Genomic DNA, 54797 nt, shown 5'->3' with positions numbered 1-54797 from the left:
ACTTTCTCTCACTGCGTGCCCACCATCATGCAGATGATGATGGCCACCGAATCCATCAAGACGGCCGATCTGAGCAACTGGCACGTATTGATCGGCGGCAGCGCCCTCACCAAAGGCCTGTGCGATGCTGGGGCCAAGCTCGGAATCAAACTGTACACTGCGTACGGCATGTCTGAGACCTGTCCGTTGCTCTGCGCCTCCCACCTCAAACCGGAGGACATGGAACTGCCTCTTGAACAGCAAACTGCGATCCGGGTAAAGACCGGCATTGCGACGCCCATGGTTGAGATGGAAATTGTGGACCCCGAAGGCAATCCGGTCCCCCACGATGGCGAGGCCAAAGGCGAAATCGTGGCCCGCGCGCCGTGGTTGACCCAGGGTTACTTCAAGGAGCCCGAGAAAGGCGAACAGCTCTGGGAAGGTGGCTGGCTTCACACCGGCGACGTTGCCTCGATGGAGCCGGACAACACCATCACCATCAAGGATCGCATCAAGGACGTGATCAAGACCGGCGGTGAGTGGCTGTCTTCACTGGACCTGGAAAACCTGATCAGCCAGCACCCGGCCGTCGCAGGCGCTGCCGTGGTGGGTGTGCCTGATGAAAAATGGGGCGAACGGCCGCACGCACTCGTCACCCTGAAGCCGGGAGAGCAAGCCAGTGCCGGGGATATCCAGAACCACCTGAAGCAGTTTGTGGAAAGCGGCGAAATCAACAAATGGGCAATCCCGGAGCACATTGATTTCGTCGAAGATATTCCGAAGACCAGTGTTGGCAAGATCAACAAGAAACTGATTCGGGATCAGCTGCAGTAGACTGTACCGGAGCAGGAAAAAGGGGTCAGATGAAGGGGTTCATCTGGCCCCTTTCAGTTTTATAGACCGGAAAACGTAAAATCCACCTCCGGCTTGCGGCCGTCAATAATGTCCGCAAGGGCCGCGGCGGAACCACAGGAATGGGTCCATCCCAGGGTACCGTGTCCGGTATTCAGGTAGAGGTTGGCGAAGTGGCTCTTTCCGATGTACGGAACGTTGGAGGGCGTCGCAGGCCGCAAACCGGTCCAGAATTCGGCCTGATCCCAATAACCTGCTTCGGGCATGACTTCCGCTGTGCGGCGCACGATAGCGCGGCAGCGGGTGTAGTTCAGTTTCCGGCTGTAGCCGTTAAGTTCGGCCGTGCCCGCCACACGCATGCGATCACCGAGGCGGGAATAAACCAGCTTGTACTCGTCGTCAGTGAGGCTGACATTGAACGCCGCCTCCTCGTTCTTCACGGGTACCGTAATCGAGTAGCCTTTGGCCGGGTAAATGTTGAGGAAAATACCCAACTGCCGGGCAAGTGCCGCACTGAAGCTGCCCATACTCAGCACATAGGCATCCGCACGGAGGGTCTCATAGCCCCCGTCATGGAGAGTCTGGACCCCGAGTACCCGCTCGCCGGCACGCTCAAAACTCAGGATCTCAGTACCGTACCGGAACTCTACGCCGGCCTCCGCGCAACGCTTTGCGAGATTCTGGGTGAATAACCGCGCATCACCAGATTCGTCTTCAGAGGTGTAGGTTGCTCCGGCAATCCGGTTGCGGATCGGCTTGAGTGCCGGTTCCAGCTCAACCGCACGGTCTGCATCGATAATCTGCCGATCACAACCCAGATCCTGCATGATCCGGGTAGGCTCGATAGCGCCATCAAACTCGGCGGGATTGGTGTAGAAATGCAGGATCCCCTTCTCTAGGTGGTCATACTCTACGCCGGCCTCCTTACGCAGAGTCTGCAATTGGCTTCGGCTGTAGGTGCCAAGGTTCACCATCTGGCGAATATTGTGAGCGGCCCTGGCCGAGGTGCATTGGCCCAGGAAAGAAAGCGCCCAGCGCCACTGGTCTGGATCGAGCCTTGGCCTGAACAACAAGGGTGCGTCCGGCCGGGTGAGCCATTTCAACACTTTCAAAGGGGCTGAGGGATTGGCCCAGGGCTCGGCATGGGATACGGAGATCTGGCCACCGTTGGCATAACTGGTTTCCAGGCCGGCCTGATTCTGGCGATCCACCACGGTTACCTGGTGTCCCTGCTTTTGCAGATACCAGGCCGAGGTGGTGCCTACAACGCCTGCGCCCAAAACCAGTATATGCATGCCTGCCTCCGGTCGAACGGAACCCGCCATCCCTCAGGATATTCCCGGGGAGTTCCGGCCAGATTCCGGTTGATGTGAAACTCGGGATTCGTTATTCGCGGGCTCTATTGTAACGTGAGCATGCGGGAATTGCGTGTTATACCATCAGCCACCAGCGCGCTTGACGGTCCAACCCTTCTGTTCAAGCAATGGAACCAGCAGGTCCCGCTGATCACCCTGGATTTCGACCACACCGTCTTTTACCGTACCACCGGTGCCGCACTTGGCTTTCAACACCTTGGCGTAGGCTTTGAGTTCTTTGTCATCCAATGGAATGCCGGTGACCAGGGTTACACCTTTGCCTTTGCGGCCTTTGGTTTCCCGGCTCACCCTGACGACACCGTCTCCGGCAGGCCGTGATGATGCGGTGCAGCTGCATTCACTCACCGGGTTGCGGCAATCGGGGCACATTCGCCCCTGCTCGGTCGAAAAAACTAGTCCGCCCTCAGATCGCTTCTTCATTCCGTCTCCCTGCTATTCCTGTCTTGCCAGGTCTTTCAATCAAGACCGGGGGGATACTTGGTGAACATTTCAGTCACGACCTCGTCGATCAATTCTCTCCGGGTCTCAGGTGACTGGTTTTCATTGAGATAGCGTCGGCTGGCTGCACGCCAGACAACTTCCTTGGACTTGCTGTCCGCCAGTTCTACCACCAGCTTGCCTTCTTCAATCTCACGCACCGGCGGTGGCGCGGACAGTGCCCAGCCGAAGTTACCGCTGCCAAAACCAAACCCGAGTCCCACGCCGGTCTGCTCAAGCCGCTCTTCCGGCACAATCTGCCAGCTGACCAGCAAATCCGCCTCCGCCTCGGGCACCTGTCGCAGCGCCTTGCGATTCAGCTCTCTCTCAACGGCACTGCGTACCCGAGTGCCGTCGAGTGATGTAAAGGATGACGAGTCGGTACCACTGGCAAACGCCCAGGATGAGTAATTTCCAAAAACCACAGACGAGTTGTAGTCGGTCACCACATTGCTGGCGCAACCGGTCATAGCCAAGGTAACAACCGCTAACATCAGAAAACGCATCATGATTTTTGTCCTCAATTGAGAAGATCGCTATTAAAACAGTATACCCCTAGCGAACATGCAACGATGCCCCCGGGATCCATCACCTTTCAAAACTGTAATCCAGCTTCTGGGCATCGCAGAAAGCCCCGAACTCAGCCTGGCGATCCTCCGGAACCAGCACTCGGGCACGGACGGACGCCCCATAATCAACAGACTCCACCGTTGCACCGTTAATCTCGCACCAGTGGCGTAGGGGCTGCTCGTCGGCAAAGGACAGGGAAACCAGCGCATCGGTCATGGGTTTCTGGACGACCCGGTCAACCGCTGATAGTACGCTCTCTGCCGCCCCGGCATAGGCTCGCACCAGCCCGCCGGCACCCAGCTTGATACCGCCAAAGTACCGGATAACCATTACCAGGACATCGCCCATATCCTTGTGCTGAATCACATTCAGAATCGGCTTGCCGGCCGTTCCGGAAGGTTCGCCATCGTCGTTCATGCCGGCCTCGGCGGCAGAACCGGGGCGGCCGATCTGGTAGGCCCAGCAGATATGACGGGCGTCCGGATGATCCTGGTGAGCCTGCTCCAGCCAATCCTTTACTTCATCCCTGGAGCTCACCGGCGTTACCCGGGCAATAAACCGGCTTTTCTTCACTTCCGTTTCACGCTCAAGGTATCCTGCGGGAACGGGGTAATCTTTTTTCATGGACAACGACCTATGGCCTCTGAAGACGAATACAACAACCCGGGCACTGCCAAACCAGCAAAAATCCGGAAAGCGGCCTGCGGGATCCGCTTTGACGAAGAAGAGCTGAAGGAGGGTATCGACTTTTCCGGAGCGGAGAAACTGAAACCCTCTTGTCCGGAGCCGGAATCAGCCGCCCCCGAAAAACACCGGAAGGCGAAGCGTCACCCGTAAGCCACCGCGCTCACCAGGCGTTGCCGCTATTTCACCATCGTGGGCGGCAACGATGTCTCTGGCAATCGCCAGACCCAATCCCCAGCCCTTGCCTCCGCGGGACTTATCCGCTCTGAAAAACGGCTCGAAAAGCTGGCCGACAAGCTCCTCCGCGACCCCCGGACCCTCATCATCAACCGTCAGACTGAGCCAGCCATCGGAAACCGTTACGCTCAGATGAACGGCCTTGCCCGGCGGCGTATGATCCAGGGCGTTTTGCAGGATATTGTCGATGGCCCTCTGTAAGAGGCCTTCGTCGCCGAGAACGGATGCCCGTGAACTTTCCTGTGAAACAACCAGTTTGCAGTCCACACCCTGGTGTTCGGCGTAGTCTGCCGCATCCTGCAGCACCTGATTGATCACGTGCACGGGCCTCAGAGGTTCCCGCTCAATATCACCGCCAGCGTCAGTCACCCGATACAGGGTCAGAATCTGCCCGGTCATGGTCTCCAGTCGCTCATTCTGGCGAAGTATACTGGCCATGAGCTCTTCATCGGCACCCGCCTCGTTTGCCAGTTCAATGGCAATACGCTGGCGGGTGAGCGGGGTTCGGAGGTCGTGCGAAATATCCCGGAGCAGGTGCTTCTGGCGTTCCAGCAGACTGCAGAGCTGCTCTGTCATGGCATTGAACGCCGTTGCGAGCTGCCCCACCTCATCCCTGCGTTGTGCGATCTCTGCGCTGACCCTGAGCGAATTATCCCCGCCCGCAATCGCCTGTGCCGTGGCTTCCATATGCCGCAGCGGTCGTGATACCAGGCGGGCGATCCACCAGCACGCCAGGGAAATCATCAGCAAAGCCAGCCCCAGCTCAATAGCCCGGAAGAATCTGGGGTTGAGCCAGCCAGCGCCCTGTACCCTGGGCCAGGCCACCAACCGGTAACCGCTGCCAACATCCAGAACCGCCGGTTTCTGCGGATACCAGCCGGACTTCATGCGATCGCGAATAAACGAGGGCAGCTGACCATCGTTTTCATCCTGTTGAATGAGCACCAGAAACAATTCAAGACGCTCTCCCTCGTCCCGCAGAAAACGCCACGCACCACCGCGATCACCGGACTCACGGATTGCGATCGCCTCGTCAGCCAGGTCCCGCAGACCTGCCTGGCGCTCGATCGCTTCTCGCTCCCGGTCCAGAAGCATTCTGGTTGCAAGGTTGCTGGCTGCCACAGTGACCGCCATGGCGAGCCAGATCGAGAGGAAAATCCGCCAGAACAGGGGGAAAATGGGCCGCTGCTTCATTCGGGCACCCGATAGCTGTAACCCAGCCCTCGAACGGTCTCAATACGGGCTGGGTCATCGTTGCCCAGTTTTTTTCGAAGGTTACTGATGTGCATATCAAGGGTACGGTCGTATGCCTCAAGCCGGCGGCCCAGAGCCCATTGCATCAGGTCGGTTTTGCGCACCACACTGCCAGCATGAGCCAACAGGACCTGCAGTACCTCGTATTCAGTGGCGGTCAGTTCCATGACAACATCATTCTGGTAAATACGGCGATGGCCGGGCTCGACCCTCAGGTCGCCATAGGTCCGAGCAGCATTGACTTCGGTTTTCTGGTCCCAGGCAATCCGCCGCAACAGCGCCTGCAAGCGCGCCACGAGCTCCCGGGGATTGCAGGGTTTGGGGATATAGTCATCGGCACCGACTTCAAACCCCACGATCCTGTCGGTTTCATCGCCCCGGGCAGTCAGCAGTACAACCGGCAGGTGAGTCTCCGCCCTTAATTCCCTCAGCACCTCAAGGCCGCTGATGTCCGGCAGCATGATGTCGAGCACCACGATATCGCAGTCCTGGCCAAGCGCCAGGGCCAGTCCGTCCCGACCGTTTGCCGCCTCGCGGACGGTGAAACCCTGATTGGCCAGGTAACGGGCAAGCAGTTCCCGCAATTCATCATCGTCTTCGACCAGTAACACCCTGTTCTGCATCTTGCCTCTCCACCTGTCGTGCCGGCGACCGTTGCTGCCTGAAGTCTAACACGCTCAAGGCAAGCCGCTGATTCGGCCTTACTCACTTTGCAGAACCTTTACACAGGCATGTCCGGGGCGATCAAAGGTGATCAAGGGTGATCAGAAGCCGTGTTCTGACGTATCGTATCGGGAACACAAAGGAGTTTTCCCTCACATGCCAGAATCCGGACCAGCGACTCTCACACTGGAAACCTGTACCAGCATTCATGACATTCCTGCACGAGAGTGGGAACGCCTGGCGGGATGTACCAACCCCTTTCTTCGCTACGAGTTTTTCCAGGCTTTGGAAGCGTCCGGTTGCACATCCACAGCAACGGGGTGGTCTCCGAGTCACCTGGTGTTCCGGTCGGATGGAAGGATCGTTGGCCTGGCGCCGGCTTTCCTGAAAAGCCACTCCATGGGTGAATACGTTTTTGACTGGGCCTGGGCCGATGCCTATCAGCGTCATGGCCTCGCCTATTACCCGAAGCTGTTGATCGCCATTCCGTTTACGCCCTCGGCCGGCCCCCGGTTGTTGCTGGATCCGGAGCTGCGACAACAACTGACACCAGAACAGGTTCATGACCTTTTGGACACGCTGACCGATAAACTGGGCGCCCATTCTTGGCACCTGCTGTTTCCGGACAGCGAGGACCAGAAACTGCTCCACCACGACCAGGAGTTACACCGCATCGGATGCCAGTTCCACTGGCACAACCACGGTTACCGGAATTTCGAGGATTTTCTGGCAGCACTGACCTCCCGCAAGCGAAAATCCATACGCAGGGAGCGTCGCCAGGTTGCTGAACAGGGCATTTCCTTTGTCCGCTTCCACGGCCGGGACATTCCGGAACATGTGCTTTCTGCCTTCTATGTGTTTTACCAGGCGACCTACCTGAAGCGGGGCCAGCGGCCCTACCTCAACAAGCGATTCTTTGAGCTGCTTCTGGAGCAGTTACCCGAGCATGTGCACTTGGTGATTGCAGTGCACGAAGACGAAATGATTGCGGGGGCCCTGTTTCTGGCCGGCAAAAGCACTCTCTATGGGCGTTACTGGGGATGTCTGGACGAGTACAACCACCTGCACTTCGAAACCTGTTATTACCAGGGCATTGAGCTGGCCATGGATCTGGGCCTGAGCCATATCGACGCCGGCGCCCAGGGTGAACACAAACTGGTTCGTGGCTTCGAGCCGGTGATTACCCATTCCTGGCATGGAATTCTGAATCCCGGTTTCCGCGAGGCCGTTGCAAACTTCACCCATGAAGAAGCGGACCACGTGCTCGCTTACTTTAACGAGGCCGAATCTGTCTTGCCGTTTAGACAGCAGACGCTGGATTAACCTCTATACTGAAAGACCCAGACAGGATTTGAGCGGGGGTCAGACATTATGGATACAGCCCCAATTTGGGACATGTTATCAGCAGGCAGTCTACCGCTTCTGCTTTCGGCGGGAGCCTTGGGCCTGGCTCTTATCGCACTGTTTTTAGGCACGGGGGCCCGCCGCCGTAGCCAGGACCAGCTGACAGCGTTGCGGGAACGTTCCGATACTCTGTGGCGGGAAGTAGACGACGTACGGGTTGCGCAATTCAATCGTCCCGGCGAGGCTGGCAACGGGGCGTCAGGCTCGCCAGTGGAGGAAGCCCGCTACCACACAGAAGTGGAAGCCTACAGCAAGATCTGGCCCCAGATATGGCATCTCCATGAACGCCTTGGCATGTTCCTGAGGGCAGTTGAAGCGGGCGAACCGCCCGGCGAACTCAGGCTGGAGGCCCGCAATGCGGCACTGGAAGCGCGCAATCTGTTGAACCGGAACCGCCCCTTCTGCACCGAATCCGTCGATGTACTGGTTACCAGGCTGATTGATGCCGAGATCAAAGCTCATCTGGCCGCCTGCCAATATCTGGACCTGCTCAAGGACGCCTCCAGTGCTTCATCCAATCACGATCGTCGGGTACTACAGGACAAATGCCACAGTCTGCATGAAGGCGAGGCCCGGGAACTGATGAATCAGCTGGTTTCGTCCATCCGGCACCGGACCATTCGAAGCAGTTGAGGATCCGCCACCCTCAGCTGTTAACGATACGAAACCCTACTTTCATCACAACCTGATAGTGGCCAACCTTGCCGTCGACAATGTGGCCGCGGGTTTCGGTCACTTCAAACCACTCCATGTTGCGGACGCTTTTTCCACACTCCTCAAGTGCATTCTCGATTGCGTCTTCAATGCTTTTCTTCGAAGAACCAACAATTTCCACTTTTTTATACACGTGATGGTCAGACATAAAAGCCTCCTCAAAATTGCAACTTGTACTCTTGAGCCTAGAAGACAAGCGCACTGCCAGCAAACTGCAGCCAGGCCCAGCCCTCATCTGTCAACTGACGACTGGCGTATGTGTCCACTACAATAAAAATCTTGATCCGGAACTTTCTGTATCCCGCAGGGTCCCGGTTAACCCAAGGCTTCGGACTGAGTTCATGAAACGATTTTTCAAATACACCGGCTGGTTCCTCGGTGCCATATTCCTGCTGCTTTCCGGCCCGATTCTGCTTGCCACCAGCGGCAGTCTGCAGGGGGCGGAGAGCTGGCAAACAGCGACCCGGGAAAGTGCCCGCATTGCACCCCGGCCTGACCAAGCCGAGGAAGCCATCGTGCAGATTTACGGAGCCCGGGCCTGGAGCTGGCGGGGTTACTTTGCCGTCCATACCTGGATAGCCACCAAGGAAAAAGGCGCCAGCCACTATCGGGTTCATGAGGTCACCGGATGGCGCAGCTACGTGGTCAACTCCCGCCCGGGTGAACCCGACAGGCACTGGTACGGCGCAAAACCGGAACTCTATGCCGACATCCGCGGAGAAGAGGCCGAAACGCTGATTCCCGACATCTACCAGGCGGTGGAGTCCTACCCCTACCCTACCGAGTACGAAGCCTGGCCGGGCCCGAACAGCAATACCTTCGTGGCCTGGGTAATACGGGACGTTCCGGGGCTGGATGTTGCTTTGCCCAACCACGCTATTGGCAAAGACTACCTCGGCGACCGAGTGATAGCAGAGGTTCCGGGTGGCGCTGGTTATCAGGTCTCGTTGGGCGGGTACTTTGGGGTGCTAGCGGGTATTCGGGAGGGCCTGGAGCTGAACCTTCTTGGCCTTTCCTTCGGTATCAATCCGCTGGCATTAGGGATCAAACTTCCGGGCATCGGGGAGTTGGCGCTCAGAAACACCAACCCAATGCCCGAAACTACTCCTTAGATACGGGAAACAGGCGGGCAGGGCCTCCCAAAAATGTGCGGAGCCAGGGATGGCGGAGCCAAGCGTACAGGGATGTATTCACAGCGTTTTTTGGGAGGCCCTGCCCGCCTGGTTCGTGCTCCGAAGCTGGAATTCAAAGGCTGGCGAATTCGAGATATCGGCTAGCAGCCTGCTTCTTCTCATCCTGACTATTGAGCATCTCCAAACGCATCTTGTCGATCAGCTTCAGGTAATCATCAAGCGGTGATTCGGGCTTGCCAGCGTCTTTGGATTCTTCGATGAATGCCTTCTGCTTCTCGCGGATCTCGTTCAGCTTCTCGAGCGCCGAGCGTATCGCTTCCACCCTGGCCTCCACCAAGCCATTACCGCCGCGGTCTGGCGAGCCACGCTCCGTGTTCAGGACTCTCTCAGCGGCCGGCGCTTCAACGGTATTCTGTTCTGCAAGGTCGATTTCTTCCAGGGTGCGGACCTCACCGTCGGTGGTCAGGTAAATGCCGGAACCCTTGATCTGGCCCAGGGGCACGCCCTGGCTGTTGGCGAGGGTGAAGCGGTCTTCGACATTGTCCACGTACAGGGCCTGAACCCCGACCTCCTCAAGGGATTTCAGAGCCTGCGAGCCGTCCGCAGTTTGCACCCATACGGACAGCGACGCGAAGATCTCATCATTGGCATCGATCCAGCGGTTGCCGTCGTCATCGAACCTGGCCAGCTCGCCGAAACCGGAACCGCTCCGGGGACCGAAGAGCTCAGTGCCATCGTCCACCTTGCCGTTGCCATTGCGATCCAACACCAGATAGCCGCTGCCGCTGCCCAGGGTGGCGAACTGGCCGGTTTCTCCGTCGCCGTTCAGATCGAATTCGAACAGGGTGTCGGCCAGTCGGGCGGTGGCATTGCCGAAGTTGATCACCAGAGGATCAGTGAGCGGTCGCTCCTGGATCTGGACCAGCTCCGAGTACTCGTAGGTTCGGGACTGGGACTGTCGCAGGGAGAGTGTGAAATCAATGGTTTCTCCGTTCTCCAGGCTTATGGCGCCGGTGGAAGCAAAGCTTCTGGATTCGCTCTCCGAGTAGAACATATAGCGTCCGGCTGAGACCGAGAGACTGCCCCGACCCTCGACGCCGGCATCACCGCCCAGAGCCGCACGGCTCACACTCAGCGCCTGCTGGCCCATCAGAAACAGCTCTGAGGTTTTCTCGGCGAGCTGGGCGCTGGTGAACACGCTCTGCTGACTGTCACCGGTCACCGTACTGCTGCCGCTGAAAGCGAGCTGCTCCTGGCTGTTGTAGCGGTAGGCAGCCTGGCGCAAAAGTGTCAGCTCTGAACCCACGGCATTCTCATTGGCCTGGGGCGCAGCCGGCGCTTGTCGGTTAATGCGCAGTTGGGTGCTGTCGAAAGCCGATACCTGGCGGGAACTGTCCTGGAAAAGCGAAATCTGGCTGGAGGAAATCATGGCTTTGGCTACCTGTAATCACTAAACAGGTATATCGGCCGCGAGCCCCCAGACTTGAGCAGTTTTTAATCACTTCAGATTCGAGAGGTCAGATCAGATAACGAACGATTCCGGCAGCAGCAATGCCGGCTGCAATGGCCGGCAGAGGCTTTCGCAATAACAGCATGGTAACGGCAGTCGTGAAAAGGGCCGCCAGCGCTCCGGCATCACCAGTCACCGCCATGGGCACGATGATGGCAATCAGCACTGAGCTGGCCATGGTATTGATGAAGCTCTCAATCCGCGAATTGATCTTCACGAACGACATGATGAACGCGCCGCCGAAGCGAGTCACCAGTGTGACGGCCGTCATGACCGCAATCAGGAACAGAATGCCGGCCGTGGTGGTTTCAACGGTCATGGTCACTTCCCTCCACGCCTGCATCTGGCTTGCGTTCAAGCCAGAAGAGGCCAATCGCGCCGCCCGCCAGGGCACCGACCACCACATGAGTGTTGGGTGGTAGCCATCGCCAGGCCGCCAATGAGGCCAACGCCGCAACGGCCCAGGCTACAAGTACCCTTGGGGACTTTTTCCCGCCCAGTGCCATGGCCAGCAGGAAGCATCCGAGGACCATGTCCAGCCCAAGGGCTTTGGGATTTTGTAGCAGCCCACCAAAGTAGACGCCCAGACCCGTGCCGATAATCCAGGCCAGCCACAGCGCCAGGCCACCACCGAGGATTACCTCCAGGTTACGCCGGCCACTCTGGTATTCCTGGGCAGAGACAGCCCAGTTGGCGTCTGTCAGCAGAAGCAACAGACCGTAACGCTTGCCCGGAGAGACATCCCTCAGCATCGGGTACAGCGAAGCGCCCATGAGCAGGTGGCGGGAGTTGATGGCGAAGACCACAGCAATCATGGGGAGGACAGATACTTCGGCGCCCCACATGTCGACGGCTGCAAACTGGGACGCCCCGGCAAAGACCGTGGCACTCATCAACACAGCCTGGAGCGGTTCAAGGCCTTTCTGGGTAGCCGCCAACCCGAAGGCAGCGCCAAACGCCACCACAAACAATGAGATGGGAAGTAGCCGGAAAAACTCCACCCGCACCCGGGCCGGCTGTAGCTGATAAGAATAGGAAGCGACAGACATCAGGGCAAACTAGGCCAGTTTCCCCGATCCGCGTATAGGTAGTTTCCGCAGAATCACAGAATCCGAGACTAATGGATCAGGTTTATGCCATTAAAGCGGGCTGACAACACTTTGATCGCTGTGCACCTCTCCCGAAAGTCTCGAGAATCCGAGAGTGCGTATTGCTCCCAATAGTTCGCTTTTGCATGTTGACGTAAACGTCAATTGCCGCTAGTTTGTTTTTCGTCCAGCCCCAAAAGGGCGCTTTCGGTGGGCAACCCCCAGCGGACATACCGGACACCTGAAATCATAACGCCGGCCACAAGCCGGCAGACAAGAACAAGATACCCGCTCATGCCGAGATCCGGCCCAGTGGGAGAGGATTTCACAATGCTATTCAGCCATCCCGAGTTCGATAACCACGAACATCTGTCCTTTTTCTGCGATCCCGAAACCGGTCTCAAGGCCATCGTAGCCATCCACAACACCTCCCGAGGTCCTGCTCTCGGCGGCTGCCGGATGTTTCCCTATGCCTCCGATGAAGAGGCGTTACGCGATGTATTGAGGCTTTCACGGGGCATGACCTACAAATCCGCCCTGGCCAACCTGGATCTGGGTGGCGGCAAGTCCGTGATTATTGGCGACCCGCGCAAACAGAAAACCGAAGCGCTGATGGAGGCCATGGGCCGTCATCTGGAAAGTCTAGGCGGGCAGTACATTGCGGCAGAGGACTCCGGCACCAGCGTACCGGACCTCAAAGTCATGGGCCGACACACCGACCATGTTGCCGGAATCGCCTCCCGCACTGGCTTCGACGGCAACCCCAGCAACGGTGACCCATCACCGGCAACCGCCTACGGCACCTTTATCGGCCTCAAGGCAGCGGTAAAACACCAGCTCGGCCGGGATAATCTCAGTGGGCTGAAGGTTGCTATTCAGGGCATCGGCAATGTCGGGTTCCGTCTGGCCCGACACCTCAAGGATGCCGGGGCTGATCTCTGGGTCTATGACATCCATGAAGAGAACATGCAGCGGGCGGTGGATCAACTGGGAGCCAGACCGGCTGCTGCCGAGGACATTCTGTCCCTGCCGGTAGATGTGGTTGCGCCCTGTGCCATGGGCGCGGTACTGAACGATCACAGCATTCCCCAGCTGCAGGCCCGCGTTGTCGCGGGCGCCGCCAATAACTTGCTGGAGCACCCCGAGCACGACGCCATGCTGCAGGACCGGGGCATTCTTTATGCTCCGGATTTTGCCATCAACGCCGGCGGCATCATTGATGTCTTCTACGAGCGAACCGGAGCCGCACCGGAAACGGTTCGTGCCCACGTCGAGACCATCGGCGACACCCTGACAGAAATCTTCAACCGTTCCGACCGCTTGGGGCGCCCCACCGGGGAGATCGCCAACGAACTGGCCGAAGAACGGTTCAAAAAGCACACCGCCGGAGCCAGCCTGGCACCCGAGCGGTTGGCTCGCACCGGCTGAGCTGACACCGGCGCACCCACCAGGAGGCTGCGGGCGACTGCAGCTTCCCTCTATAACCCTGACACAAAAACAAATACTCCAGGAGATAGTTATGTCTGTCACTTCCTCAGATTCCGCCACCTATTCGGGGGCGCTTGAAGGTTCAAACGCCAAACGCGGACTCTGGTCATCACGTCTTGCCTTCATCCTTGCCGCCACGGGTTCCGCCGTGGGCCTGGGCAATATCTGGAAGTTTCCCTATGTGACCGGTGAGAACGGGGGCGGCGCCTTCGTGCTGGTTTATCTGCTGTGCATCGCGGTCGTCGGCATTCCCATCATGATGGCGGAAGTCATGATCGGCCGTCGCGGTGGCCGAAGCCCCGTCAAAAGCCTGAGTCTGATTGCCGAACGGGACCGCCTCAAGCCGGCCTGGAAGCTGGTCGGTGCCATCGGCATTCTGGCGGGATTCCTGATTCTTTCGTTCTACTCGGTCATCGGCGGTTGGGCGATTTCCTACGTAGGCACTACGGCCAGCGGTCAGCTTGCCGGGCAGTCTGCCGACGCCGTAGGCGCTATCTTCTCCGGGTTGCTCAGCGATCCCACCACCCTGCTGGCCTGGCATACCCTTTTCATGGCATTGGTGATGGTTGTGGTTGTGCGGGGCGTTCGCTCGGGTCTTGAGCGGGCGGTCAGCATTCTTATGCCGGCCCTTTTCGTATTGCTGCTGATTGTGGTGGGCTATGCAATGACAACCGGGCACTTCGGGCAAGCCGCAGCGTTCCTGTTCCAGCCCGATTTCTCCAAGCTCACAACGTCCGGAATACTGGTAGCGCTGGGTCACGCGTTCTTCACCCTGAGCCTGGGTATGGCGGTCATGATGGCTTATGGATCTTACCTGCCGAAGAACATTTCCATTGCCAAGACTTCGATCACCGTATCTGTCATCGACACCGGCGTAGCGCTGCTCGCGGGCCTGGCCATTTTCCCGATTGTGTTCGCCAATGGTCTTGAACCCGGCGCCGGCCCGGGACTGATCTTCCAGACCCTGCCGCTGGCCTTCGGCCAGATGCCCATGGGCTCCCTGTTCGGCACCCTGTTTTTCGTATTGTTGATCTTCGCCGCCTGGACGTCGGGGATTTCGCTGCTGGAGCCGATTGTGGAGTGGCTGGAAGAGCAGAAAGGCATGAACCGCACCGTAAGCACACTGGGCGCGGGCATTGTGTGCTGGGCGCTGGGCATTGCCTCCATCCTCTCCCTGAACCTATGGGCGGATTTTGCACCCCTGGGTTTTGTGCCCATGCTGGAAGGCAAGACCATCTTTGACCTGCTGGACTTCTTCACCGCCAACATCATGCTGCCCCTGGGCGGACTGCTGGTTGCCCTGTTTGCAGGCTGGGTGATGTCGCGTCAGGCCATGGAGCGTGAACTGTCCCTGTCACCGGCCATGTTCAACCTGTGGCTGATCACCGTACGCTTCGTAACCCCGGTTGCCGTGGCTGTCGTATTCATCTACAACCTGATCTAACCCGCTGTTATAACTGATCGAGGGAGGCCCTCAGGGTCTCCCCGATCCTCGCGTTCAGTTTCAGATTCACCAGATCCTCAGCACGAGTCCGTCCCAGATTCAGTGTGGCAATGGGCTTGTTCCACTCGTTGGCGTACCGGCAGAAACGGAAGCCGGAATACACCATCAACGACGAACCAATCACCAGAAGGCCATCGCTGGCCTTAAGCGTATCAAGAGCGGAGTAAACCCGGTCTTTGGGGACAAAATCACCGAAGAACACCACATCCGGCTTCAGAATCCCGTCGCACTCTGGACAGTCCGCCAGCCGGAAATCCTCGAAATCCACATCCAGATCGGCATCACCATCCGGCGCTGTATCGGCGGTGTATTTCCGGAAGCCCGGATTCAGATCGGCACAGCGATCGTGCACCTCCTCGCGGGGGCAACGGTAGCCACAACTCATGCACACCACCTCATCGGCCCGACCGTGGAGATCCGTCACCGCCCTGGTGCCCGCCTTCTGGTGCAGACGGTCCACGTTCTGGGTAACCACCAGGCTGCTGTGGTTCAGCAGCTCAAGATCGGAGATGTAGTGATGGGAAGGGTTCGGTCTGGCATTACGCATAACCGGCCAGCCAATCAGGCTCCGGCCCCAGTAGCGCTGGCGGGTGTAGAAATCTTCCATGAAAGCCTTGTGCTGAACCGGTTGCTTGCGCTTCCAGGCGCCATCGCCGTCCCGGTAATCCGGGATGCCCGAATCCGTACTGACCCCCGCGCCTGTCAAAATCAGCAAGCGGGGATAGCGATGGATAAACTCCGCCAGCAACGCCCCGGCTTCCTCCGGCTCATGCAAAACCGGCGGCTGGTCCGGCTCGGGCAGACGCTGGCTGGAGCTGAAGGGTCGGCTGCGGTGCGTGGTTACAGGCATACAGACTCCGGTTTCTCAGCCCGGCTTACGGGCCACATATACGGTGTTGAACGATTCCCTGTTCTGAAATGGATTGAAGAAGGATACGACATGGCAGGCCACATCGGTGAACACCTCGTTGAGAACGGCCATGAACTCGTCATCCTCGCCCTCGTTCGACCACATGGCGAACACCCCTCGGGGCGTCAGTTGCCGGGCCATCAGGCGCAGATTGTTGGCGGTGTAGAAGCTGGCACTGGAATCGTGCAGCAGCGCCCGGGGTGAATGGTCGATGTCCAGGAGGATGGCATCGAATTGTTTGCCGGGGCTCTCCGGATCAAAACCACCAACCTCAGGATCTGCAACGGCAAGGTCGAAGAAACTGCCGTGTACGTAACGGTTCCGTGGATCGCCGTTCAGGTCCTTACCCAGAGGCACCAGCTCCTGCTGATGCCAGCCGATGACCGGCTCCAGGTATTCAACCACCAGCAACTCGGCAACCCGCTCATGCCTGAGCGCCGCCACAGCGGTGTAACCCAGGCCCAGACCACCGACAACCACACTGAGATCGTCGCCCTCAGTTTCGCCCAGTCCGATATCAGAGAGGGCTACTTCTGCATCCACAAACATGCTGGACATCAGGAATTCCTCGCCCAGCTTCACCTCGTAGATATCCCGGTCACCAATGGCCGGAATCCGGCGCCGACGCAGAGTGATCTCACCGATCACCGAAGGCTGGCTGTCAATCTGTTCGAAAAGCAGTCCCATCTGTTCAGACCTTGCGAGTGGATTCATCAAGACAGGAACGCAGAATACTCCGCATCTTCTCCGAGCCCAGCTCGTTCATCAGTTCAATGTTTCTCTGCGGGATCCCATCCACATCAGGATAACTGTCAATCGCCGCTTCCAGACTGGCTTCCCGCAATAGGTGCAGCATCGGAAATGGCGACCGATTGGTGTAGTTCTCCGCCGCATCGGGCTCGGTGCCCGCAAACTGGTAATCCGGATGGAAACTGGCAATCTGGTACACGCCTTCCATCTCCAGGTACGCCAACAAACCATCAGCCGCATCAAGGAATTCATTGTAGGGCTCGAAATCCTGCAATACACCCGGATGAATCAACAGGGTGGTTTCAATCTCCGGCTCGTCTTCCATCCTCTGAAGCTCCGAGTGCAGGGCCTGTAACAGCTCGTCTTCCGTTTCGGCTTCCGACACCACAAACCGAACCCGGTTCCTGACCAGCTCCCGTTTGGCGAACGGGCAAAGGTTATAGCCGACGACAACTTCTTCGACCCATTTACGCGTTGCTGCAATAATTTCGCTCTCGCCCATTTTCTTTTCCTTAGTTATTCGAAAGCCACTCACAGGCCTACCCGCCCGTCCGCATTCTCCCAAGGCCCGAATAACCTAGGTTAAACGTACCCCTGACTCCGAAGGTAGTCATCATAACTGCCACTGAAATCGGTGACGCCATCAGACTTCAGCTCAATAATCCGAGTCGCAAGCGAAGAAACAAACTCCCGGTCATGGCTGACAAAAATCAGTGTACCCGGATAGTTCTCAAGTGCCAGGTTCAGCGCCTCGATGGACTCCATATCCAGGTGGTTGGTAGGCTCATCCATCAGCATCACATTGGGCTTCTGCAGAATCAGCTTGCCGAACAGCATCCTGCCCTGCTCGCCGCCCGAGATCACCCGCACCGATTTCCCGATATCATCGCCGGAGAACAGCATGCGGCCCAGCGTGCCGCGCACCAGCTGTTCGCCGCCCTTGGTCCACTGGGCCATCCAGTCGGTCAGAGTTTCATCGTCTGCGAAGTCTGCCGTGTGGTCCTGCGCGAAGTAGCCCACTTCTGCGCTGTCGGTCCATTTCACGTCGCCACTGTCTGGCGTGTAAGCGCCCGCCAGGCATTGCAGGAGTGTGGTTTTTCCGATGCCATTGGGGCCGATGATGGCAACCCGCTCGCCGGCTTCTACCTGCATGTTCAGGTTCTTGAACAGGGGCTTGTCGTCAAAGCCCTTGGTCATGTTTTTGAGAGTCACAGCCTGGCGGTGCAGTTTTTTTCCTTGCTCAAAACGGATGAACGGGCTCACACGGCTTGAGGGCTTCACCTCTTCCAGCTGAATCTTATCGATCTGGCGGGCACGGGAGGTGGCCTGTTTGGCCTTGGAGGCGTTGGCCGAAAAGCGGCTGACAAACTGCTGAAGTTCGGCGATCTGAGCCTTTTTCTTGGCGTTGTCCGATAGCATGCGCTCGCGGGCCTGGGTGGCGGCGGTCATGTATTCGTCGTAGTTGCCGGGGAACAGGCGCAGCTCGCCATAGTCCAGGTCCGCCATGTGAGTGCAGACACTGTTCAGGAAGTGCCGGTCGTGGGAAATGATGATCATGGTGCTGTTGCGGGCCACCAGGATGTTTTCCAGCCAGCGAATGGTATTGATATCCAGATGGTTGGTAGGCTCGTCCAGCAGCAACACATCGGGATCGGAAAACAGGGCCTGGGCCAGCAGTACCCGCAATTTCCAGCCCGGTGCCAGGGCACTCATGGGGCCATTGTGCTGCTCCAGCGGGATATCGAGACCCAGCAACAGCTCACCGGCGCGGGCATCGGCGGTATAGCCGTCCATTTCGGCGAACTGCACTTCCAGGTCTGCCACGGCCATGCCGTCTTCTTCGCTCATTTCCGCGAGGGAATAGATCCGATCACGCTCTTTCTTGACGTTCCAGAGTTCCTCATGGCCCATGATCACGGTATCGATGACCGAGCAATCCTCATAGGCAAACTGGTCCTGACGCAGTTTACCCAGCCGGACATTGGGTTCCAGCATAACCTGGCCGGCGGACGGCTCGAGGTCGCCACCCAGGATTTTCATGAGTGTGGACTTGCCGCAGCCGTTGGCCCCGATCAGGCCGTAGCGGTTGCCGTTACCGAATTTGGCGGAGACGTTTTCAAACAGGGGTTTAGCCCCGAATTGCATGGTGATATTGGCAGTGGAGATCAAGAAACAAACCTGTCGATGTGGGGCCGGGCGAACGCCGGCGAAAAGAAAGCCGGCATTGTACAGGTTTGCCGGGTGGACTGTGAGGCCGCAGAAACACGGATAAAAAGGCTTGCCTCCGGCGAGCTGTGCGGGCAGCATTCCCGTTCTGATGTACCCATTCATCCGACACAAGGACATTGATCATGGCACAGGCAACAGCGCGCCACATTCTGGTAGACAGCGAAGCAAAATGCGAAGAACTGAAAAAGGCAATTGAAGGCGGACAGGATTTTGCCGAAGTTGCAAAGCAGCACTCCTCCTGCCCCTCCGGCCGTAATGGCGGCGACCTCGGCTCCTTTGGCCCTGGCCAGATGGTTCCGGAATTCGACAAGGCAGTGTTCAACAGCGAAGTGAACACGGTCATCGGTCCGGTGAAGACCCAGTTCGGCTATCACCTGCTGGAAGTTACCAGCCGTAGCTGATGATTCCTGGTTTTACGCCGGGAATGCCAATCACCGGCCGGCAGCTTCCGTTGCTGGCCGGTGCGGCTTCGCTGCTCATTGCTCCCTTTCTGTTTATTGGCGGGCCGGACTGGGCCTCCGGGCCACTCCTCAAGTCGGCCTGGAACCTCGGCCACATTCTTCTTTTTGCGCTGCTGACACTGGCCGTCAGGCCCTGGCGTTGGTTGAGCGGCTGGCGTCTCTGGCTCGGTGTTACCGCCGTATTACTGGCGGTCGGAATTGGTATTGAGCTAATCCAAAGCGGCCAAAACCGCGATGTGGACGGGCAGGATCTGCTACGCAATCTGATTGGCAGTTGGTTGATTATCGCCTGGCGCCCGATGCTTATGCCGAGAACACGGGCCTCCGCCTGCCAAGGCCTGATAGCGGCAACAGCCACGCTGCTGCTGTGTTTTGAGCTGGGCACCACCGGGATCGTTGCGGCACGACAGTGGCAGATTCATCATCAGCTTCCCCTGCTCTATGACTTCAGCCATCAGAACCCGGAACCCTTCTGGACTGGCAGTCCGGCGGTATCCGCCAATCATTCGGTCAATCACCCACACAGCCTGAAGATCGATCTGGGCACGGGAACCTACTCGGGGGTCTCGCTCAATAACCTGCCAGCCGACTGGCGGGGTTTCGAGAGACTGACCATAACGCTGTTCAATCCCTCAGCCGAACCTCTGGCACTCACTCTGCGAATCAATGACGTGGCCCATGACCGCAGCGACCATGCCTACAATGACCGTTACAACACGCGTCTGGCCCTTGGGCCGGGCTTCAATACCTTCACGCGGAATCTGGCTGACATCGAGAATGCGCCGAATGGCCGGTTCATGGACATGTCACAGATCAGACGGATGGGGCTCTTTGCCGTCCGTCTTCCCGAGCCGCGCACCGTTTACCTGTCAGACCTGCGCCTCGATTAGCCGAGCGACCAGGGGTTGTCGGTCATGGGTTCGGCTCCGTCTGCGGTTACCAGAATGGTTTCACTGCACCCAATGCCCCACTGCCCCGGGATACGCAAGCAGATGGGCAGGTGAAAGACCATACCGGGGCGAAACTCCATGTTGCCGCCCCTGGCGATAAAGCCCGAGCCCTCCACCCAGGAGGGCGGAAACTGGGCGCCAACCGTGTAGCCAAACACCCCGGAGAAGAACACTTTGCCTGCCAGCGGCTGAAGCGCCCTCTCGGCGTCCTGGGCAGCCTGATCGAAGGTGACCCCTGGGCGGACTGATGCCAAGAGAGTGTCCACAATCCGCCGGCAACCATCATGAACCCGTCGCATTTCAGACGAGGGCTCGCCCCCGGCCACCACGGTCTGCATCATGGGCGCCGTATAACGGTGCCAGGCTGACCCGAATTCCAGAAACACCGGATCGCCTTCCTGCACCACCGTACGCTTGTGATTACAGTGGATCACGCTGCTTCGACGGCCAGTCACGACAATTGGCTGCATGCTCATGAATTCGCTGCCGGCCTCCAGCAGTGCCCGGGCACCTTCGGCGGCAATATCGTTGTCGGTGATACCCGGACGAACCGTCGCCACAGCGGCCCTAAGGCCTTCGGCGGTTATCCGCGCACTCTCACGCAGGAAACGGATTTCGGCATCGGACTTGACGATCCGGATCTGCTTCAACAGACCACCGTTATTGAGAAAACGCACCCCCGACATCCGTGCCTTAAGGCCTTCCAGCACCCCCTGGCGCAAGGAGCCGTGCCAAGCGTCAATGCCGACAGTCTCAACTCCGTCGTTGAGCACCTGGACCAGTGGCTCAAGCACTTCGCCGATGCCCTCCCACCGGTAACCAACGACCCGGGCGACGCGGGTGGTAATCATGGCTGGCCCCATTTCGATGGAGGGCACCTGCAAGAGCAAGTCCTCCTGGGTAACCACCAGGGCGACATGAACGGATACCTCAAAGGTGCTGTAACCGGTCAGGTAGAAAATATCCGACGGATCGGTCAGCAGCAGGGCGCCGAAATCCTCCCGAGCCATGCCATCCCGGACACGAGCGAGACGTTCGGCAAACTCCTGCTCCGGAAACGGGCACTCCAACCCCCTCAGTTGTGAGGACAAGGCTTTCTGATAGGCATTGAAATCCATAACGACGCTCCTCACTTGCATTTAATAGGCAGATTGGACCCAAATCCCGCTTTGCACAAATTGCGAGAGATGCTAATCGTATGGATTATGGGAGAGTGGAGGCCTGACGGGGCCCTGTGAACTCACTGGGCCCCTTCTGTTTGCGGTGCCAGAAAACCGGACATCTGCTTGCCGATGCTTTCCACCGGCTCGGTGATCGCCTGCTGAATGCTGTTGGTCACAACCTTCGAGAAGGCTGCACCGGCAGAACTCTCCAGGAACTCCAGATATAGATCCATCTCCTGGGCACCGATATTCTGGTAGGTATACAGATAGCTATCGTAGACCTGCTGGCCAACAACCCCCCTGAGCATGCTGCGCTGGCTTTCAATGCTTTGCCGCAACTGTTCATAATTTGCCGAATCACTGCTGAACGCAGCCATTGCGGTTGCCAGCCCGAGCTGGACCGCGATTGTAGTATCCACGGCGCTTTCCGTTGCCCGAGCCGCCCGATCAAACCGATCGAACACTTCCGCTTTGCGTGTGCCCTTGTACTGACTGTTCAACTCCGCGGCGCTGGCCTGGATCTTCGGCCAAGCCGAGGGTTCCGAAGCTGCAATCTCGGCCGAAGAAATCTTTCTGGCCACAGGGGTTTCGTACCAGTCATGAACTGCCTGGAGCTGCGAATCCGTGAGCTTGGCTTGCAGATCGTTAATGATCTGCTGCTCGATATCCACGGAGTTGAAACCGCTGCTCACAATGTTCCCGATGGTATTGGCCACCATTGGAGGAAGCTGACCATTCTGCTTGAGTCCTTCCCGGATTCCCTGGCTCATCATGGCCGGGTAACGGGCCACGATATCGTCAACAGGCGATATTTCCAGTACCTGGCGGGCATCCGGTGCTGCCTGGGCAGTGCCGGTAACAAGAAGGGCTGTGATTAAAAGAGGTTTAATTATGGGAAATCGTTTCATTTACCTATCATCCCGAATGAATCATTGATTCCCTTATGCCATGGGTCCGATGCATGCAGCAAGCAATCCCTCGGCCCCGGAGATGACGGTTTGGTAGGAATGCGAAAGAAACGCCCCCGGAAGACCATAGGTCGGGGATCGACTCTGGATACCTGGAAAAGCCGGGCAGGATGGTATGGGCTGCCCATGCTCGGTTTGCTGATGGGCCTCTGGGCAACGCTCCGCTTCAGTCTGCTGGCACCAGATCCTCCGGCAAACCCGGAGAACGTCTGCGAAATCTTCCGGGAGCATCCGGTCTGGTATGACTACGCCAGCGAATCCGAGCAACGCTGGGGCACGCCCATCGCCACCCAGATGGCGTTTGTCTATTACGAGTCCTCATTCCGCAGTCATGCCCGTCCACCACGCACCTTGCTCTGGGGCTTTATTCCCTGGACCAGACCGACAACTGCATACGGTTATGCCCAGGCTCTGGACCCGGCCTGGCGGGAATACCTGCAGGCCAACGGCGAAGGCTGGTTTACCGTGCGCACAGATATGGAATACGCGCTGGATTTCGTGGGCTGGTACAACCGGCTTAGCCACCGACAGCTTGGCATTCCCTTCTCGGCTCCCAGGAAGCTGTACCTTGCTTACCACGAGGGCCGGGGCGGATACGCCCGCAGAAGTTTTGAAAAGAAACCGGCGGTCAAGGATCTCGCCGCCCGGGTACAGACCCGGGCATTCCGATACGACACTCAGCTCAAAACCTGCGAACAGGAATTCCAGTGCTGGCGCTGGTATCAGTTCTGGCCGTTTTGCGGCTGACACTCGCTAGAACGTCGAGGAAATCTCCAACTGGGGCTCTAAAGCCTGAAGACGCTCAACCAGGTATTCCATGACGATGCGTACCCGGGCCATTTGTTGGGTGTCCTGGTTTACATGCAGCCAGAGATCAACGCTCTCACCCTCCAACGGCTCCGACAGACGGCGAAGTTCGCGACTACCCTCTCCCAGGTAGCAGGGCAAAACCGCCAGTCCGGCACCGGATTTCGCCAGTGCCTGCATGGATTGCAGGCTGTTGCAGCGAATGAAAGAGGTGACGTTCTTCAGATGCTTGCGATACCAGCGGCCGACGGCCAGATGGCTGAAGGTTTCATCGGGTATGATCCAGAGGCAACCTTCCGGGTGGTTTTCAATGTCCATATCCCGGTGCCGACGGCAATAGCGGGCGGACCCGTACACGGCGGATTCGATGGCCCCAATACGCTCGCCTTCCAGGGTTGCCTGGGGCTTATTCTCGGGTCGCAGCGTCAGATCCGCTTCCCGATGGCTTAGATTGGCCACGTCGTTGTCGGTCAGGGTTTCCAGTTCAATGTCCGGAAATTCCCTTACCAGCTCGGCAAGAATCGGGCTGAGCAATTCATTCATCATTGCATCTTCCGCCGCCAGCCTCACTTTACCCACCGGCGCCGAATCCTGCCCGACCAGCTTGCGCTCGAGGTTTTCCATCTCGATGGCCAGCCGTTCGGCCTCCCGGAACGCGGTTTCACCTACCGGAGTGAGCTGCAATCCGTCCCGGCTACGTTCGAAAAACTGCACACCCAGCGACTCTTCCATCTGGTCAAGCCGTCTTAGAACTGTGGTTTGGTGGACACCCAGTAATTCTCCGGCTTTGGCAAGGGTTCCACCTATTGCCAGAGCCCGTATATATCGAAGATAATCCCAGTCCATAGTTACTGCATATTTGCAACGTGAGTACGGATTTTAACGTATTCAAACTGCAAATAAGAACCCTTAGAATCGTTTTTAAATTAAAGGTAGATCCCTAACTAATCTACCGACTTGAATCAATCCACCCAATAGAAAGGAGGAAGGCGCTATGACTCAGAACCATATCGCAACCGTAAACCCGCTGCCGTCCAGTATCCTCCACAACAGTGATGAGGTCAGGCGCCAGTATACCCGTGCTGCGGCAAAGCAGGCGGTACAGTTTTTCAGTCGCAAGATGCGGAACTTTAACCGGAAAGCAGCGAACGTTGCTCCGGATATGAGCCAGATGCAGGGCGGCCACTAATACGGCACCCCAATCTGGCATGAGCGAGGAGATCGCTCAGGCTGAGAACAGAACATAAGGATTTGAAAGCGCCGGTGCTTCTTTAAAGAAGCACCGGCGTTTTACGTTGGCGTATCAGAATTCCCAGACTACTTTTTTCTTCTGATTGAACCAGTCGTCCATCTTTCGGTTGTAGAAGTCTTCTATCACATTCCGCTTGATCTTCATGGTCGGCGTCAGCATCCCGTTTTCCATGGTCCAGGGTTCCCGGACCACCACCACGAAGGCCACCTTCTCGTGGGACTCGCACTCCGCGTTCACCGCGTCCATCTCTGCGGCCAGCTCCTGCTCCAGCTCACCACGATCAGTTCCGGTTTCCAGTTCCTCCCTGGCTTCCTCGGACAGCAAGACCATCAGGCAAGGTTGCGGCTGGTTCGCGCCGGCCACACAGACCACCTCAGCCTTGGGATGATTGAAGCGGTTCTCGATAGGAACCGGAACCACGTATTTGCCCTTGGACGTTTTGAACAGATCCTTTACCCGGCCTGTGATCCGGAGGGTACCATCCCGGTCAATCTCACCCATATCTCCGGTTTTCAAGAAGCCGTCTTCGGTAAGGTCCTCTTTGGTTTTCTCCTCATTCTTGTAATAACCCAGCATCTGCCCGGGGCTTTTCACCTGGACTTCGCCCCCTTCACCGATACGATGTTCGACCCCCGGGTTGGCCATACCCACAGAGCCAGCCCTGGCCTGTCCGGGCCGGTTGGCGTGGGAATACCCGAAGTTTTCAGACATCCCATACACTTCCAACAATTCCAGCCCGAGGTTTCGATACCAGTTGACGATATCCGCGGAAAGCGGCGCCGCCCCGGTAAGAGCGGCCCGGCAATAATCCAGTCCCAACTGTTTCAGGACTTTCTTTTTAACCAGACCACTAATGATCGGGAGATTGAACAGCAGCTTCTGTTTCTTCGGCGGAAGCTTGGCGTTAACGCCCAGATAGAACTTCATCCACAGGCGCGGGACCGAGAAAAACAGTGTCGGCCTTGCCCTCTGCAGATCTTCCTGGAAGGTATCGAGGGAGTTCGCAAAGTAGAGATGGAAACCGTAGTACAAGGATTGCGTTTCAACCGCCGCCCGCTCAGCCACGTGAGCCAGGGGTAGATAGGAAAGCATTCGCTCGTCAGAAGAAACCGGGAACAGTTGCTGCAGACCGTCGGCTACCGAAATCATGGTCCGGAAACTGTGCATTACGCCTTTGGGACGACCGGTGCTGCCCGAGGTATAGACAATGGTAGCCAGATTATCCGGATCCGGCAGTTTGGGTTCTGCCGGTTCCTGGCCGGCGACGATTTCCTGCCATTTCGGTGTGTCGTCCCGCGGCGACATGGGCAGGGAAACGAGCGGCAGATCGTCCGGAATGTGATTCTTGATGTCGTTCCAGCCGTCCGCTGTCCCATCGAGTTTGCCGAGGAACAGGAGCTTTGCCTCGCTGTGCTCAAGGACATAGGCTGCGGTGTCACCATTAAGTGTCGGATAGAGTGGCACCGAAACGTGGCCCGCTGCCCAGATGGCCAGATCGGCCAGGATCCAGTGGGCGCTGTTCTTGCCCAGGATACTGATGTTACTGGGTTCGGGCAGTTTGAGGCTGGTCAGGTAAGCCGCCATCCTGGATACCTGGTCTGCAGCCTGTTTCCAGGTAATATCTTCAACACGGCCATCGGGGTAAGGCTGAGTGAGGTAAACGTTGTCGGGCGTTTCCTCTGACCAGTAATACAGGCAATGGAGTGAAGTCTGCTTCCGGGGGTCTACCGCCATAAACGGCTCCTTTTTGTTATTGTACTTCGTGGTTAACTTCTGCAATTCCTGATCATACTAGCGTCATTTCAGACCCGCTCAATAGCATTTAGTGCCCACGCAATTGGCCAATTAATCCTCGCCCGAGAACTGTTCCTCAAAAATTTTCGTAACATTTGTCAAGTTTGAGCTACCTTAAAGAGTGTGAACCTACCTTTCGAGCAACTTGGATATGGCCATGAGCAAACCAAAACGTTCGTTTTTGATCTTTCCCGCCTGGGGCATCATTCTTCTGGGCTCGGGTGCCTTTTTCTACAGCGCCTACGCAGGAATGCTGGGTTCCTGATCTGATCAGGACACTAGCGCCTGAACCGGGTTTCGAGGACCACGGCAGAGTTCGTCCTCTCCACCCCCTCCAGGTTACCAATGTCGTCCAGAACGGCGCTCAGTTCTTCCAGGGATTGAGCCTGAACGATGGCGATCAGATCGTACTCGCCACTTACCGAAAACAGCTGCGATACCTGACTTATATCCTCCAACGAAGCATTTGTTCGAGCGGTCAGTTTCTGGAAAACCTTGATCGATACGTGAGCCTCGACCTGGCTGGCAGAAAACTCCCCACCTAATTGCACCGAATAGCCTCGGATCACACCGCTGGCCTCCAGTCGGGCGATGCGGTTCTGTATCGTAGACCGTGACACATGCATGGCCTTCGCCAGCTCGGTGATGCTGGCCCGGGCATTCTGCCTCAGCAGCATTAACAGCTTCTGATCCTGTGTATTAATCATTTTGCCAAAGGTTATTTGCGTTTTGATCTGATTGTAGACCATTTCGATCATTTTGCAGCTGCAATTTGACACTCAGGCCTTTCATACTGAGCCGAAACAATGCTCAGGACATTCGCCATGATAATTCGACCGATTACTCCAAGGGATCTTGATGCCCTGATGCAGATCGCTATTGAATCCGGACCCGGCTTCACCTCACTGATGCCCGATCGCGATGCCCTGAGCCGAAAAATCGATTGTTCAGTCGACAGCTTCACCCGGACCGTGACCAAGCCCGGCGATGAACATTATCTTTTCGTGCTGGAGAACGGTACGACCGGTGAAATTATGGGCACCACCGGCATTGAAGCCTCCGCAGGCACTTCCCGCCCCCTCGTGCATTTCCGCCGCAACGCCGTTATCCACCATGAGGAAGATCCCCAGAAACGTCGTATCGAGGAAAGCCTGACTCGATGCCAGCATTACACCGGCTGCACAGAAGTCTGTTCGTTGTACCTTCGGCCTGGCTTTCGCCAAGCCAATGCAGGCAAGCTGCTCTCCCGGGTGCGCTTCCTGTTCATGGCCCTTTACCCGGAGCGATTCACGGACACGGTGATCGCAGAAATGCGCGGCGTTGCAGATCATGCTGGCCAATCTCCATTCTGGGAGTGGCTCAAGCATCAGGTGGTCGATCTGGACTTCATGGCGGCGACACAGCTGGCCTGCTGTAACCATAGCGGATTCATTGAAAAGTTCATCCCGGCGGCGCCGCTGTATACCCGGCAGATGAACGATGCAGCCAGGGCGGTTATCGGCCAGGTCCATGAGGATACGCGCCCGGCCCGGCACATGCTGGAACGTGAAGGCTTTCGTCACCGAGGTTTCGTGGATCTTCTCGATGGCGGGCCAACTCTGGAGTGCCCCAGGTCAGACATCGCCAGCGTCCGCAGCACCTTCCGGTCCACCGCCATGCTTCAGATGGGGGGACAGAGCCCCGGGAGCGATACGGGAAAAACCTGTAAATCCGCTATAGTTGCCAATGCCAGCTGTAAAGACTTCCGGGCCACGGTGACCGATCAGGTCTGGCAGGCCCCCGATACCAATAAACTGGTTGTGACAGACCAACTGGCGAAGCAACTGGGTCTTGGCGAAGGTAGCCCGGCCTGCTACCTGTCACTGGGCCAGATCAGGCAACAGTCAGAGGGGCGACAACAGCCCCACCAACAATCGGCTACTGAGGAGATTCGCTATGCATACTGACCCGGACACCCTTTTTGCGCGGCTCTGGGAGTCCTACCGGCAGGTGACCCCCTCTGCTGAACGTATACACAAAATCCTGGGCGCCGAAGAGGGGCAGGCGATCGTCAACGACCACATCGCTCTTCGCACTTTCAACCTGGACCCGGTTCGGCTGGATGCTCTGGCTGAACACTTCCTCAGCCTCGGTTACCAGCAGGGTGGCGAATACCATTTCGAGGCGAAGAAACTGTATGCACGGCACTTTGAACACCCCTCCCGCCAGCTTCCAAAGGTGTTTATCTCCGAGCTGCTTGTGGAGCAATGCTCAACGGCGTTGCAGTCCGTGGTGAAAAATCTTGTTGAGCAGTTAAGGCCGGAAGCGGTTACTGCCGATGATTTTCTGTATTCCGGGCGCCACTGGGAAGTTGACTACGAAACCTACCGTGGTCTGATGAAGGAAAGCGAATACGCTGCCTGGATGGCCGCCTGGGGCTATCGCGCCAACCATTTCACGGTCAGCATCAACCATCTGGAACAGTTCCACTCGGTGCCGGAAATCAATCAACTGCTAAAAGACAACGGCTATACCGTGAATGCATCAGGCGGAGAAGTGAAGGGCTCACCCGAAGACCTGCTGGAGCAGTCGTCCACCATGGCCGATCGCGTACCCGTCGCCTTTGCCGACCAGACCGTGACCATACCCAGCTGTTTCTATGAGTTTGCCCTGCGTTATCCGAAGCCGGATGGCCAGCTCTACTCGGGTTTTGTGGCGGCATCGGCCGACAAGATCTTTGAAAGCACGAACGCCGGCGGCTGATTAGGCACGCCAGCTCTGAGGATCAGGACCACCCCTGTTCGCCGAGCAGGGGGACAAACCGGACTGCGCCCAGGTCCTCGGTTCGGAATTCGCCCTGAGCCAGCCGGGTAATGCGCATCAACGACTGGACCGAATGTTCCTTCCCAACCGGAATGACCAGATGCCCACCAACCGCCAGTTGGCGCTTCAACGATTCCGGCACAGCTGGCGCACCGGCTGCCACGATGATGCCATCGTAGGGTTGGTGCTCGGGCCAGCCCATGGTGCCATCGCCACAGCGTACCTCGACATTGTCAAAGCCCTCGTCGGCCAGCGTGCGGGCCGCCCGATCTGCCAGCTCCTGCACCCGCTCAATGCTGAACACCTTACCGGCAATACTGCCCAGCACAGCCGCCGCATAGCCAGAGCCGGTACCAATATCGAGAAGCTTCTCCCCGCCCTCCAGATCCAGAGCTTCCGTCATCAACGCCACAATGTACGGCTGTGAAATGGTCTGCCCTGCGCCGATGGGAAGGGGGCCATCATCATAGGCGCAGTCCCGCATGCGCTCGGGAATGAACGCTTCTCGCGCCACCCGCCCCATGGCCTCAAGTACCTGCGGCGACTCAATCCCCCGGGCACGGAGCTGATAATCCACCATGGAAGCTCTCTGTATCTCAAAGCCATTATCCTGATTCATTGCCTCTTTTCCTTCCCGTGGTCTGGCTACTTACCCGCCGTTACAAAGCAGTAACTTTTTTACAACGGCGCCCCCGGCATCATCTGACTACTTTTTAGACACCGGCAGTGACAGATACAACCACCGAATGCCAAAAACAACAAACGGACAACGGGGCGAGAAACTGGGAAACCCGTTGCCGAGGAGGAGAAATGTCAACATCCGTAAACCATCTCGACGAGCGCACGCGGGATTCTGCAGATTTGCTCGAAGAGATCATGCCCTCAGCAATCACCCTTGCGATGATGCTTCGCCACCGGAAAATGGCCGCCTGGCTGCGTACCGAATTTGACGGTTACCAGGACCTTGCTGCCGCACCACCCTACCGCCGGCAGCTGCACGGACACATCGTTGCCAAATCCCCCCAGTACGGCTGGATTCCTGCGCCAGTGGACGATCAACAGAAGGAGGAGTTCGGGTACATGGATCTGCTCGAGGGGGTAAAAGCCCTGGAGAAAGTTTGTGTGAACTGCAAAAAAGGCAACGGCAACCGGGTGCTGCTGGAAAAAGACGAAATGGCCGTGCTCCAGAAGCAGATCAATCTGACGGCCGAACTGGCTATCAACCTGAGCCGCGAGGTTTACTGCCGGCTGCTGAGAACCGTCCGGGCCGCGATCTATCTCTGGACCCAGGAGCTGATGGCCGAGGGCATTGCCGGGGAACACAACCACTACAGCCCGGACGAGCGGGCAAAAGTGGCCCACCTGGATGAACCCGAAAAGTTCTGGCGGCGGGCCATGGAAGAGGCAGACAGCCTGCCGATACCGGACGTGCGAGAGGTGGGTTTCTTTGAACGGGTGTTCGGGCGCGCGGGCTGAAAGCCCGCCACCCCACTTACCACAAGACGCTGACAATCCCGATGCTGCTCACCAGTAGCAGCACCGATCCCAGCAGCCGGAAAAATACCGGTGTTTCAGCCTGGAGTATGCGGTCATGGGCGTACAGACCGATGACGTGCCCGACAGCTGCACAGGGCAGAAGCCAGAGATGATGGATAAGCTGGAGATCAACGCCGGCCCAGACAAAGGCTGCCATCTTTATCAGTACCAGGATAAACCAGAGCGCAAACAGGGTATCCCTGAGTTTCTCTTTCGGCAGGTGCTGGGCCGCCACGGCGATAATAAGCGGCGCGCCGATCAGAGATGTGCCGCTGATGTACCCACCCACCATCAGGAATATCGCATCCACCGTTTTACTGCCACTGCGAAAGGGGCGGTTAATGATATAGGAGACCGAATAAAGCGCCACGATCACAAAGATGATGGCACTGAGGATATCGGAGGGCATGGTGATCAGGCCGAAAACGCCAATCAGCTTGGGCACGATCATGATGCCAAGGATCCGCCACAGGTATTGCCAGTCAACAGTGCCCGAGCCCGCCTCCCGTTGCTCTCCGGCCCCAGTGCGATTGTTCATCCAGATTGTCAGGGATGAGAACACCAATAGATGAACCGCAATAATCGGCAGGAATACGAGCGGTTGATCCAGCACCAGCAACAGAAATGGCAGAGACAGGACGGCACCACCAAATCCCAGTCCGGAGCGGACAAAACCACTCCAGACGAAAATCAGGGCAATCAGCAGATATTGGTAAATTGCGAGATCAGACATGGGTTCCCGGTTGTCGTCGAAAGGACCGTATTTTTTCCGGAACTGGTCTAAGCTCAGTTAGTTGCGAAGAAAAACAACACTTTCCGGAGGATGTGAATGGCCCTGTCATGGAAACAGAAGTTCCTGCTATTGATTGTTGCAACGCTGATTGGTCTTACGATTGCCACCCTGGCTTCGCTAAGCGGACTCGGAAGGGTATCAAATGCCTACGAGGCCCGAAGCGAGGCACGAGCCTACGAATCCGCATCCCTTATCCTGCTGAACGACTGGCTGGCGCTCGAGCGAATGAGCGAAGGTCTGGAGCCAAACCAGGTTGAAAGCTATCGGGAGACACTGGCGTCGCTTGCGGCCCAGTCATCGGCGCTCAGTGAATCAGCCAGAACCCTGCCGGGTGATGCCGTAAAAACCACGGCACAACAAATCCAGGATCAGGTCGCAGAGTATACCCGACTTCGCACCGAATGGCTGGCCCTGAACCAGCAACTCGGGCTGACACCGTCAGACGGACTGCGGGCGACGATGTCCAATGCCATTGACGAAAGGCTTCGGCAAATCAGCATCTCGATCTTCAACGACGACATCAACACCATTGCCTCTACCTACCGGGACTACCTCTCCACCTTTGACGCTACCTACGCCGAGACTACTCGTGAGGCACTGGAGCGAATGCAGGCCACCGTCACAGAGATGGATTGGCAGGAAATTGACATTGGCCAGGCGGTAAAGGCGTTCAACGACGCCTTTACCGATGCCGAGTCCCTGATCGGCGAGCTGTCTGCCATCAAAGACCAACTCAGCGCCGCCGGCAGCCGAATTCGGGAATTGATCTCTGAACAAAACACCCTGCTCCGCCAGGATATTATTGTGGCAACCAGCCAGCAGGCTGAACAGGCCCGGACAGCCTCAACCTGGCTCATCATTGCAACCGCTGCCGCCGTGGTCATCATCCTGGTCCTGACGCTCACAACCGCCTCCAGAACCCTGGTAAAGCGACTCAATGAGACCGTAAACCTGCTTACCCGGGTTGCTGGCGGTGACCTCAGCCAGCGCCTGGAACCGGGCAGGAATCCGAACGATGAATTCAATCGCCTCGGCCAGGCGGCCAACAAGATGCTGGACGACGTCTCAGACGTTATCGGCCAGGTAGTGGAAGGTAACCGGACCCTGTCGGCGCTTCAGGGCGAACTGGATGCGCTGGTTGATCAGATGGGAAGAAACGGCGAACAGGTTGAAGACGAGACCGAGCAAACGGCCACCGCAGTTCAGGAAATCTCACACACAGCAGTGGATATTGCCCAGTACACCCAATCCGTCAATGATGCCGTTCAGAGTGCCAACGGCGCCGCACACTCTGGTGCGGAGGTGGTAAGGCAAAGCGCAAAAACCATGACCGCGCTGGCGGAACGGATCCAGAAAACCCACGACCAGGTAGCCCAGTTGAGCAAAACCGGTGAAAAGGTCAACTCGATTGTCGGCGTGATCAACGGCCTTGCTGAACAGACCAACCTGCTGGCACTCAACGCTGCCATTGAGGCGGCAAGAGCCGGCGAGGCCGGGCGCGGCTTCTCTGTCGTTGCCGACGAGGTTCGATCTCTGGCGGAAAAAACTGTGTCTGCCACCAACGGCATCGCCGACATCGTGGAATCTCTTAACCGCGAAACCGAGGCGATTTCCAAATTGATGAAAGAAGGCCTGGCTTCCGCCGGTGAAGGTGAAGAAAGCTCGAAAGAGGCTGCACATTCGATTGAGCAGATCACCGGTTCCATCCAGCAACTGGCGGGGGACATGAATCAGGTGGTTTCTTCGGTTGAGGGGATTTCAACCACCACAGAGGAAATCGCCCAGAAAGTTGAACAGATTCACGGCCACACCCGCGAAACCTCGGATATCCGCCAGAAACTCAACGCCCATATCGAGCGCCTGTCGTCCCAGGTAGCCACCCTGACCCTGGCGTCTCAGGGCTTCCGCCTGTAGCCGGACTGCGTAACCGGAAACACTGGTTGCACCGCCGGGATTCAGGGGTTAGCATACTCGATACTGTACATTTAAACAGTATCGAGTATGCCCATGAAGACTCGCGCGACTGCCCTGAATCCCCACAACCGTTTCCAGCCCATTGTCACCGACCGCCAGGTTGAGGATGACTGGTACCACGACCCTGCCGATGACCTGAACCCCGATACCCTGGCCACTGAAGTCATTCAGGAAACCGCAAAATCCATTATCAGCCGGAATACCTCGCCGGATGTGCCTTTTGATCAATCCATAAACCCCTATCGCGGGTGCGAGCATGCCTGCATTTATTGTTTTGCCCGCCCGACCCATGCGTACTGGGACATGTCGCCGGGGCTGGATTTCGAGACCAGGCTGATCGCCAAACCCAACGCCGCCGTGCGGCTGCGTGAAGAGCTGGACAAGCCCGGCTACCGGGTCTCGGCGATCGCACTGGGCGTCAATACCGACGCCTACCAGCCCCTTGAGCGAGACCTGGGGATCACCCGACAGGTATTGGAGGTTCTGGCCGAATATCGTCATCCGGTGTCCATCATTACCAAGGGCGCGCTCATTCTGAGAGACCTTGACCTACTCGCGACCCTTGCTTCCAAAGGCCTCTGCTCTGTGCGGATCAGTCTGACCAGCCTCAGCAACGACCTGAAACGACGAATGGAGCCAAGAACAGCTGCACCCGCAACGCGCCTTAAAATGATCCGCCAACTCTCGGAGGCCGGTATCCCGACCGGTATTATTCTCGGGCCGGTCATCCCCTTCATCAACGATCACGAGATCGAGTCGATACTGGAAGCCGCCGCAGAGGCGGGTGCGACCCGGGCCAGCTGGATTATGCTACGTTTACCCCATGAGCTGGACGAACTGTTTCAGGACTGGCTGCACCGGCATTTCCCACAAAGGGCAGAGCATGTGATGAACCGGATGCGCGACCTGCGGGGCGGAAAGAGTTATGACGCCACCTTTGGCCGCCGAATGACCGGCACAGGCCCATACTCTGATCTCATTCGCCAGCGATTCACTAAGAAGGCTCGGCAACTTGGACTTAACCTCCATGAGGAGGAACCGTTGCGAACCAACCTTTTCCGGCGGCCTGGGGGGGAACAAATGCCGCTGTGGTAGCGTCAGAGTATCGGTTGATCGCATCACTATGATCGATGCTTCTCAGGGACTAGTCGGAGAACACCCATGCACGGAACCAGACGCCTTTCCCTGACCGCAACAATGCTTGCCGTTCTTGCCACCCTATGGCATCCCAACGGCTTTGCGGCGGATGAAGCGATTGTTTCAAGGATTGAAGCGTTGGATGCCGGGTTTCCGGTGCAGGTTCTCGGTAACAGACTCATGGCACACAAGGCTCTATCCGCCTTCTATGGTACACGAGGGTACCAACGGGCCTGGCAATCACCGGATCTTCGTCGCCAGCTGATTGACGCCGTGGAGCAAGCCGCCGGTGACGGCTTGATTCCGGCAGACTATCACGCAGACATACTCTCGGGTCTGTCGCTCAGACCCATGAGCGACTTTTCTGAAGACCTCAGGGCAGATCTGGATTTGCTGTTTTCGGACGCCTTTCTCATGCTTAGTTCGCACATGCTGGAGGGCAAGGTCAATCCGAAGACAGTTCACGCGGAATGGACCGCCAATCGCCGTCAGCGAAAGATGGAATCCGTTCTGAGTGAAGCGCTGGAACGCGCGAATATTACCGGCACACTGGATTCCCTGCGGCCTGCCGATCCAGCCTACCGGAAGCTGATGGCAGCGCGGCAGGATCTGACAAGCCTGCTGGGTCAGCCCTGGTTGCCCCTGGCATTACGGCCAACTATCCGGCCCTCTTACCAGGATGAGCGGCTGCGTGAAATTCGCCGGAGACTTTCTGAGCTTGGAGAGCTGACAGAAGAAACGGTAACAGCCAACGACCCACTGCATAATGATGCGGACCTTGAATCGGCGATAACGCGTTTTCAGGCCCGACACGGCCTTGAACCCGACGGCATTATCGGGCCGAACACCCTGGCAGCTCTCAACCTGATGCCAGTGGAGCGCCTGCGCCAGATTGATGCCACGCTCGAGCGTTGGCGGTGGTTGCCGGAATCCCTCGGTGAGACCTATGTTCTCGTAAACATCGCCGGTTTCGAGCTAAAAATGGTGGAAAACGACAAGGAAGTGCTGCGAAAGCGCGTTATCGTGGGCCAGCCCTTCCGGCAAACCCCGGTGTTCAGCGATCGCATCCGTTACCTGGTATTCAACCCCACCTGGACTGTACCCCGAACGGTGATGATTCAGGACCAGTTGCCTCAGATTGTCCGGGATCCGGACTACCTCTCCCGCCTCAAAATCAGTGTCTACCAGGGCTGGGGCGCAGACCGGCGGAAGATGGATCCACTGGAGGTCGATTGGTCTTCACTGAACCGGAACAATTTCCCTTACCAGCTCGTTCAGGAACCCGGCACGCAGAACGCACTCGGGCAGGTAAAGTTCATGTTCCCCAACCAGTACGATGTCTACCTGCACGACACCCCGGGCCGAGGACTGTTTACCCGAAGCGAGCGATCGTTCAGCTCTGGCTGCATCCGCGTCGAACAACCCATGGATCTGGCAGAACGTCTTTTGGCGGCAGCACCGGGGTGGCCCAGGGAGAAAATAGACCGTGTGGTTTCCGAGTCGGAACCCGAGACTGTGCTGCTACCAGAACCAGTGCCCGTCCATATCCAGTACTGGACCTCCTGGGTGGACGATGAGGGCCGCTTGCAGTTTCGCGATGACCTGTACAACAGGGATGCGCGCCTGATCGATCAGCTCAGGAGCACTCCCGACGGAGACCGTCGCTACAATACTCCAGTCGCCGGCTCGGCTCGGGAGCCGGGTACGCTCTGAACCAGGGCATACGCATCAGCTGAGGAGATATCATGAAAAAGACTCTGATCGTGGTTTTAGGTTCACTGTTACTCTACGGGTGCCAGTCTTTGCCCTCCGCCGAGGAGGGCATTGAAACAGACGCCGTTTTCATCAGCGCCAGTCATTGCCTTAACGAATATCTGGATGATCTGGAGAAGGTGCATTATGGCCCCTGCCTCAAGGTGATCACCATCAACGGCGAAGAGCCGGATGTCAGGGAAGACGGCTTTATTGAACTGCCGATAGCTACAGCAATGACGATCGGTGTCAGCTGCGTTTATCGCCATGCCGACGGCTCCCCCATTCCGGCAACCATGGAAAACGCAGACTTCGCTGTAAAAGACAGCACCTTCGCTAAAGCCGGTAAACGCTGGTACCTCCATGCCCATAAACAGGCCCGTGGCGTTGTCGGCTGCGAGCCCACACTGTCGCAGTCGGTCTATCCCACCTATGACACGGAATGATTCTGCCATGAGCAACAAAATTGATATCCACTACTGCACCGGTTGCCGCTGGCTTCTGCGCTCGGCCTGGATGGCGCAGGAGCTGCTGACAACCTTTGAGGACGAGATCAGAGAGCTAAGCCTACACCCGGGTAACGGCGGCATTTTCGAGGTGTGGATCAATAACAAGCGGATCTGGTCCCGCAAGGAAGACGGCGGCTTCCCTGAGATCACTCAATTAAAGCAGCTGGTTCGGGACCAGGTGGCGCCGGAAAGGTCCCTCGGACACTCCGACAAAAAATCCGGCTCCTCAGAATGATCATTCAAAAATTCTGACAGGCTGAGTCGATATTCTTCGCTTTTAGAGATTGCTCTGCGCCCCGATAGTAGGTGCCCAACAATTCACTGACATGTGAGGGTATCTATGAGTGACCTGATGCAGCCCATCAAATTCAAATCTATCGAGGTACCTAACCGGTTCGCCCTGGCGCCGATGACCCGCACCAGCGCGGAATCAGATGGCACCCCAAATGCACTGATGGCAGATCATTACGAAGGCTACGCCAAAGGCGGCTTTGGTCTGGTAATTACTGAAGGAACCTATACCGATGACAAGGCAAGCCAGGGCTATGCCAATCAGCCCGGTATCATCAACAAGGTTCAGGTGGATGGCTGGAAAGCCATTGTCGATCGCGTGCATGCCGCAGGCAGCAAGATCATCGTTCAGTTGATGCACGCGGGCGCCCAGTTCCAGGCCAACCGTTTCACCGAACAACCGCAAGGCCCAAGCGAAGTTACACCCAAAGGCGCCCCGCTCGGTTTTTACGGCAACCAGACTGAGTGGCAAACCCCGAATGCCATGACCGAGGCAGACATTCAGGCGGCCGTTGACGGTTTCGCAAAATCCGCTGCCAATGCGAAAGCCGCCGGTTTCGACGGTATCGAGATTCACGGTGCCAATGGCTATCTGCTGAATCAGTTCCTGAGCACCTACTTTAACTGCCGCGAAGATGAGTATGGTGGCCCACTGGAAAACCGGCTACGCCTGGTGGTGGAAGTGGTCCGCGCGGTACGCGAGGCTGTCGGCGAAAACTTTACCGTAGGCATTCGACTGTCCCAAGGCACGGTAACCGATCCGGACTACCAACTGCCCGAAGGCGAATCCGGATTCCGCAAGATTGTCGAAGCAGTACGCGATGCCGGCGCGGATTTCGTCCACACCACCGACGGCGACGTTAACCGGAAGCACTTCATCAAGGGCGATCAGAGCCTGGCAAGCGTCGCGTCCAGCGTCACGGGCATCGAACTGATCCTCAATGGCAACATCGATGAAACCAATTGTCAGGACGTGGCCAATCAGTTCCCGGGAACCCTGCTTGCAGTGGGCAAGAAAGCCCTCGCAAATCCCGACTTTGTCCAACGCCTCAAAGACGGCAAGGAAATAGCAGACATCGACTTCGCCATGCTGCAGCCGAAGGCCACGATTACCAACGAACTGGCCTGGCGAAAACAGAACGCAGCCTGAACACCCAACTTGCCCGAGAAATATCGCCGGAGGCGACCGACAACGTTCCCTCCGGCGTTGCTATTTCAAGCTGCTATGCTGACACCACAACACAACAGGAGTACCCATGACCTCTGACATCAGTATTGTCTGGCTGGGCACGATTGCCAGTTTGCTAGCAGGGCTCGCCAGTGGTGTGGGCGCTCTGGGCGTGTTCCTTGTCCGAACCCTCACCCATAAACTGCAGGACGGAATGCTGGCCTCAGCAGCTGGTGTGATGTTGGCGGCTTCATTTTTCTCATTGTTGCTTCCTGGCCTGGAGTACGGTGAGCAGATTACCGGGCAGACCTGGACCGCGGCACTGATCGTCATTTTCGGCTTGCTCTCTGGTGCCGCCGCGCTCTATTTCGTGCACCAGAAACTGCCGCACCAGCATTTCGAACTGGGCCGCGAGGGTCCCGACGCATCCTATATTCGGGGCATCTGGCTTTTCATTGTCGCCATCACTCTCCACAATTTTCCCGAAGGCATGGCTGTGGGCGTCGGCTTTGCAGGCGGCGATGTGAATAACGGTTATGTGCTGGCCACAGGCATCGGGCTTCAGAACATTCCTGAGGGACTGGCCGTGGCGTTTTCACTGCTTGCTATCAACTACTCCCGGATCAAAGCCTTCGGCATTGCCCTGATGACCGGTCTGGCCGAGCCGCTGGGAGGCCTGTTCGGTGCCACCCTGGTGTGGCTGGCCGAACCCTTGATGCCCTGGACGCTCGGCTTCGCGGCGGGTGCCATGCTATTTATCATCAGCAACGAAATCATCCCCGAAACCCACCATCGGCAGTGGAAGATCATGTCCACTTTCTGTCTGATGGGTGGTTTTTCTGTGATGATGTTCCTGGATGCTACGCTGGGTTAGAAGTCCAGACGCCCGCCAGGGCTTCAAGAGCCTCTGCGATCAGGGGTTCGTCCTGCCGGTCACGTTGCCATATAAAGCTGAGCGCGCAGGGCAACTGAACCCCTTCAACAATCTCCAGGCCCGTCTCCTGCCGCTCCGCCATGGCCAACGCGTCCCTGGCCAGACTCAGGCCCACGCCGGCCCGAACCAGGTCCAGCATGCAGGCCTCCTGATCGACTTGGGCAACACCGTGGGGCATTAAACCCATTGGCTTCAGAATCCCTTTCAGCAGCCGATGATGAACGGAGTCTTCGGGTGTCACAATCCAGGGCATGGCCGCCAGATCCGACCACTGTGCAGATCGAATTCTCGGCCCCCACCCTGCCGGGGCAACTACATAATAATGAAATCGGGTCAGCTCACGATGAACGACATCGGGTGCCAGCGCCCCCGGCCCAACGCCGGGCGGCGCCAGGAAAAAACCGACGTCGAGACGGCCATCCCGGACCTGCTCCAATACGCTGCCACTCATCCCCTGCCGTAGCTCGGTTTCCAGCTGAGGTGCCCGTTCTACCAGCCGGTGCAGAAACGCGCCGAGACGGATGAATTCCGGATCCACAATGGTGCCAATTCGTAACCGCCCTCTCAGGGTGCTATGCAATGCCCGGGCGCTTTGCTCGAACGCCGCCATGGCTGCCAGGGCTTTTTCGGCCGCAGGCAAAAGGGCCTGACCATCCGGGGTCAGAACCAGCCCCTGAGGCCTGCGCAGAAACAGCTTCAATCCCAGCTCATCCTGCAATTGCTTGAGCTTCAGGCTGACGGCCGGCTGAGTCAGGTGAAGGCGAGTCGCAGCGCGGGAAACGCTGCCTTCCCGCGCGACGGTAACAAACGCCCGAAGGCTCTGGAGGGGATGCATATAGGACCTCGTCTGCGGAGCACTGATATAAGCTTACCTTATATCTGGCTTTTGAAAATCTCAATTGCTTTGCCCCATGATCACCCCTAACCTGTATGGTCAGTTATTACCCAACGCTCCCTTAAAGCCTGCAGGAGAGTTTATCCTGCCATTCACCACAGGCTAAATGCGACAAGACCGAGGCATCCATGACCAACGCAACCATTCAGCATTATATCAATGGCGAAATATCACCAGGCGCTTCCAGTCAGGTTCAGGACGTGTTCAACCCGGCCACGGGACAGGTAACCGGACAGGTTACTCTTGCCAACTGCGACGATGTGAATGCCGCTGTTGCTGCCGCCGATGCTGCGTTCCCGGCGTGGGCCGACACACCGCCCATCCGCCGGGCCCGGGTTATGTTCAAGTTTCTGGAGCTGTTGAACCAGCATAAGGATGACCTGGCCCGCGCCATCACCGCCGAACATGGCAAGGTCTTCACCGATGCCCAGGGGGAAGTGGCCCGGGGCATCGACATTGTCGAGTTTGCCTGTGGCATCCCCCAATTGCTCAAAGGCGATTACACCGAGCAGGTGAGCACGGGTATCGACAACTGGACGACCCGCCAGCCCCTGGGCGTGGTCGCCGGCGTCACCCCCTTCAACTTCCCGGCCATGGTGCCCATGTGGATGTTCCCGGTCGCCATCGCGGCGGGCAACACCTTTGTACTGAAGCCCAGCCCGCTGGACCCGAGCGCCTCTCTGATGATTGCCGACCTGCTGAAGCAGGCCGGCCTGCCCGATGGCGTATTCAACGTGGTTCAGGGCGACAAGGAAGCAGTAAACGCCCTGATCGAGCATCCGGACGTTCAGGCCCTCAGTTTTGTTGGCTCCACGCCGATTGCCAACCTGCTCTATGAGAAAGGTGCCAAACACGGCAAGCGCATTCAGGCCCTTGGCGGTGCTAAGAACCATATGGTGGTGATGCCGGACGCCGACCTCGACAAGGCGGTAGACGCATTGATCGGCGCCGCGTACGGCAGTGCCGGCGAACGCTGCATGGCCATCAGTGTGGCGGTTCTGGTTGGCGATGTGGCGGACAAGATTATGCCTCAACTGGCCGAACGGGCCCGCACCCTGAAGGTGAAGAACGGCGAACAGCTGGATGCCGAGATGGGTCCGATTGTTACCGCCGCCGCACACCAACGAATTACCGGCTACATTGAAAAGGGCGTCGCCGAAGGCGCCGAGCTGGTGGTCGATGGTCGCGAATTCGACGCATCAAACACCGGCGAAGGCTGTGCTGATGGCTTCTGGATGGGCGGTTCGCTGTTCGATCACGTCACGCCCGACATGACAATCTATCGTGAAGAAATCTTCGGTCCGGTTCTGGCCTGCGTTCGGGTACCGGATATCGCCACGGCCATTCGCCTGATCAATGATCACGAATTCGGCAACGGCGTCAGCTGCTTCACCGAGAGCGGCAGCGTGGCCCGGGAATTTGGCCGCCGGATCCAGATCGGCATGGTGGGGATTAACGTACCCATTCCCGTACCCATGGCCTGGCACGGATTTGGTGGCTGGAAGCGCTCCATGTTTGGTGACACCCACGCCTACGGCGAAGAGGGCGTAAAATTCTACACGCGCCAGAAATCCATCATGCAGCGCTGGTCCGACTCCATTGATGCCGGTGCGGAATTCGTTATGCCAACAGCCAAGTAACAACGGAACCAGCTGCGGAGAAAGTGCCATGTCCGACAACAACAACGCGACGGGACAGCAGGAATTCGACTACATCGTGGTGGGCGCCGGCACAGCCGGCTGCCTGCTCGCCAAACGCCTGAGTGAAAACCCGGATAACCGGGTTCTGCTCATCGAGGCAGGTGGACGGGACAACTATCACTGGATCCATATCCCGGTCGGTTATCTGTATTGCATCGACAACCCACGCACAGACTGGCGCTTCCGTACCGAGCCTGACCCTGGGCTGAACGGCCGCTCCCTCATCTACCCCCGGGGTAAAACCCTCGGGGGCTGTTCCAGCATCAACGGTATGCTCTACATTCGTGGTCAGGCCCGGGATTACGATCAGTGGGCCGAGATCACCGGTGAAAACGAGTGGAGCTGGGACAACTGCCTCCCAGACTTCATGCACCACGAGGATCATTACCGTCTGGACGACGACGGCGACGCCGACCCTGAGCACCACAAGTACCACGGCCACGGCGGTGAATGGCGGGTCGAACACCAGCGCCTGAAATGGAAAGTGCTGGAAGACTTTGCCACGGCTTGTGTTGAAGCTGGCATTCCGCGGACCCGGGATTTCAATCGGGGCGACAATGAGGGCGTGGACTACTTCGAGGTGAACCAACGCTCCGGCTGGCGATGGAACACCTCCAAAGCCTTTCTGCGGGAAGCGGAAAAACGACCCAATCTGACGCTCTGGCACTCAACTCAGGTGCTCGGCCTGGAAACAGAAACCTCTGATAACGGCCCCCGCTGCACGGGAGTCCGAGTCGATCGGCCCAACTTAGGGCAAACGACGGCTCGGGCAAAACGCGAAGTTATCCTTTCCGCCGGCGCTATTGGCTCCCCACAACTACTGCAACTCTCTGGAATCGGTCCCGCCGATCTTCTGAAAAAGCACGGAATTGATGTGGTTGCCGATCTGGCCGGCGTTGGTGAGAACCTGCAGGACCACCTGCAGATCCGCTCCGTGTACAAGGTGAAGGGAGTTACCACCCTGAATACTATGGCCAATTCGCTGATCGGCAAGGCCCGCATCGGACTGGAGTACCTGCTCACCCGCTCCGGCCCCATGAGCATGGCGCCTTCACAGCTTTGCCTGTTCACCCGCAGCTCCGAGGAGTACAAACACGCCAACATCGAATACCACGTTCAGCCTCTGAGCCTGGACGCATTCGGCCAACCGCTGCATAACTTCCCCGCCATCACCGCCAGTGTCTGCAATCTGAATCCAAGCAGCCGGGGTACCGTGCGCATTCGCAGTAACGATCCAACGCAGCCTCCGGCAATTTCCCCAAATTACCTGAGTACGCCGGAAGACCGCAAAGTCGCTGCAGACTCCTTGCGAGTGACCCGGCGAATCGCAGAGCAACCCGCTTTCATGCAGTACGAGCCAGAGGAATTCAAACCCGGCCTGGAGTACCAGACCGACGACGAGCTCGCCAAATTGGCGGGCGACATCGGCACCACGATTTTTCACCCGGTAGGCACCACCCGTATGGGGCGAGCCGATGATGAACAAGCAGTGGTGGACCCGCACCTGAGGGTACGAGGCGTGGCCGGCCTGCGCGTGGTGGATGCGGGCGTGATGCCAACCATCACCAGCGGCAATACCAACTCCCCAACCCTAATGATTGCCGAGAAGGCCGCCCGCTGGATTCTGGCGGGTGATTGAGCATTGAACTGATTGCAGTTTCCAGGTTTTTGCCGGCGGACAGGCTGCTAGAATCGGCAGCCTGTTTCATTTGCAAAGGAAGGCTCCACCATGACGCTCGCAACCTGGCTGACCGTGGTCACCATCTGCATTCTGGGTGCTATGTCGCCCGGACCCTCGCTGGCACTAGTGCTCAAGCAGACGCTTACCGGCGGTCGACGCAACGGCGTGATCACTGCCCTGTCCCATGGTATCGGTGTCGGTATCTACGCCTTTCTGAGCATCCTGGGACTGGCCGCCATCATCACCGCCTCCCCGGCCGCCTTTTCAATCCTGCAGTGGGGCGGCGCCTTCTACCTGGCCTGGCTGGGCGTGACAGGACTGATGGCAAAGCGGCAAACGGATGACGAACTGCCCGAGCCGCCCACCACCAAAAGTGCGGCCCGTGACGGTTTTCTGATTGCCTTCTTCAACCCGAAAATCGCGGTATTCTTCCTGGCCCTGTTCAGTCAGGTCGTAGGCACCGACACCAGCCTGATGGCCAAGTTCGGCTATGCCGCAACGGCTCTTGTCATCGATACCAGCTGGTATCTGATCGTTGCCTGGCTGTTCTCCAACCCGAAATGGCTGACCTTGCTCAGGAAAAACGCCGTCTGGTTCGAGCGTATCTTTGGCACCATTCTTCTGGGACTGGCCGGACGCCTGGTGTTCGGCATCCTGAACGGGAAATAACAGGTTCACTCCGCCAGTTGGATAATCTCGTCGTATTCGCGAATCTGGATCACCCGCTCGGCAACGGGTTCTGACGCCAGACGGCAGGCCTCATTGACCATGGCACTGGCCACCGTTTGCGCCTCAATACCGCGGTATTTGTCCAGGGGACCGATCAGCAGACGGTTGACCAGCGGCATCGCCTTGATGCCCAGAGCCTCGGCGGTGCGCTGTTCCTTCCGATCACCCAGCAACAGACTGGGGTGATAGATGGACAGGTAGGGGTAACCGAGATTTCTCAGGGCATCTTCAAGCTCGCCCTTCACCCGGTTATAGAAAATCGTCGACGAGGATGAGGCACCGATGGCAGACATCAGAATAAACGCCCGCACTCCATGGGAGCGGCCCAGCTCACCCGCTTTCAAGGGGTAGCCCAGATCCACCTTACGGAACTGATCCTGTGAGCCGGCCTTTTTGATGGTGGTGCCCAGGCAACAGATAATCACATCGACATCGAACAGTTCAGCATGCTCTTCCAACCGATCGAAATCGACTTCATGCTGTGCCAGTTTGTCGTGCAGTGTCGGCAGCTTGTGCCTCACCAGCGCCACCACCTGGGACACCTCATCCCTGCCCAGCACCCCCTGCAGCACCTTGCCACCGGTCAGACCGGTAGCACCCAGCAACATCACCTTCATAACAGTCTTTCCCTCGGAATTCTCTAAGCCCATCCTACCAAAGACCCGCAACAAACGCTGACGGGATGGCGTAAGTCTCCCCGACCGCGGATACTAACGATAAAATCAGAGCTTTACTTTACGGGTAACGGAGTCCTGCTTGAAATCGCTTTTACTCATCCTCGTAACTGTCACCTTCCTCACGGGCTGCCAGGAATCCCCCACCGGCCGGAACCGGCTGGCCCTGGTTCCCGACGCCGTTCTGGCGGACATGGGCCAGGACAGCTTCGAACAGATCAAACAGCAGAGTACCGTGATCACGAGGCCAGACGTCAACCGCCTGGTGCAGTGCATCACGGAAGCCCTGGTCAGCGCGGCCGATACACAGTATCCGGAGGCACCTATGCCCCAATCCTGGGAGGTTGCCGTCTTTGAAAACGCCACGCCCAATGCCTTTGCCCTTCCCGGCGGGAAAATCGGCGTGCATTCAGGGCTACTCCAGCTCGCGGAAAACCAGGCGCAGCTGGCCACGGTCATTGGCCATGAAATTGCCCATGTTCTTGCCGACCATGGAAATGAACGTTTAACCCAGGAACTGGGTCTGCAGGCGGGAATGCTGCTGGTGGGCCTGTTCACCGAAAGCGAAATCGCAGAAGGCCAGATTCAACAGGCTCTCGGCATCGGTGCCCAGTTGGGCATTACTCTGCCGTTTAGTCGTGCCCATGAGAAGGAAGCCGATTTGATGGGCCTGGAAATCATGGCCCGGGCCGGTTTTGAGCCGGGCCAGAGTGTTCGTCTCTGGCAGAATATGGCGCGGGCTTCGGGCGCACAGCCGCTGGAATTCCTCTCCACCCACCCGAACCACGATAGCCGCATCGCCTCCCTGCAAAATCAACTGGCAGTCGCCCGCCCGGTTTTCGAGACGGTTCCCCCGGCCAACTGCCAGATCTGAACCAGTCGCACTCACCGTATAATTGACTATCATCAAGTCTAGCGGCGCGTTAAAACTGAGGCAGATTCCATGGTGGAACGCTTGCCACATCCGGATGGTTTCCGGCTGGTCCTGACCCCCAACCGTTCCCTCAGCTGGCATGGCAATGTCAGGATCTGGGCGGCCCTGTTTGTGCTTTCAGCCCTCATAGCCACGGGCTTCACGCTTATGGGCGCTTGGGTGATCATCCCTTTTGCGGGGCTTGAGTTGATTGCGCTCGCCTGCGGTATCTACCTGACTTCCCGGGAGTGCCAGCGTCAGGAGGTGCTGTCCATCGACGATGACGACATTCATCTGGAGAAGGGCATAAAACACAAGCAGTCGGAATGGACCCTCCCGACCCGCTATGCGCGGCTCAGGATTGCCTCACCACCGCATCCGTTCACACCGGCGAAGCTTTCTCTCACCCATCGGGATACCGAGGTATCGATTGGCGCTTTCCTGAACATTGAGGATACCGAGAAGCTCATTGGCATGCTGGAGAAGAACGGGTTGCTGATCGAACGCAAAGAGCCCGATCCGCAGATCGGGCTCTGGTTCTGAGAATTCCGCCCATCCCTGATTGCTTACTCGTAGCTTGCTGCAATTCTTTCGATTTCTCCGGCCTCACGAGCCTCGTCAAGCGCCTGCTGGAGATCCTCGATCACGGCCGGATCGGTGTTGTTGCTGAACGCCAGATACATGGGCGTCTCCCGGAATACCAGCACCGGCTGCAGCCCGGTAATCCCGTGCTCTTCTTCTGCCATCAGGGGGCCAACCAGGCCGTCGGTCACCCACAGATCCGCCTGGCCCAGGGTAAGGCGACGGGTGTTTACATCACCGGAAATCCCCATCACCACGTTGAATCCCTGGTCAACCAGGTACTCCGACATCACATCGCCCTTGTAGCCGGCGATTCTCAGGTCTTTGGCCTCTTCCAGGGAGTCCAGAGTGATATCGGAATCTGGCGCGGCAAACAGCGTCCACTTGATAGACGCCAGAGGACCTACCCATTGAAACTGATCTTCCCGCTCGTCGGTGCGCGCGGTGCAGAACAGACCATGATTTTCCCGATCCTGCACCCAGTTGTAGGCGTAACTCCAGTCCCGCATTTTCATCACGTAGTCATAGTCGACCCGAGACAGCATTGCCTTGACCATATCCGCACAGATGCCGGTTATGTCGTCTTCGTTATGGGCAAACCCTTTTCCGGTTTCAGAGGCATTATAGGGAGGGTAGTTTTCCGTAAAGATATACAGACGCTCGGCCGCAAAAGCCGGGAGGCCAGTGGTCAACAGGATCAACGCGATGAAGCCGGTTTTAATGCCTTTGTTTAACTTCGAGGAGACCGATGCAGTTTCTGTGGGCATTCTCTAGTCCTTTTCGACGATTCAGCTGGAACGGAAGTCAGGCGGCCGCACTAGGTGGCCATAAACCAGGGATATGATTGCAAAAGCGACACATTGGCAGTTAATGTTAGCCATTGTGGTCGATTATGCCAGCAAAGCCCATGATTGCGTTTCCTGCCGGAAAAGTCAGTGACAAAACGTATCTGAAAACCGACCAACTTTTCGCGGAACTCAGACGACACCAGAGACACTGTCTCCGGCGCCAGCATCTGCAGCGGTGCTAACAACCCTCTCACCAATCACACGCAGGCAGCCGCGTTTACAGACTACGTTGAGAGGGGTTCTGGAGACCACATCACCGTCGGCCGTCACCGTTTTTGGTTTACCGGTGTGTACCAGGCAGCGTTGGCTCTTGATATGGACCAGGGTGCTGGTACGCCGCGGAGCCTGCCGGTTGAGCCGAACCATCAGAAACGTAAACAGTAGCTGAAGAATTGGGCGTGGCCGGACGGCGATAATATCCAGCTGGCCATCGCTGGCTGATGCCTCGGGAATCTCATTGCCACCACCAAAAAAAGCGCCACTGGCTACGGCGATGGAAAGCCACCGGCCCTTCACGACGCCCCGATCGCAACGAATGGTTGCCCTGAAGCCTCGTTTTGCTTTCAACCGGCGCAGTAATTGAACCACATAGCTGAATCGCCCGAAGATCTTTTTCTCGGCACCACGAGATTCCCGTGCAGGCAGGGTTCCCATCCCGATATGGGCAACGTTCAGAAAAATACCTTCGCCATAATCCGCGACATCCACCGTTTGCGTCAGGCCGCTGGCGATCAAATCACACAGCGCTCCCGGCTGGTGGGGAAGCCCAAGATTCCGTGAAAAGTCGTTGGCTGTGCCGGACGGCAGGACAGCCAGGGTGGCGCCCTTCTCCCGACAAACGGCTGCGGCCCGGCTCACCGAGCCGTCGCCGCCCGCGACAATAACCGTATCCTGGTCGCCGAGCTTTCCGCTCCAGTCGGGCTCTTCAAAGTCACGGCACTGGAGATCATGAATACCAGCAGATGCCAGATGCTCCAGCCAGAAGTCCCGACCCCGCTCACCATCTCCTGCCCTGGAGTTGCAAATCAACCAATAGGTCATTGCGCTTGTCTCTGCCCCCTCGCTCCAGCACAATTCTGACAACCATTCCCTCACAATAATGAACAACAAGGCAAGCGCGATGGACTTTGTCAGAACCCCGGAAAAACGCTTTGAAAGACTGCTGGACTATCCGTTTGAGCCCCACTATGTAGAGGTGGGCGGTCTGCGAATGCACTACGTGGATGAGGGTCCTTCCGAGGCAAGCCCCGTTCTGATGATGCATGGTGAACCTTCATGGTCCTACCTTTACCGCCATATGATTCCGGTATGTGCGGCGGCCGGCCACCGGGTTATCGCACCGGACCTGATCGGTTTCGGCAAGTCCGACAAGCCCACTGCCACTGACGACTATTCCTACCAACAGCACATGGACTGGATGCAGTCGTTCCTGGATCAGCTGGACCTGACCAACATTACCCTGGTTTGCCAGGATTGGGGGTCCCTCCTGGGGCTGCGGTTGGCGGCAGAAAATCCCGATCGGTTCCGGGCCATTGTGGTCGGCAACGGTATGCTGCCGACCGGCGATCAGAAAGCGCCACCGGCGTTCAAGATCTGGAAGAATTTCGCCCTGCACAGCCCCTGGTTCCCCATTGCGCGGATTATCAACACAGGCTCTTTCCGCAAGCTGGGGCCCGATGAAATACGGGCCTACGACGCCCCCTTCCCCGGCAAGAAATACAAAGCCGGCGCCCGGGCCTTCCCCAGACTGGTGCCGATGCACCCAGACGATCCCGCCAGTGAGGCTAACCGGAACGCCTGGGAAGTTCTCGAACACTGGGAAAAACCGTTTCTGACCACCTTCAGCAACGGCGATCCGATCACCCGGGGTGGGGATGCGTATATGCAGAAGCGGATTCCGGGCGCAAAAGACCAGCCCCACGTAACCCTCAAGGGTGGCCACTTTCTTCAGGAGGATTCGCCCGTGCCCTTCGCCCGGGCCATCAATGACCTGCTCGCTACCCTCTCCTGAGTGATGTAGCCCTGAGGGTGGCCGACTTAATCCTGGCCGACCGGCACCCGTGGCCGGTAGTGCCAGGAAGACCAGCTGTACAGCCCCAGTGCGATCCAGATCACTACGAAACTGATCAACTGAACATCACTTAATGGCTCACCAAAAACCAGCAGAGCGATGAAAAATTGCAGAGTGGGGTTGATGTACATCAGGAAGCCCACGGTCGCCAGCCGCAGGCGCCGGGCAGCGCCTGCAAACAGAAGCAACGGAATGGCAGTCACGATGCCGCTGGCCATCAGCAGGCCGCCGATATAAGCGCTTTCGCCGAAGTGGGACATGCCCTTACTCGCCAGCCAGCCAAAAGTCAGCAGGCCGACCGGAAGCAGCAACATGGTCTCAACGAACAGACCGGACAGGCCGTCCAGCATCACCTGTTTTCGAACCAGGCCATAGGTGCCGAAACTCATGGCAAGGGCCAGGGAAATCCAGGGCAGCTCACCAAGAAGCGCCAACTGGATCAGGATTCCGATACCCGCCAGCACCACGGCGGCCATCTGCCACGGGCCCATGCGTTCGCGAAGCACAAGCATACCGAGAGCAACATTCACCAGCGGCGTCAGGAAATAGCCCAGACTGGCCTGGAGAACATGGCGGGTTTCCACGGAATAGATGTAGATACCCCAGTTGGCGGCAATGAGTAACGCACAGGCAAGTACCCGCCAGAGCTGGGTCGGATTCGCCAATGCCGCCCGTACAGCCGGCCAGCGACGCAGGCCACTTATGACCACGGCCAGGAACACACAGGACCAGATGATCCGATGGATCAGGATCTCGAACGCCGGCACACCTTCGAAAAGAGCAAAAAAGAGAGGAAAGCAGCCCCAGATGGTATAGGCGCTCAGACCATACCAGACACCCTTGGTCACTTCCGTCATGTCTTAACCACTCCTGGGAACCGTTTTGCTAAGCAGGTTTTTTCTGGGTGACCACCAATGCGACACCGACAATGGCGACCAGGCCACCCGTCATGGCGAGTCCACCGAGGCGCTCATCAAACAACAGATAGGCTTCAAGTGCAGTAACCGGTGGCACCAGATAGAACAGGCTGGCAACCTGTGAAGCTGCACCCTGGCGGATCAGCCACATTAGCAGCAGGACAGCGCCCGTGGACAAGCCGATGACAAGCCATGCCATGGACAACTGAAGCTGCAGGCTCCATTCGACCTCCCGGGTTTCCAGCGCAAAGGCTCCAATGGCAAACAAGACGGCCGCTGCCGCAAATTGAATCAGCGTGCCAGCAACCAGATCCGCGCTGGCGCCGTAGCGTTTCTGGTAGACGGTGCCCATGGATATGCCGGCAAGTGCAAAAACGGCCCAGAGCAGACTCCAGGGTGAAAACATTGAGTCTGCACCGTTGACTCCGAATTTTTCGAGAAGCACCAGAGCAACACCGATGAGGCCGAGAGCGAGCCCGGCCCACTGCCGGCCACTGACGGATTCCTTGAGAAAGGCAACGGCTGCAGCTGCGGTTACCAGTGGTTGCAAGCCAACGATGAGGGAAACAATCCCGGACGCCATGCCGTCCTGAATTGCGTAGTAGACGCCGCCCAGGTAGCAGCCATGCACCAGCATCCCGGTGACCGCAAGATGGCCGGCACCGCGCCAGCCCGGCCAACGGGTTTTCATGAGCCACGCCAACCCGCCCAGCACTACCAGTGTCAGCAGCATGCGGATCAGCAGCAGTGTAAACGGCTCCGCAAACGGCAGACCATACTTGGCGCCGATAAAACCGGTACTCCACAGCCAGACGAACAGCGCGGGCACGAAGAACGAGAAAAACAGTGAGCGCATGAAACTCAACCGGATTCGATGTATTTGTCAGTCAGCTTACTTTATAAGTTAGCAGGCAAACAAAACAGATACAGAAAACCGTTTTCCTGACCGGTACAGTTTGTCAGGCACCAGGCTCCGGAAGCCTGACCTCGATATCAGGTTCATCGTTGTGCCAGTTGCCCTCCCAGGTTACCTCGGGCACTTCTCCCGGCCGTGGCGTAATAGTAATGGACACGGTTCCAAAACTGGTCGGTGCCGGACCAAAGCGGATTGGCTGGTCCTGTTCCAGCCAACGCGGAGGAATACCGGCACAGAGAATCAGGCGATCCCCCTCCTCCCGAACAAAGCAGTTGCGCACCATCAACACCCATTCGGCAGACGCCCAGACGTGGTGACCATCACCCATGCAGCCGCCACCGGTCGCCGGATGGATAGCTTCCGGCCACTGTCCGGTGGGCGATGCCAGCCCGGCAACCGCATCCACCAGGTCCAGAAATCGAGGGTCGCCCGCACGCAGGAGCACCTGTGCCACATGAAGGGTCAGGTAGGCATTCAGGCCCGAGTGAATCATGTCCTGATAGAACGCTCCTTTCACAAAGCATTTTTCGAGCAGGAATTCGACACAGTCGAGCAACCTCGGATCATCCGGCTCACACAGCTGAGTCGGGTACCCCATGGCCAGCGAGCCAATGGCGCCGGCATCCAGGCGGCGATAGGGCGAGGCCGGCATACCAGGTCGCTTGAGGCGTTGCTCACAGGTTGTCAGACTGCGATCAACGGTCTGACTGAACTCCCGGGCCCCGGCGCCAAAATGCTCGCCGGTTTTCCGGTCAATCGGGGCAAATAATGATTCAGCGGCCTTGAGGCCAGCGATGCCCCAGAAGTCGTCCCAATAGTAATAGTCATTGGGCCCCAGGTGCTCGGCACTGAAGCCGGCGGGCAACAGCCCTGCGTGAGGCTCATCGATATTTTCACTCAGGCGTTTTTTCTCGATCCAGCGAGCGCCCTTGCGCACCGGCTCCTGCCATTCAGGGTGCAGCGGCCGGCCGGTGAGTTCATGGAAGCGCCTGAGAATCCAGAGCACTTCACCGTTGGCATCCCATTCCCCTTCCTGGGATCGGAAATAGCCGTTCTTCAGTTGACGCGCCGGAAACTGGTAAAGCGCCCGTTCGGCCCGGTCGGTCAGTCCAGCGCAGAGCAAGGCATGGATGATGAATGCGGCATCGCGAAACCAGAAACGCTTGTAGGTATAAGGCCCGGGGTACACGTCCTCCGGAGAGTGCAGTACGAGGGAATTCAGCGCGGCGTCATAGAGGAACTGCCAGTTTTCATCCGGGCAATCAAGCCGGGCGTAGCCTTCAAGGGCCCTCTCCCAGCCATCCGGACGAATGATTGGCGCCGATTCATCCTGCAGCGGCACCCTGAGCCTGAGTTCCGATTCCTCACCGGCTTCAACCCGGAACAGGGCCGCCGCCGTGACCATGCCAACGTCGCACTGCCCTTCGCTCTGGTCTTCCTTGTCCTGCAGGTGGATCCGGACATCACCCTGGCGGTAGTTCGACACGTGGTGACGCTCTGCCGGCCGACTGAAAAACACCGCCTGCTTGCCATCCACGGTCCAGGCGTCTCTTTGCTCGGACAGTCGGACCTTGTTGATAAAACTGATGCCTTCAGGATTGGCCGGCCGCAAGGATATAACCAGGGAGCCTGTCGTCTCAGACCGGGCCTTAACAACCATCTCGCAAACCGGCCGGCCATCTTCGACCACAACCTTGGAACGACTGGTCAGCGCCAGCCCATCCAGTTCCGACTCCGTGACCACGCAGGGGCCATCGTCCAGTTCCTGGCGCTGCCGGGCCGTCTTGCAACGTGAGGGCAGAAGACACCGGCCATCATCTGCCAGCAGCCATGCATCCAGTGACCAGCCGTCATGGAATGGGGTCAGCAACCCGCGGGGATCGACCACCGGCAGCTCATCGACATCCGGCTGGCCAATGGCCGTCCAGTTACGGTTACTCAGATTGATGTGGGTGATGGAGAACGCCCGGGGAATAAAGCCAATATCTTCGGGGTCAAACTGACGCTCCACCCAGTAAGGCCAGACCCAGTCGAGGTTATGCTGGATGACCCGACTGTTGATCAGACCCCGCGCGTGGAAAACCACGCCGGCCCTGAGCAGTTCGATAGGCTCGCCGACTTCCGACGGCTGGGCAAAACTGTGCAGTTTCCCGAGCAGCGCGATCGGATCCAGAAAACCATGACGATGTGCCACGCGCTTTACCAGATAACGCCAGGGCAGCCACTTCATCCAGCTCATTGGCTTGTCTCCTGTTCGGTTGGTTCGGTCTCGACTTTGTAACGGGCCAGTGCCCGACGGGCCAGGCGGTTCAGAAACACGACCGCCATCACTGTGCCTACGAACCCGGCACCATAAATGGCCCACTCCAGGGGCGTGCGACCAGTCTCCCGAACGCCCAGAGTGGACAGATCAGCCGCCAGCGAGCCCAGATAGACGTTATGGAGTGAGAAAGGAATAACACCCAGGAAAGTCCCAGCCACAAATCCGCTGAACGAGAAATTGGTGAGACCGAACAGAAAATTGGACAGTTTGCCGGGAAAGAAAGGAATCAGGCGAGTGAGTAGCACGATTTTCCAGCCGTGGGGCGCCATTTCGTTGCTCACCACAGACAATTGTGCACGGTTGCGGATATAAACGCGGGCGTGATCGCCCAGAAAATGCCGGGCAATCAGAAAGGCAATGGCCGAGCCCACAGTGGTACCAACCACCACGTAAGCCGTGCCTTCGAGCACACCGAACACAAAGCCGGCGCCAGTAGTCAGAAGCACCCCAGGTAGCAGGAGCACCATGGCAAGCACCATAAGGCCAATAAAAAGGAAAGCCGCCCAGGCTCCCTGAGTATCGAACCAGCGCAGCAGCTCAACCACCTGCTGATGAACCCCGAACGCATAGAGCAGACCAACGATCAGCCCCACGCCGGCAATACTGCCGCCCATCCACAGGACGGGCGATTTCTTCCAGTTACTCATGAACTCACCCTAACGCGGGAGGACATCGGGTCTCAAAGTCCGCGCAGGCTCTTTCCCGACTCAGGGGCTGCTGAGAATCGACTGCAGTTTCTGGGTCAGATCTACCGCCTCTGCACCCAGCGGGGTGAGATAGCCGCCATCTTTTTGGCTAATCAATCCTTTGGCATACAGGCTTTCGGCCGCTTTCACCGTTTCCGGGGCCGCCGAATGGGCATGCACCTTGAGCCCTTCCTGGGTTGAGGTGGAAGGAAACTGGCCCAACAGATTGAGTTCGGCAAGGTGATCAACAGAGAATGGCATGGCATTTCCTCGTATTATTATCGGGGTTTACATTCAGCATAGCCGATTCACACCATGAAGCTTTCGAGAATTCTCAGCAACCGGAATGGCGTCAGTCGCCGTCAGGCTAATTTTCTGATTGCTTCAGGTCGGGTGGCCGTCAATGACGTCACCTGCCGTGACCCTGCTGCCGAGGTGGATCGGTTTTCATGCGTGCGGATAGACGACGATATCATTCAAGAGGCCGAAACCTGCCATTACCTTATGCTCCACAAACCCGCAGGTTTTCTGAGTGCAACGCTCGACGACACCCATCGGACCGTGATGGAGCTGATCATGCCAGAACTGCGCGAGGATCTGCACATAGCCGGACGGCTCGACCGCGCCAGCACGGGCCTGCTGATTCTCACCAATGATGGTCTCTGGTCCCGCCAGCTCACCGAGCCACGAATCAAGATCCCGAAAGTCTACCGGGTCAGCACCGCCTATCCGATTTCTCCAGAGACTCC

At 57.8% G+C, this 54797-nt stretch carries 58 protein-coding genes (2 of these 58 only partly in view); 28 read left to right on the top strand and 30 right to left on the bottom strand.

Annotated elements, in window-relative coordinates; all coding sequences use genetic code 11:
- Nucleotides 1-813, top strand: partial view of a fatty acid--CoA ligase gene (locus FMN52_RS14995; RefSeq protein ID WP_148609379.1) — the 3' end only. The gene continues 831 nt to the left of window position 1, outside the view; the window shows 813 of its 1644 coding nt (coding positions 832-1644); its start codon lies beyond the left edge, outside the window; its stop codon occupies nt 811-813.
- Nucleotides 814-872: 59 nt separating this feature from the next.
- Here FMN52_RS14995 and FMN52_RS14990 read toward each other — a convergent pair whose 3' ends face one another.
- The 4 genes from FMN52_RS14990 to FMN52_RS14975 all read right to left on the bottom strand — a co-directional run bounded on the left by FMN52_RS14990 (nt 873) and on the right by FMN52_RS14975 (nt 3878).
- A complete protein-coding gene (locus tag FMN52_RS14990) occupies nt 873-2156 on the bottom strand; it encodes a D-amino acid dehydrogenase (protein WP_275898192.1) in 1284 nt (427 codons plus the stop codon).
- A gap of 114 nt (nt 2157-2270) precedes the next feature.
- Nucleotides 2271-2627, bottom strand: coding sequence for a translation initiation factor Sui1 (locus FMN52_RS14985; protein ID WP_148609377.1), 357 nt, complete (start codon nt 2625-2627; stop codon nt 2271-2273).
- A 35-nt stretch (nt 2628-2662) separates the two neighbouring features.
- Nucleotides 2663-3190 carry a DUF4136 domain-containing protein gene (locus FMN52_RS14980; protein ID WP_205424954.1) on the bottom strand — a complete coding sequence of 176 codons (528 nt, stop codon included), beginning with the start codon at nt 3188-3190 and terminating at the stop codon, nt 2663-2665.
- 82 nt (nt 3191-3272) lie between these two features.
- Nucleotides 3273-3878 (bottom strand): YigZ family protein, encoded by a 606-nt coding sequence (locus FMN52_RS14975; protein ID WP_148609375.1) that lies wholly within the window; start codon nt 3876-3878, stop codon nt 3273-3275.
- A 12-nt stretch (nt 3879-3890) separates the two neighbouring features.
- Here FMN52_RS14975 and FMN52_RS14970 point away from each other — a divergent pair, with 12 nt between their 5' ends.
- On the top strand, nt 3891-4091 hold the full coding sequence (locus tag FMN52_RS14970) for a hypothetical protein (RefSeq protein WP_148609374.1): 201 nt from the start codon (nt 3891-3893) through the stop codon (nt 4089-4091).
- Here the strand turns inward: FMN52_RS14970 and FMN52_RS14965 are convergent.
- A complete protein-coding gene (locus FMN52_RS14965) occupies nt 4047-5369 on the bottom strand; it encodes a HAMP domain-containing sensor histidine kinase (RefSeq protein WP_148609373.1) in 1323 nt (440 codons plus the stop codon). The two genes, FMN52_RS14970 and FMN52_RS14965, sit on opposite strands and share 45 nt — an antisense overlap.
- Nucleotides 5366-6052, bottom strand: coding sequence for a response regulator transcription factor (locus FMN52_RS14960; RefSeq protein ID WP_148609372.1), 687 nt, complete (start codon nt 6050-6052; stop codon nt 5366-5368). The genes FMN52_RS14965 and FMN52_RS14960 overlap by 4 nt, the downstream gene beginning before the upstream one ends.
- Before the next feature lie 196 nt (nt 6053-6248).
- Here FMN52_RS14960 and FMN52_RS14955 point away from each other — a divergent pair, with 196 nt between their 5' ends.
- A complete protein-coding gene (locus FMN52_RS14955) occupies nt 6249-7415 on the top strand; it encodes a GNAT family N-acetyltransferase (RefSeq protein ID WP_148609371.1) in 1167 nt (388 codons plus the stop codon).
- Between the two features lie 117 nt (nt 7416-7532).
- Nucleotides 7533-8129 (top strand): hypothetical protein, encoded by a 597-nt coding sequence (locus FMN52_RS14950; protein WP_240339494.1) that lies wholly within the window; start codon nt 7533-7535, stop codon nt 8127-8129.
- A gap of 13 nt (nt 8130-8142) precedes the next feature.
- Here the strand turns inward: FMN52_RS14950 and FMN52_RS14945 are convergent, their stop codons facing one another.
- Nucleotides 8143-8358, bottom strand: a complete 216-nt coding sequence (locus FMN52_RS14945; RefSeq protein WP_148609369.1) for a dodecin — start codon at nt 8356-8358, stop codon at nt 8143-8145.
- A 193-nt stretch (nt 8359-8551) separates the two neighbouring features.
- Between FMN52_RS14945 and FMN52_RS14940 the strand changes: the two genes are divergently transcribed.
- On the top strand, nt 8552-9322 hold the full coding sequence (locus tag FMN52_RS14940; protein ID WP_148609368.1) for a DUF3750 domain-containing protein: 771 nt from the start codon (nt 8552-8554) through the stop codon (nt 9320-9322).
- A 133-nt stretch (nt 9323-9455) separates the two neighbouring features.
- Here FMN52_RS14940 and FMN52_RS14935 read toward each other — a convergent pair whose 3' ends face one another.
- The 3 genes from FMN52_RS14935 to FMN52_RS14925 form a co-directional block, all read right to left on the bottom strand.
- Nucleotides 9456-10772: a hypothetical protein gene (locus FMN52_RS14935; protein ID WP_148609367.1), complete on the bottom strand. Its 1317-nt coding sequence runs from the start codon at nt 10770-10772 to the stop codon at nt 9456-9458.
- An 88-nt stretch (nt 10773-10860) separates the two neighbouring features.
- Nucleotides 10861-11172: an AzlD domain-containing protein gene (locus FMN52_RS14930; protein ID WP_148609366.1), complete on the bottom strand. Its 312-nt coding sequence runs from the start codon at nt 11170-11172 to the stop codon at nt 10861-10863.
- The gene (locus FMN52_RS14925) at nt 11162-11902 is read right to left on the bottom strand and encodes an AzlC family ABC transporter permease (protein ID WP_148609365.1); all 741 of its coding nucleotides are present in this window, start codon (nt 11900-11902) and stop codon (nt 11162-11164) included. Before FMN52_RS14925 ends, FMN52_RS14930 begins: the two co-directional genes overlap by 11 nt.
- Before the next feature lie 369 nt (nt 11903-12271).
- Here FMN52_RS14925 and FMN52_RS14920 point away from each other — a divergent pair, with 369 nt between their 5' ends.
- Together FMN52_RS14920 and FMN52_RS14915 are read left to right on the top strand one after the other, a co-directional pair.
- Nucleotides 12272-13369: a Glu/Leu/Phe/Val dehydrogenase gene (locus FMN52_RS14920; protein ID WP_148609364.1), complete on the top strand. Its 1098-nt coding sequence runs from the start codon at nt 12272-12274 to the stop codon at nt 13367-13369.
- A gap of 91 nt (nt 13370-13460) precedes the next feature.
- Nucleotides 13461-14873: a sodium-dependent transporter gene (locus FMN52_RS14915; RefSeq protein WP_148609363.1), complete on the top strand. Its 1413-nt coding sequence runs from the start codon at nt 13461-13463 to the stop codon at nt 14871-14873.
- 7 nt (nt 14874-14880) lie between these two features.
- Here FMN52_RS14915 and FMN52_RS14910 read toward each other — a convergent pair whose 3' ends face one another.
- The 4 genes from FMN52_RS14910 to FMN52_RS14895 form a co-directional block, all read right to left on the bottom strand.
- On the bottom strand, nt 14881-15783 hold the full coding sequence (locus tag FMN52_RS14910) for an NAD-dependent protein deacetylase (protein WP_148609362.1): 903 nt from the start codon (nt 15781-15783) through the stop codon (nt 14881-14883).
- A gap of 15 nt (nt 15784-15798) precedes the next feature.
- Nucleotides 15799-16530 (bottom strand): spermidine synthase, encoded by a 732-nt coding sequence (locus FMN52_RS14905; protein ID WP_148609361.1) that lies wholly within the window; start codon nt 16528-16530, stop codon nt 15799-15801.
- A 4-nt stretch (nt 16531-16534) separates the two neighbouring features.
- Nucleotides 16535-17095 (bottom strand): DUF1415 domain-containing protein, encoded by a 561-nt coding sequence (locus FMN52_RS14900; RefSeq protein ID WP_148609360.1) that lies wholly within the window; start codon nt 17093-17095, stop codon nt 16535-16537.
- A gap of 80 nt (nt 17096-17175) precedes the next feature.
- Entirely contained in the window at nt 17176-18762 is a 1587-nt protein-coding gene (locus FMN52_RS14895) for an ABC-F family ATPase (protein WP_148609359.1), read from the bottom strand.
- 182 nt (nt 18763-18944) lie between these two features.
- On the opposite strand from FMN52_RS14895, the gene FMN52_RS14890 reads away from it, so the two are divergent.
- Nucleotides 18945-19223 carry a peptidylprolyl isomerase gene (locus FMN52_RS14890; RefSeq protein WP_088827466.1) on the top strand — a complete coding sequence of 93 codons (279 nt, stop codon included), beginning with the start codon at nt 18945-18947 and terminating at the stop codon, nt 19221-19223.
- Nucleotides 19224-19246: 23 nt separating this feature from the next.
- Complete coding sequence (locus FMN52_RS14885; protein WP_240339493.1) at nt 19247-20173, top strand: succinyl-CoA synthetase subunit beta; 927 nt, start codon at nt 19247-19249, stop codon at nt 20171-20173.
- Here FMN52_RS14885 and FMN52_RS14880 read toward each other — a convergent pair.
- Together FMN52_RS14880 and FMN52_RS14875 are read right to left on the bottom strand one after the other, a co-directional pair.
- Nucleotides 20170-21351: a Xaa-Pro peptidase family protein gene (locus tag FMN52_RS14880; RefSeq protein WP_148609357.1), complete on the bottom strand. Its 1182-nt coding sequence runs from the start codon at nt 21349-21351 to the stop codon at nt 20170-20172. The genes FMN52_RS14885 and FMN52_RS14880 overlap by 4 nt on opposite strands.
- Nucleotides 21352-21473: 122 nt before the next feature.
- Entirely contained in the window at nt 21474-22304 is an 831-nt protein-coding gene (locus FMN52_RS14875; protein WP_148609356.1) for a DUF2059 domain-containing protein, read from the bottom strand.
- A gap of 99 nt (nt 22305-22403) precedes the next feature.
- On the opposite strand from FMN52_RS14875, the gene FMN52_RS14870 reads away from it, so the two are divergent.
- Nucleotides 22404-23111, top strand: a complete 708-nt coding sequence (locus tag FMN52_RS14870; protein WP_148609355.1) for a lysozyme-like domain containing protein — start codon at nt 22404-22406, stop codon at nt 23109-23111.
- A gap of 6 nt (nt 23112-23117) precedes the next feature.
- Here FMN52_RS14870 and FMN52_RS14865 read toward each other — a convergent pair whose 3' ends face one another.
- Nucleotides 23118-24017, bottom strand: a complete 900-nt coding sequence (locus FMN52_RS14865) for a LysR family transcriptional regulator (RefSeq protein WP_148609354.1) — start codon at nt 24015-24017, stop codon at nt 23118-23120.
- A 148-nt stretch (nt 24018-24165) separates the two neighbouring features.
- On the opposite strand from FMN52_RS14865, the gene FMN52_RS14860 reads away from it, so the two are divergent.
- Nucleotides 24166-24360: a hypothetical protein gene (locus FMN52_RS14860; protein WP_148609353.1), complete on the top strand. Its 195-nt coding sequence runs from the start codon at nt 24166-24168 to the stop codon at nt 24358-24360.
- Between the two features lie 114 nt (nt 24361-24474).
- Here FMN52_RS14860 and FMN52_RS14855 read toward each other — a convergent pair whose 3' ends face one another.
- Nucleotides 24475-26157, bottom strand: coding sequence for an AMP-binding protein (locus FMN52_RS14855; protein ID WP_148609352.1), 1683 nt, complete (start codon nt 26155-26157; stop codon nt 24475-24477).
- A gap of 338 nt (nt 26158-26495) precedes the next feature.
- The gene (locus FMN52_RS14850) at nt 26496-26924 is read right to left on the bottom strand and encodes an Lrp/AsnC family transcriptional regulator (RefSeq protein ID WP_148609767.1); all 429 of its coding nucleotides are present in this window, start codon (nt 26922-26924) and stop codon (nt 26496-26498) included.
- A gap of 117 nt (nt 26925-27041) precedes the next feature.
- Between FMN52_RS14850 and FMN52_RS14845 the strand changes: the two genes are divergently transcribed.
- Both FMN52_RS14845 and FMN52_RS14840 read left to right on the top strand, forming a co-directional pair.
- Nucleotides 27042-28163 (top strand): arginine N-succinyltransferase, encoded by a 1122-nt coding sequence (locus FMN52_RS14845; RefSeq protein WP_148609351.1) that lies wholly within the window; start codon nt 27042-27044, stop codon nt 28161-28163.
- Entirely contained in the window at nt 28153-28959 is an 807-nt protein-coding gene (locus tag FMN52_RS14840; protein WP_148609350.1) for a DUF1338 domain-containing protein, read from the top strand. Before FMN52_RS14845 ends, FMN52_RS14840 begins: the two co-directional genes overlap by 11 nt.
- 22 nt (nt 28960-28981) lie before the next feature.
- On the opposite strand, the gene FMN52_RS14835 is transcribed toward FMN52_RS14840, so the two are convergent.
- Nucleotides 28982-29638: a protein-L-isoaspartate(D-aspartate) O-methyltransferase gene (locus FMN52_RS14835; protein ID WP_148609349.1), complete on the bottom strand. Its 657-nt coding sequence runs from the start codon at nt 29636-29638 to the stop codon at nt 28982-28984.
- A gap of 191 nt (nt 29639-29829) precedes the next feature.
- Here FMN52_RS14835 and FMN52_RS14830 point away from each other — a divergent pair, with 191 nt between their 5' ends.
- Entirely contained in the window at nt 29830-30495 is a 666-nt protein-coding gene (locus FMN52_RS14830; protein WP_148609348.1) for a hypothetical protein, read from the top strand.
- Nucleotides 30496-30511: 16 nt separating this feature from the next.
- Here FMN52_RS14830 and FMN52_RS14825 read toward each other — a convergent pair whose 3' ends face one another.
- The gene (locus FMN52_RS14825; protein ID WP_148609347.1) at nt 30512-31288 is read right to left on the bottom strand and encodes a TSUP family transporter; all 777 of its coding nucleotides are present in this window, start codon (nt 31286-31288) and stop codon (nt 30512-30514) included.
- Nucleotides 31289-31384: 96 nt separating this feature from the next.
- Here FMN52_RS14825 and FMN52_RS14820 point away from each other — a divergent pair, with 96 nt between their 5' ends.
- From FMN52_RS14820 to FMN52_RS14790, 7 genes are all read left to right on the top strand, one after another.
- On the top strand, nt 31385-33262 hold the full coding sequence (locus FMN52_RS14820) for a methyl-accepting chemotaxis protein (protein WP_148609346.1): 1878 nt from the start codon (nt 31385-31387) through the stop codon (nt 33260-33262).
- 93 nt (nt 33263-33355) lie between these two features.
- Nucleotides 33356-34417, top strand: a complete 1062-nt coding sequence (locus FMN52_RS14815) for a PA0069 family radical SAM protein (protein WP_148609345.1) — start codon at nt 33356-33358, stop codon at nt 34415-34417.
- A gap of 66 nt (nt 34418-34483) precedes the next feature.
- The gene (locus tag FMN52_RS14810) at nt 34484-36172 is read left to right on the top strand and encodes a L,D-transpeptidase family protein (RefSeq protein WP_240339492.1); all 1689 of its coding nucleotides are present in this window, start codon (nt 34484-34486) and stop codon (nt 36170-36172) included.
- Between the two features lie 32 nt (nt 36173-36204).
- On the top strand, nt 36205-36657 hold the full coding sequence (locus FMN52_RS14805; protein WP_148609344.1) for a hypothetical protein: 453 nt from the start codon (nt 36205-36207) through the stop codon (nt 36655-36657).
- A 7-nt stretch (nt 36658-36664) separates the two neighbouring features.
- On the top strand, nt 36665-36955 hold the full coding sequence (locus FMN52_RS14800; protein ID WP_148609343.1) for a SelT/SelW/SelH family protein: 291 nt from the start codon (nt 36665-36667) through the stop codon (nt 36953-36955).
- A gap of 105 nt (nt 36956-37060) precedes the next feature.
- Nucleotides 37061-38161, top strand: a complete 1101-nt coding sequence (locus FMN52_RS14795; RefSeq protein WP_148609342.1) for an NADH:flavin oxidoreductase — start codon at nt 37061-37063, stop codon at nt 38159-38161.
- Between the two features lie 106 nt (nt 38162-38267).
- A complete protein-coding gene (locus FMN52_RS14790) occupies nt 38268-39053 on the top strand; it encodes a ZIP family metal transporter (protein ID WP_148609341.1) in 786 nt (261 codons plus the stop codon).
- Here FMN52_RS14790 and FMN52_RS14785 read toward each other — a convergent pair.
- Nucleotides 39040-39948, bottom strand: a complete 909-nt coding sequence (locus tag FMN52_RS14785) for a LysR family transcriptional regulator (RefSeq protein ID WP_148609340.1) — start codon at nt 39946-39948, stop codon at nt 39040-39042. The two genes, FMN52_RS14790 and FMN52_RS14785, sit on opposite strands and share 14 nt — an antisense overlap.
- 188 nt (nt 39949-40136) lie before the next feature.
- Between FMN52_RS14785 and FMN52_RS14780 the strand changes: the two genes are divergently transcribed.
- From FMN52_RS14780 to FMN52_RS14770, 3 genes are all read left to right on the top strand, one after another.
- Nucleotides 40137-41648 carry a CoA-acylating methylmalonate-semialdehyde dehydrogenase gene (locus FMN52_RS14780; protein WP_148609339.1) on the top strand — a complete coding sequence of 504 codons (1512 nt, stop codon included), beginning with the start codon at nt 40137-40139 and terminating at the stop codon, nt 41646-41648.
- A 28-nt stretch (nt 41649-41676) separates the two neighbouring features.
- Nucleotides 41677-43347: a GMC family oxidoreductase N-terminal domain-containing protein gene (locus tag FMN52_RS14775; protein ID WP_148609338.1), complete on the top strand. Its 1671-nt coding sequence runs from the start codon at nt 41677-41679 to the stop codon at nt 43345-43347.
- Nucleotides 43348-43437: 90 nt separating this feature from the next.
- On the top strand, nt 43438-44058 hold the full coding sequence (locus FMN52_RS14770) for a LysE family translocator (protein WP_148609337.1): 621 nt from the start codon (nt 43438-43440) through the stop codon (nt 44056-44058).
- A 5-nt stretch (nt 44059-44063) separates the two neighbouring features.
- On the opposite strand, the gene FMN52_RS14765 is transcribed toward FMN52_RS14770, so the two are convergent.
- On the bottom strand, nt 44064-44735 hold the full coding sequence (locus FMN52_RS14765; RefSeq protein WP_148609336.1) for an NAD(P)H-binding protein: 672 nt from the start codon (nt 44733-44735) through the stop codon (nt 44064-44066).
- A gap of 139 nt (nt 44736-44874) precedes the next feature.
- Between FMN52_RS14765 and FMN52_RS14760 the strand changes: the two genes are divergently transcribed.
- Nucleotides 44875-45666 (top strand): M48 family metallopeptidase, encoded by a 792-nt coding sequence (locus FMN52_RS14760; RefSeq protein WP_148609335.1) that lies wholly within the window; start codon nt 44875-44877, stop codon nt 45664-45666.
- A gap of 69 nt (nt 45667-45735) precedes the next feature.
- Entirely contained in the window at nt 45736-46248 is a 513-nt protein-coding gene (locus tag FMN52_RS14755; RefSeq protein WP_148609334.1) for a DUF2244 domain-containing protein, read from the top strand.
- Between the two features lie 23 nt (nt 46249-46271).
- Here FMN52_RS14755 and FMN52_RS14750 read toward each other — a convergent pair whose 3' ends face one another.
- Together FMN52_RS14750 and FMN52_RS14745 are read right to left on the bottom strand one after the other, a co-directional pair.
- Nucleotides 46272-47054, bottom strand: coding sequence for an ABC transporter substrate-binding protein (locus FMN52_RS14750; protein ID WP_148609333.1), 783 nt, complete (start codon nt 47052-47054; stop codon nt 46272-46274).
- A 210-nt stretch (nt 47055-47264) separates the two neighbouring features.
- A complete protein-coding gene (locus FMN52_RS14745) occupies nt 47265-48176 on the bottom strand; it encodes a YegS/Rv2252/BmrU family lipid kinase (RefSeq protein WP_148609332.1) in 912 nt (303 codons plus the stop codon).
- Between the two features lie 79 nt (nt 48177-48255).
- Between FMN52_RS14745 and FMN52_RS14740 the strand changes: the two genes are divergently transcribed.
- Nucleotides 48256-49146, top strand: a complete 891-nt coding sequence (locus tag FMN52_RS14740) for a haloalkane dehalogenase (RefSeq protein ID WP_148609331.1) — start codon at nt 48256-48258, stop codon at nt 49144-49146.
- Between the two features lie 26 nt (nt 49147-49172).
- Here the strand turns inward: FMN52_RS14740 and rarD are convergent, their stop codons facing one another.
- The 5 genes from rarD to FMN52_RS14715 form a co-directional block, all read right to left on the bottom strand.
- Nucleotides 49173-50063 carry an EamA family transporter RarD gene (gene rarD / locus FMN52_RS14735; protein WP_148609330.1) on the bottom strand — a complete coding sequence of 297 codons (891 nt, stop codon included), beginning with the start codon at nt 50061-50063 and terminating at the stop codon, nt 49173-49175.
- Between the two features lie 28 nt (nt 50064-50091).
- Complete coding sequence (locus FMN52_RS14730; RefSeq protein ID WP_148609329.1) at nt 50092-50979, bottom strand: DMT family transporter; 888 nt, start codon at nt 50977-50979, stop codon at nt 50092-50094.
- A gap of 103 nt (nt 50980-51082) precedes the next feature.
- The gene (locus FMN52_RS14725) at nt 51083-53278 is read right to left on the bottom strand and encodes a hypothetical protein (RefSeq protein ID WP_148609328.1); all 2196 of its coding nucleotides are present in this window, start codon (nt 53276-53278) and stop codon (nt 51083-51085) included.
- Nucleotides 53275-54009: a TVP38/TMEM64 family protein gene (locus FMN52_RS14720; protein WP_148609327.1), complete on the bottom strand. Its 735-nt coding sequence runs from the start codon at nt 54007-54009 to the stop codon at nt 53275-53277. The genes FMN52_RS14725 and FMN52_RS14720 overlap by 4 nt, the downstream gene beginning before the upstream one ends.
- Before the next feature lie 60 nt (nt 54010-54069).
- Complete coding sequence (locus tag FMN52_RS14715) at nt 54070-54309, bottom strand: TIGR02647 family protein (RefSeq protein WP_148609326.1); 240 nt, start codon at nt 54307-54309, stop codon at nt 54070-54072.
- A gap of 54 nt (nt 54310-54363) precedes the next feature.
- Between FMN52_RS14715 and FMN52_RS14710 the strand changes: the two genes are divergently transcribed.
- Nucleotides 54364-54797: the 5' portion of a pseudouridine synthase gene (locus FMN52_RS14710; RefSeq protein ID WP_148609325.1), read on the top strand. The gene runs 265 nt beyond the window's last position; only the first 434 of its 699 coding nucleotides appear in the window; it begins with the start codon at nt 54364-54366; the stop codon falls past the right edge of the window.

This window comes from Marinobacter sp. BW6, from assembly GCF_008107725.1.
Lineage (GTDB): Bacteria > Pseudomonadota > Gammaproteobacteria > Pseudomonadales > Oleiphilaceae > Marinobacter.
This window is presented reverse-complemented; position numbering and strand designations above follow the sequence as displayed.

Excerpts from the sequence above, each read along its gene's own strand:
- FMN52_RS14940 (WP_148609368.1), top strand. The coding sequence starts at position 8,552 with ATGAAACGATTTTTCAAATACACCGGCTGGTTCCTCGGTGCCATATTC.
- FMN52_RS14720 (WP_148609327.1), bottom strand. The coding sequence starts at position 54,009 with ATGAGTAACTGGAAGAAATCGCCCGTCCTGTGGATGGGCGGCAGTATT.
- FMN52_RS14790 (WP_148609341.1), top strand. The coding sequence starts at position 38,268 with ATGACCTCTGACATCAGTATTGTCTGGCTGGGCACGATTGCCAGTTTG.
- FMN52_RS14960 (WP_148609372.1), bottom strand. The coding sequence starts at position 6,052 with ATGCAGAACAGGGTGTTACTGGTCGAAGACGATGATGAATTGCGGGAA.
- FMN52_RS14820 (WP_148609346.1), top strand. The coding sequence starts at position 31,385 with ATGGCCCTGTCATGGAAACAGAAGTTCCTGCTATTGATTGTTGCAACG.
- FMN52_RS14740 (WP_148609331.1), top strand. The coding sequence starts at position 48,256 with ATGGACTTTGTCAGAACCCCGGAAAAACGCTTTGAAAGACTGCTGGAC.
- FMN52_RS14880 (WP_148609357.1), bottom strand. The coding sequence starts at position 21,351 with ATGGATTTCAATGCCTATCAGAAAGCCTTGTCCTCACAACTGAGGGGG.
- FMN52_RS14855 (WP_148609352.1), bottom strand. The coding sequence starts at position 26,157 with ATGGCGGTAGACCCCCGGAAGCAGACTTCACTCCATTGCCTGTATTAC.
- FMN52_RS14730 (WP_148609329.1), bottom strand. The coding sequence starts at position 50,979 with ATGCGCTCACTGTTTTTCTCGTTCTTCGTGCCCGCGCTGTTCGTCTGG.
- FMN52_RS14925 (WP_148609365.1), bottom strand. The coding sequence starts at position 11,902 with ATGTCTGTCGCTTCCTATTCTTATCAGCTACAGCCGGCCCGGGTGCGG.
- FMN52_RS14920 (WP_148609364.1), top strand. The coding sequence starts at position 12,272 with ATGCTATTCAGCCATCCCGAGTTCGATAACCACGAACATCTGTCCTTT.
- FMN52_RS14840 (WP_148609350.1), top strand. The coding sequence starts at position 28,153 with ATGCATACTGACCCGGACACCCTTTTTGCGCGGCTCTGGGAGTCCTAC.
- FMN52_RS14900 (WP_148609360.1), bottom strand. The coding sequence starts at position 17,095 with ATGGGCGAGAGCGAAATTATTGCAGCAACGCGTAAATGGGTCGAAGAA.
- FMN52_RS14850 (WP_148609767.1), bottom strand. The coding sequence starts at position 26,924 with ATGATTAATACACAGGATCAGAAGCTGTTAATGCTGCTGAGGCAGAAT.
- FMN52_RS14825 (WP_148609347.1), bottom strand. The coding sequence starts at position 31,288 with ATGTCTGATCTCGCAATTTACCAATATCTGCTGATTGCCCTGATTTTC.
- FMN52_RS14970 (WP_148609374.1), top strand. The coding sequence starts at position 3,891 with ATGGCCTCTGAAGACGAATACAACAACCCGGGCACTGCCAAACCAGCA.
- FMN52_RS14935 (WP_148609367.1), bottom strand. The coding sequence starts at position 10,772 with ATGATTTCCTCCAGCCAGATTTCGCTTTTCCAGGACAGTTCCCGCCAG.
- FMN52_RS14780 (WP_148609339.1), top strand. The coding sequence starts at position 40,137 with ATGACCAACGCAACCATTCAGCATTATATCAATGGCGAAATATCACCA.
- FMN52_RS14750 (WP_148609333.1), bottom strand. The coding sequence starts at position 47,054 with ATGCCCACAGAAACTGCATCGGTCTCCTCGAAGTTAAACAAAGGCATT.
- FMN52_RS14865 (WP_148609354.1), bottom strand. The coding sequence starts at position 24,017 with ATGGACTGGGATTATCTTCGATATATACGGGCTCTGGCAATAGGTGGA.
- FMN52_RS14755 (WP_148609334.1), top strand. The coding sequence starts at position 45,736 with ATGGTGGAACGCTTGCCACATCCGGATGGTTTCCGGCTGGTCCTGACC.
- FMN52_RS14965 (WP_148609373.1), bottom strand. The coding sequence starts at position 5,369 with ATGAAGCAGCGGCCCATTTTCCCCCTGTTCTGGCGGATTTTCCTCTCG.
- FMN52_RS14985 (WP_148609377.1), bottom strand. The coding sequence starts at position 2,627 with ATGAAGAAGCGATCTGAGGGCGGACTAGTTTTTTCGACCGAGCAGGGG.
- FMN52_RS14765 (WP_148609336.1), bottom strand. The coding sequence starts at position 44,735 with ATGAAGGTGATGTTGCTGGGTGCTACCGGTCTGACCGGTGGCAAGGTG.
- FMN52_RS14980 (WP_205424954.1), bottom strand. The coding sequence starts at position 3,190 with ATGCGTTTTCTGATGTTAGCGGTTGTTACCTTGGCTATGACCGGTTGC.
- FMN52_RS14845 (WP_148609351.1), top strand. The coding sequence starts at position 27,042 with ATGATAATTCGACCGATTACTCCAAGGGATCTTGATGCCCTGATGCAG.
- FMN52_RS14910 (WP_148609362.1), bottom strand. The coding sequence starts at position 15,783 with ATGCCTGTAACCACGCACCGCAGCCGACCCTTCAGCTCCAGCCAGCGT.
- FMN52_RS14990 (WP_275898192.1), bottom strand. The coding sequence starts at position 2,156 with ATGGCGGGTTCCGTTCGACCGGAGGCAGGCATGCATATACTGGTTTTG.
- FMN52_RS14815 (WP_148609345.1), top strand. The coding sequence starts at position 33,356 with ATGAAGACTCGCGCGACTGCCCTGAATCCCCACAACCGTTTCCAGCCC.
- FMN52_RS14885 (WP_240339493.1), top strand. The coding sequence starts at position 19,247 with ATGCCAATCACCGGCCGGCAGCTTCCGTTGCTGGCCGGTGCGGCTTCG.
- FMN52_RS14810 (WP_240339492.1), top strand. The coding sequence starts at position 34,484 with ATGCACGGAACCAGACGCCTTTCCCTGACCGCAACAATGCTTGCCGTT.
- FMN52_RS14870 (WP_148609355.1), top strand. The coding sequence starts at position 22,404 with ATGCGAAAGAAACGCCCCCGGAAGACCATAGGTCGGGGATCGACTCTG.
- FMN52_RS14795 (WP_148609342.1), top strand. The coding sequence starts at position 37,061 with ATGAGTGACCTGATGCAGCCCATCAAATTCAAATCTATCGAGGTACCT.
- FMN52_RS14775 (WP_148609338.1), top strand. The coding sequence starts at position 41,677 with ATGTCCGACAACAACAACGCGACGGGACAGCAGGAATTCGACTACATC.
- FMN52_RS14930 (WP_148609366.1), bottom strand. The coding sequence starts at position 11,172 with ATGACCGTTGAAACCACCACGGCCGGCATTCTGTTCCTGATTGCGGTC.
- FMN52_RS14915 (WP_148609363.1), top strand. The coding sequence starts at position 13,461 with ATGTCTGTCACTTCCTCAGATTCCGCCACCTATTCGGGGGCGCTTGAA.
- FMN52_RS14875 (WP_148609356.1), bottom strand. The coding sequence starts at position 22,304 with ATGAAACGATTTCCCATAATTAAACCTCTTTTAATCACAGCCCTTCTT.
- FMN52_RS14860 (WP_148609353.1), top strand. The coding sequence starts at position 24,166 with ATGACTCAGAACCATATCGCAACCGTAAACCCGCTGCCGTCCAGTATC.
- FMN52_RS14805 (WP_148609344.1), top strand. The coding sequence starts at position 36,205 with ATGAAAAAGACTCTGATCGTGGTTTTAGGTTCACTGTTACTCTACGGG.
- FMN52_RS14830 (WP_148609348.1), top strand. The coding sequence starts at position 29,830 with ATGTCAACATCCGTAAACCATCTCGACGAGCGCACGCGGGATTCTGCA.
- FMN52_RS14800 (WP_148609343.1), top strand. The coding sequence starts at position 36,665 with ATGAGCAACAAAATTGATATCCACTACTGCACCGGTTGCCGCTGGCTT.
- FMN52_RS14725 (WP_148609328.1), bottom strand. The coding sequence starts at position 53,278 with ATGAGCTGGATGAAGTGGCTGCCCTGGCGTTATCTGGTAAAGCGCGTG.
- FMN52_RS14905 (WP_148609361.1), bottom strand. The coding sequence starts at position 16,530 with ATGGGACTGCTTTTCGAACAGATTGACAGCCAGCCTTCGGTGATCGGT.
- FMN52_RS14785 (WP_148609340.1), bottom strand. The coding sequence starts at position 39,948 with ATGCATCCCCTCCAGAGCCTTCGGGCGTTTGTTACCGTCGCGCGGGAA.
- FMN52_RS14890 (WP_088827466.1), top strand. The coding sequence starts at position 18,945 with ATGGCACAGGCAACAGCGCGCCACATTCTGGTAGACAGCGAAGCAAAA.
- FMN52_RS14955 (WP_148609371.1), top strand. The coding sequence starts at position 6,249 with ATGCCAGAATCCGGACCAGCGACTCTCACACTGGAAACCTGTACCAGC.
- FMN52_RS14945 (WP_148609369.1), bottom strand. The coding sequence starts at position 8,358 with ATGTCTGACCATCACGTGTATAAAAAAGTGGAAATTGTTGGTTCTTCG.
- FMN52_RS14975 (WP_148609375.1), bottom strand. The coding sequence starts at position 3,878 with ATGAAAAAAGATTACCCCGTTCCCGCAGGATACCTTGAGCGTGAAACG.
- FMN52_RS14770 (WP_148609337.1), top strand. The coding sequence starts at position 43,438 with ATGACGCTCGCAACCTGGCTGACCGTGGTCACCATCTGCATTCTGGGT.
- FMN52_RS14835 (WP_148609349.1), bottom strand. The coding sequence starts at position 29,638 with ATGAATCAGGATAATGGCTTTGAGATACAGAGAGCTTCCATGGTGGAT.
- rarD (WP_148609330.1), bottom strand. The coding sequence starts at position 50,063 with ATGACGGAAGTGACCAAGGGTGTCTGGTATGGTCTGAGCGCCTATACC.
- FMN52_RS14745 (WP_148609332.1), bottom strand. The coding sequence starts at position 48,176 with ATGACCTATTGGTTGATTTGCAACTCCAGGGCAGGAGATGGTGAGCGG.
- FMN52_RS14715 (WP_148609326.1), bottom strand. The coding sequence starts at position 54,309 with ATGCCATTCTCTGTTGATCACCTTGCCGAACTCAATCTGTTGGGCCAG.